Raw genomic sequence first — 57,671 nt, 5'->3', positions numbered from 1 at the left:
GCAGCTGGAAGCCGCCACAGCGACGACTTCCGGACCTGACCATGCTGACGCAGAAATGCAGCAAGCCGCCGAAGCAGAAAAGTAGGTTAATTATTCTTTGTAAAATACACGCTTGACGCGGTCTCCGATTCCCGTCAGGATTTCATAGGGGATGGTGTTGATGGTTTTCGCGAGTTCCGTAATGGGAACTTCCTTGCCGAAAACGATCACTTCATCCCCTTCTTCTACCTGCGCATGGGTGACGTCGATCATGGTCATATCCATACATACATTGCCAATAGTAGGGCATAAGGTACCATTCACCCACATTTTTCCGACACCATTGCCCAGTCCGCGGTCATAACCATCGGCATACCCAATAGCCAAGGTGGCAATGGCTGAGTCGTGGTTCACCTGGCCTTTCCGGCTATATCCGACAGTTTCACCTGATGTCAGATATTTGACTTGTGAAACAATGGTTTTCAAAGTGCCTACCGACTGTAATGCCCGCTGATCCTGGCCGGTTGCTTCGACGCCATACAGCCCGATACCCAGCCGAACCATGTCGAGGCGGTATTCGGGGAAGCGTACAATGCCGGCAGAGTTGAGAATGTGTTTAATGGTCTGGTAGCCCAACGCGCCTTCGATCAGCCCGGCGCCTTCCATGAACTGGGCGTACTGCTTTCTCGAAAACTCGTTATGCACGCCTTCGTCAGCACCTACCAGGTGGGTGAATATGCTGGCTACGCTGATAGCCGGGTTGAGACGAAGCTCTTCCAGGAGCCATTCGTAGTCGTCCTTTACGAAACCCAGCCGATGCATACCCGTATCGAGCTTTAAATGCACGGAAGGGGCCTGCGTGGGCTCGCCCTTTTTTCCGACGTATTCGATCCAGTCGCTGAGGATCCGGCGGCTGTAAATTTCCGGTTCCAGCTTGTACTGCCAGATCAGATCAAACGTCGGTAAGGTAGCATTCATTACCATAATAGGAAGTGTAATGCCGTTTTGCCGCAACATGACACCTTCATCGGTGTAGGCCACGCCCAGGTAGTCGGCACGATGGTACTGTAGCAATGCAGCTACCTCAGAGCTGCCGCTGCCATAAGCAAATGCTTTCACCATAGCCATGATCCTGGTGCCCTGGCCAGCCCGTGCCCGGTAATAGTTCAGGTTATGCACCAATGCATCGAGGTTGATCTCAAGGACAGTGCCGTGTACCTTTTGCTGTATCCTGTGGACAATCTTTTCAAATGAGAAAGGACGGGCGCCTTTCACGAGTACGAGTGTGTCTGCGAGTGAGTGAAAGGCAAATGTTTTGAGAAAACTATCTGTATTGTCGTAAAACTCCTGTTCGGGGATGTTGAACAGGGCTGCCTGGCTGCTGATTTGCTTCCCGATGCCGATCAGCCGGTGGATGCTTTTTTCACTCAGCAGCCGTGCGACGAGTTTATATAGTTCTGCCGGCGTTTGTCCGGTTTGGAGCACGTCCGACAGGATCACCGTTTTTTTGTGACGTTGTTCCTGCTGTGCGAGAAAATTCAGCGCCATCGACAGCCCCTGCAAGTCGTTGTTGTAAGCGTCGTCGATAATATAGGAGTGGTTGATACCCTCTTTCAGCTCCAACCGCATGGAAACCGGTTTCAAAAGCAGAATACGCTCCTGTATTGTCGCAGCTTCAATGCCAAAGTCAAGCAAAAACACAATGCAGTGGGTCAGGTTTTCCAATGAAGCATCGTCACGGAAGCCTGTTTCAAAAGTGTGGTCGCCGAGTTTTCCTTTCAGCGAAATAATGGTTTTGTCTTTTTGAGGCGCAAAGGTTACCTGTACATGCGCGCCGGAATAGTTACTTCCCCAGCTCAATGTTTCGAGGAATGCATTCACCGGTTTGAGGATGAGACTGATTTCCTCATCGATCTCATGGTAATCCTTGCGGTATATCAGCTTTTTGACCTTGGTAAACAAACGCAGTTTTTCTGTAATCTTCTGTTTCCGGCTTCGGAAGCCATCATCATGAGCAGGCCCGATATTGGTGAAAATACCCACGGTAGGCTGCATTACGGGTTGCAGGTATTCCATTTCGTGTGCTTTCGAAATCCCTGCCTCGAAAATGCCGACCGTGTGCTCCTTGCCCAGGTTCCATACCGATAGCGGTACCCCGATCTGCGAATTGTAGCTTTTCGGACTTGCAATAATGCTTCTACCAGGCGAGAGCAGTTGGACGAGCCATTCTTTGACGATCGTCTTGCCGTTGCTGCCCGCAATGCCCACTACCGGAATGTCGAATTGTTTTCTCTTGTCGGCGACAAGCTGTTGCAATGCACGGATACTTGACGCTACGATCCAGATTTTGGCGTCGGCCCAGGTAGAAACCAGCTCACGGAGCTCGCCGGTAAAGGAGGGTTCTTCCACGACAAACTCCCTGACACCCGCATCATACAAGTCTGGAATGAACCGGTGACCGTCGTGACGTTCGCCATTGATCGCAAAAAAAATACTTTGACCGGGAAAGGAGACCTGACGGCTGTCGGTTAGTATATATTGGGCCTGTGTAGTTACAAAAGGGGATGTGTTGACGGTAAGACTCATTCCAATGCGCGTTAATCAGAGCACAAAGGTATCAATCCTACATCCATTTTTTAGATTTGAAATAAAATATCATCCCCACTGTGACCGCGATCATCAACCCCCAGACATAGTAGTAGCCGTATTGCATTTTAAGCTCGGGCATGAAGTCGAAATTCATACCGTAAACCCCCACAATAAATGTCAGCGGCATAAATACCGCTGAGAAGATCGTCAGGGTTTTCATGACGGAGTTCATGCGGTTGCTGATGGTAGACAAATGGACGTCCACGAGGCTGGCCAGCAGTTCCCGGTAAGAGTCAATTGTGTCCAGCACCTGCATGATGTGGTCGTAGAGATCCCGGTAGTAGGGGATTGCCTCCCTGCTAATCTGACCGTTGTCTTCCCGGATGAGTTGATTGACCATGTCGCGCAACGGCCATATTTGCCGTCTGGCCAGCGTGAGCTCGCGTTTCAGCGCATACAAATCTTTGAGGGAAAGATCCTCCTCCCCCCGGATAACCTGATCCTCGGTGGCATCCAGCGCGTCACCGAGCTTTTCAAGGACGATGAAGTAGTTATCGACCACTACATCTATTAATGCGAACAACAGGTAGTCCGGCCCATTGCGTCGGGTTTTGCCCACGGATGCTTCCAGCCGGTTCTCTACGGTTGTGAATATATCGCTGGTGAGTTCTTCCTGGAATGATAAAACGTAGTTTTTGCCCAGCACAAAGCTGACATGCTCCGAAGAAATGCTGATCGGAGATTCGGAATCGACATGGAGCATTTTGAGGGTAAGAAACAAATGCCCCGTGTCGTACAATTCCAGTTTGGGTTTGTGTTCGGTATTGACAACATCTTCCAAAAGCAAGGGATGGAGCGCGTAGAAAGTGCCCAGCTTCTCGATCAGCGGGGTTTCATGGATACCGTCTACATTTAGCCAGGTAATATAAGACTCGCTGCTCCCGGCAGCTCTGCAGTCGTCCAGCGATTTCACGGTCTCGTCCTTGTACATGCTTTCGCTGTACCGGATGCGGCGGATCTTTGTTTTTAAGCCAATTTCTGGCCCTATGTATGTCAGGGTGCCCGGCGACGTAAGCAGGCCACGTTTTTTGTACCGTTTGGATTTTCTGACGCCGCCGTTCCGGGGCCGGCTACTTTCTGTCTTATTCAAAACAGTCCCTATTTAAGGTGAAACACAAGCAAAGGTACGTGTGTATCGATGATCAGCTTACGGGTTACGCTCGGATTGATCAGGAATTCTTCGATAAACGACCGCTGCCTCGACGACACGATGAGGAGGTCGGCCTTTACCTCATCGCAATAGGCTTCGATACCATCGAGCACATGCCTGTCTTCGCGGATCACGATCTGGCCCTCCCGGATATCGAACTGGGATCTGATCTCTGCAATATATTGGTTGTCGGGCTGAATATCAGGCTGCGAATCGGATTTGATTTTCAACAGCGTCAGGTTCGCGCCGAGCTGGTTCATCAGTACAAAAACTTCCCTTAGAATATCTTTCTCCTCGTATTCGAACTGAGTTGCGTACACTACTTTCGTGAACTTGCCCAATTCGGCCTGCGGAGGGATCACAATCACCGGGCAAGGTGCATGCAACGCGATTTGCGTGGCAGAGCTGCCGATGAGCTTATCGAGGAACCCACCGGTTCCCGTGCGTCCAATTACGATGAGGTCGGGCATATGTTCTTCAATGGCCTCGTCGATGGCGGATTGGATACTGCCAAGCGCCCACACGGCCCGCGCCTTGTAGCCTTCTGCTACTACGCTTTCAGCATATTCGTCGAGGCGGTTGCGGAATTCTTGTTCCAGGTCTGAGGTAAGAGTCAGAAAGTCAGCTCCTCCTATACCTGGCATCACATTACCGGGTGTGACATTCACATCCGCTATATAGGGTTGATAAGCGTGCAGGATCAGTAGCTCCGTTACATCTTTTTCGGCAATCATTTTAGCGGCGGATAATGCGCGTTCTGCATTTTCCGAAAAGTCGATGGCAATCAGTATGCTTCTCATGCTCTTAAAGGTTGATATGGGGGTATGGATTGTCCGAACATATCGATTTTAGCGGCGCCAACCAAGAACTTTGGTCATCTTTTGATCTACGGATCGTATTTCAAGGAGATTTAATATTCCCGTAATCTTGCAGGTTTCAAATTTTGTGCCAAATTGAACCATGGTTGCGACTTTCCGGTGAATCTGCTTGGGCTGGCTGTTTGTATTTTGCATTTGTCCAATACATTTGAGAGCCTGAGGTAAACAGTTGTTTATTTTAAAAATCTTCTTTCATTTAGTACAATCTTTCATTTTTATTGTTCAAAACCTATTATAAATTTTGTGTTTTGTTCAAAATGCATTGCCTTGGGTAGCTGGGCTTAATTTGATTTTTTATAAGTTTACCGTTACAAACTATTTCCCATTCCAAATCTCCTGTATGAAGAGCAAGATTACCCTTGTCAATATCGTCCTGGTTACTATTGCCGCGATAGCTTCTGTTTTAAGTGCCTATGACATCCTGCCGTTGCCTGATAATGTGCTGATTGGTCTTCGCTGGCTGGCATTGGCAGGGTTGATCGTTTACGCGGTCCTTAAAAAGAACCTGACGACTTCAATTCTCATCTCCATGCTGGTCGGGACGGAAATCGGTTATGATTTTCCGAAGATGGGAACCGAGCTGCATTTCCTGCGGCAGATCTTCCTGCAAATGATCAAGACGGTGATCGCTCCCTTGCTTTTCGCTACACTGGTGACAGGGATCGCGGGGCATTCCGACCTGAAACAGGTAGGCCGTATGGGTTGGAAATCGCTGTTGTATTTTGAAGTCGTTACCACATTTGCATTGATCATCGGGTTGGTTTTTGCCAACTGGTTCAAACCCGGTGTAGGGATTATCCCACCTGAAAGCCTGAATGCGACCCTGCCGAAAGTAAATCAGCAGACCTGGCAGGAAATCGTCCTGCATTCTTTCCCTGAAAACGTTGCCAAATCCATCTACCACGGAGAGGTATTGCAGATCGTTGTTTTCAGTGTTTTGTTTGGAATAAGCCTGGCATTGCTGCCATCGGTGAAGAAAGAGAAATTTGTACATGGTGTCGAGCTGCTGGCGGAGGTTATGTTCAAGCTCACCAAGATCATCATGTATTTCGCGCCGATTGGCGTCGGTGCGGCCATTGCCGAAACGGTGGGGCATATGGGGATCGATGTTCTGAAAAACCTGGCCTTGTTGCTGGCTACACTATACTGTGCATTGATTGTATTCATTCTGCTGGTGTTTGTGCCGATCGCGATGATCGCGAGAATCCCGGTCATCAAATTTGCCAAAGCTATTTTCGAACCGGTTTCGATTGCATTCGCTACTACGAGTTCCGAATCGGCCTTGCCGAAGGCGATGGAAAAGATGGAGAAGTTTGGCGTGCCACGGCAGATCGTATCTTTCGTCATGCCCACGGGTTATAGCTTCAACCTGGACGGATCTACATTGTATCTCGCATTGGCGACGGTGTTTGTGGCACAGGCTACCGGAACCGAAATGTCGGTGGGGCAACAGTTTACAATGGTGCTGCTCCTGATGCTCACGAGCAAAGGCGTGGCCGGTATTCCCCGCGCCACTTTGGTGATATTATTGGGCGCGATCGCTAACTTTGGCATGCCCGAATGGCCTGTATTGCTGATCATGGGGATCGACGAACTCATGGATATGGCCCGCACTTCTGTAAATGTGACCGGTAACTGCCTCGCTACGGCGGTCATTGCACGTTGGGAAGGTGAGCTGGATGATCAGAAAATGCACGATTCGGACAAGGTTGTGGAAGAAGCCGTCACCACTCAGGTATAGTTTAAGTCATTTTCAGAGTAAATTTTATGTTGACCGTTTACGGAATCCCTAATTGCGATACCATTAAAAAAGCAAGGACCTGGTTGGATAAGCATCATTTGGCTTATCAGTTCCACGATTACAGAAAAGACGGCATCACTGCCGAGAAGATATCAGGCTGGTTCAGCGAATTTCCCTGGGACAAGGTCCTGAACAAGGCTTCGACTACCTGGAAGGAGCTGGGGGAAGAGGAAAAGGCGAAGGTTACCGACGAGAAATCGGCGGCGGCATTGCTGGTTTCCTACACTTCGGCCATTAAAAGACCTTTAATCGAGGACGCCAGCGGTAAAGCGGTGACCCTGGGCTATTCTGAAAAGGTCTACGAAGAGAAATTTCTTTAGTCGGGTTTGATACAAACGATCACGACTCTGGAGTGATCGGCGAGGGTGGTGGCGAACAGGTAATGGTCGCCACCATCTTTTAGTTTCCACTTCTTTCTCAATTCCTCGGGCTTAGCCGGGAAGTTTCGCGTAGTGATGTGGGCTTTGCCTGCCGGGATATATTTGGAAATTTCCCTGATGTCGGGTTTACAAACGGCCATGACCTTGAAGATACGCCCCGGGAAATCCGTCACGTACTGCTCCGATGTGTACAGCTGGCTGTGTACCGCGAGTTTATCAACCCGGTAAGCCGTGCAGAGGGTTTTGAATGCGCCTGCTTTGAGTATGGCTGCGTGCGGTTCATACAGATAATGGAGCGGCGGCGCATAGCTCGGGACGGCAGCACGCTCGCCTTCACGGTCGAAATCGAGAAGGTAAACAGGCTTGCCGTCCGCATCTACAACACGCACCTTGATGATAAAGTCCAGCCCTTCCAGGTCGCGGTCGAGTACGAAGAGCAGCTCTTTGCATTCCTGCTCATAACCGACCACATGGACTTCTTTGAGTTTTTGCAGCTCTCTCGCGGCGAGATCGATATCAAGCAGGGGCGAGGTTTTGATCATAATATGTCGGGCAGCTTGCAGGAATGTCGGCAGGCTGGTCACGACATCCGGGGTGCAATCCGCGAGTTTTACCACTTTTTCCTTGTTGGCATCCCGGCGTGCGGGATCGGCGTAAAGCCAGTCGGTGGTAATCCCTCCGCTCACCATGGCTTCGAGGGAGTCGCCCGTGTGTACGTGAATGTGTGACGCGCCCAGATGAGCGAAGTTAAATGTAGCGGTAGCTGCGACCTGAGGTTGATGCTCGTAGTAATGCGTTTGCATGAAGTTCCGGCTCATGTAGTAGCAGTCGATACCCATCCCGCCCGTTATATCGACCAGTTTGTTACCGGAAGCAAGGCTTCCCTTGTAATGCGCGGTAGCCTCCGAAGAGCATTGTTCCACCGATAATGCCGGGGGAAAGATCAACTTTTCATGGGCCGACCACTCCGGTAGTTTTTTAAGTGCCTTTTGCCGCGACTGGATCTGCATGGCGAGCTTTTTTACGTCGAGCCCTTTGTACTTGCCTGCTTTCAGGATCAGCTCGCCCGGGTTGTCATGCAGATGCGCCTGTATGAAAGCGATCTCTTCTTCTGAAAAACCTTCTTCTGCCCGGTGTGCAGGGGCCTTATCGGGATGGATATTCATTTGTTCAACTGGTTCGAAGCGCGAAAGTACATCTTTTTGGCCTGCCCCGGGAGTGGGGAGCAATGAAATGGATTTTTGAAATATTATTAGAATGATAACAATTGTTGGGCTTTCGCTATGAATTGATTATCAGTAAAATGGCCTCCAAGTGTCTGTCAGACAGTTTCCGGCTAAGTAGGACTAACCAAATGAAAATTATAACTTGGCAGCCAAATCCTAAATTTCCCTAAGTTAAACCTTTATTGATCATGAAAATTAAGACCTTTGAAGAGTATCAGGTTGCCTACAAACAAAGTGTGGACGATCCCGAAGGCTTCTGGGCAGAAGTAGCTCAACAATTTCAATGGCGTAAACCGTGGAAGAAAGTGCTTAGCTGGGACTTTCATGAAGCGCGTACGAAATGGTTTGAAGGTGGTGTGATGAACATCACAGAGAATGCGCTGGACCGTCACATTGCTGAACGCGGCGATCAGCCCGCGATCATCTGGGAGCCTAACAATCCCGAGGATCAGGCGGTAACATTAACCTATCATGTATTGTTTGACCAGGTTTGCCGTTTTGCCAACGTGCTGAAAAAGCATGGTGTTCAAAAAGGCGATCGGGTTTGTATATATCTGCCGATGGTTCCGGAACTCACCGTGGCAGTTCTGGCTTGTGCGCGTATCGGAGCGGTACACTCGGTCGTATTTGGTGGTTTTTCTGCAAAGTCCATTGCAGACCGCATCAATGATGCCGCCTGTACGATGGTGATCACTTCGGACGGCGCATTCCGTGGTTCGAAGGTGATCCCGATGAAGGACACCGTGGACGAGGCGCTTGTTCAATGCTCGACGGTGAAGAATGTGATTGTTATGACCCGGACCCGCACCCCGGTTCACATGCTGAAAGGCCGTGACCTGTGGTGGGAGGAGGAAGTCAAGCAAGTGAATTCGGTATGTCCTGCCGAGCCGATGGATGCGGAAGACATGCTCTTCATTCTATACACATCCGGCTCTACCGGAAAGCCTAAGGGGGTAGTGCATACCTGCGGCGGATATATGATATATGCTACCTATACATTTGCGAATGTGTTCCAATACGAGCAGGGCGAGGTGCATTTCTGCACTGCGGATATCGGCTGGATTACCGGGCACAGCTACATTGTGTATGGCCCGCTTTGTTACGGCGCCACTTCGCTGGTGTTTGAAGGCGTGCCTACTTACCCCGATGCCGGCCGTTTCTGGCAGATCGTGGAAAAGCACAAAGTCAACATTCTCTACACCGCTCCAACGGCGATCCGCTCATTGATGAGCTTCGGCCTGGATTATGTGAAAGGACATGACCTTTCTTCACTGCGTAAACTGGGCTCTGTGGGCGAACCGATCAACGAGGAAGCATGGCATTGGTATAAAACCAATATCGGTGGCGATCATTGTCCGTTGGTAGACACGTGGTGGCAGACTGAAAACGGAGGTATTATGATCTCGCCGCTGGCAGGAATCACACCCGAGAAACCTACGTATGCGACATTGCCGTTACCAGGTATTCAGCCGGTGCTGGTGGATGAAAGCGGACAGGAAATCGAAGGCAACGGTGTGAGTGGTAACCTCTGTATTAAATTCCCCTGGCCCGGCATCATCCGTACTACCTATGGCGATCACGAACGCTGCCGCCAGACGTATTTCTCAACATATCCGGGTATGTATTTCACTGGCGATGGTTGTTTGCGTGACGAGGACGGGTATTACCGCATTACCGGTCGGGTTGATGACGTTCTGAACGTTTCAGGTCACCGGATCGGCACTGCGGAGGTGGAGAATGCGATCAATATGCACCTGGGTGTCGTGGAGTCTGCTGTGGTAGGTTATCCGCATGACATCAAAGGACAGGGAATTTATGCCTACGTCATTACCGAGCACACGCCCGACGACCCTGAGATGTTCAGAAAGGACATTTCGGCAACGGTATCCCGTATCATCGGACCAATCGCAAAGCCGGACAAAGTCCAGTTCGTATCGGGTCTGCCGAAAACACGTTCCGGTAAAATCATGCGGCGTATTTTACGGAAGATCTCGGAAGGCGACGTCAGCAATCTGGGTGATACTTCGACTTTGCTGGATCCCGCAGTAGTGGATGAAATCAAAGGTGGCGCATTGTAATTTGAAGATTTAATAGGAGAGACTGGAGGCCCCACCGGGGCCTTTTGTTGTTTATACTGGGCAGTTTATATAAAGAGGAGATCTTTCGGGTATCGGCCGAAAGACACGAATGGAATGTCGGCGGAACGGTAGATCGCACCGCTGGCATTCCATTCGTGTCTAGCAATTAAGTCAGGGACGCATAAAAAAGGCCCCGACGGGGCCTCCTGCATTTTGAAATGTAACTTTGTGCATTTCAAAACAAACACTATTTGATTTTAACCGAAGTCACTTTATCAGCAGCACAGCCGCACCCTTTGGCACAGCCACCGCTGTTTCGCCGGTCGAATGCTTTCCAGATACGCCAGCCCATATAGCCGGCGGCACTCAGAAAAAGGATCCAGATAATAACTTGCTGCGTGTCCATGAACTAAGAACAGGAAGTTACAGCCAATTGTTCCGCTGCGCCAACCGGTAGGCATGCTGGTAATGGTGTTCGCTATGCCAGGCATAATTTGCGATCACCTCGTCCATGCGAACCGTCTTTTGCGAGCCGGGATGAAAGTATGTTCTTGCGAGATCCTTTTCATCCATTGAGTTGAGGAGCAGCACCCAACGCAAATGAACATAGCGCAGCAGCTGTATCGATAATTCAACCTGGGCAGTTTTTGCATCCGGCAATTCAGCCCAGAGCTGTTCCTCGTAGGGTTTGATCGTAGGATTATCTTCTGTCAATGCCAGCCTGCATCGGGTGTAAGCATTGATGTGACTATCTGCGACGTGGTGAATCAGCTGACGGACCGTCCAACCGCCCGGGCGATAAGGAGTGTCCAGTTTGGCGTCATCCCAATTGCCAAGCAGGTTGATAAACTTGGAAGGCAATGCGCTGATCGTCTGAATGTTCGATTTTATCTCAGCATGCGAGTAGCTGCCCTGCGATTGGAAGTCACCGATCGGGTAGCGGAGTTGGTTAATGTCCATGGCCTTAATAAAGATTAGATGACTGAATGATCCGCTTTGGAACGGGGAATGATTTAGAGAATGACGCATTGTTCAAAAAACTCCTGACTCAATGCCACATTGGCCTAAGAACCGTTCAGAAGTTTTCGCTGATGACTTCGACTAATTCGCGATGCGCCCCCGCGGAAGCTATGATATCGCCGCCGAACAGATAGTTGTCGCCGCCGTTGAAATCCGTTACAATACCTCCGGCTTCCTTGATAAGCAACACGCCCGCAGCCATATCCCAGGAATTGAGATTGTATTCATAAAAACCGTCGAACCGGCCTGCTGCGACGTATGCCAGATCCACGGCTGCGGCGCCCATGCGGCGTATACCGTGGGTTTTTTGCATCAGCAGTTCCAGAATGTACATATATCGCTTCTGCTTTTCGAACTTGTAATACGGGAAGCCGGTCGCGATCAGCGCGTCCTGCAGGCGGGGAACGGTCGATACCCTGAGTTTTTTTTCATTGCACCATGCGCCACCGCCATGCCAGCCGTAGAACATCTCATTGAGGCTGGGTTCGTGAATGACACCCAGTAGCAGCTCTTTTCCGCGGGCTAGGCCCACGCTCACGCAATACACCGGGATACCGTGAATAAAGTTTGTCGTGCCATCAAGAGGATCAATAATCCAGTTCAATGCCTCAGGGTCAGGTTCCAGCCCGGTTGTCCCCTCTTCGGTGATGAAGCTGGCTTCTGGTAACAGCGCCTGCAACCCGGCGACAAGCAGCTTTTCGGCCTCCTTATCGACGTAGGAAACGAGGTTGTTCAGGTCCTTATACTCAATCTTGTCACGGGAAAAAAGCGCTGCCTCCTGCTGTATAAATGAAGAAGCCTTTCTTACTATTTCAATTGTTTTTTGTGTCAGAAACTCCAGATCCATACGCTAACTCCTTTGAGGGGATTTTAGAAAGTGAATTGTTAATGTAATACACCCTGATGATAAGGGTGGCCAGAATCGGAATCGCTACAAAGTTGTGTTTCGCGAGATTTCCTGTTGCGCAAAGTAAGAGAAATGCGTAAAAAATCAACAGAAATTGAAACCAGCCGGGTTTCTTCTTTTCGGAAAAAAAGAAAATCAATGGCATCCAGAGCGGGAAGGCCCACAGGATATCGTAATTCCATTCCGTTACGCCATGATTAGTCCCAAACCAGAGCAGCAGCAGTATCCACCCGGCGGTACCGGCAATGCCGAAAAGGATTTTGTCAAAAACAAAATTCACCCGGTTGGCCCGGATCTGCCAGTATGTAAAGGCGAGCGTCACAATGGCCAGTGTCCAAAAAAAGACAGTAGGGGTAAACGGGCTGGGTGGTGGTCCCGGTGAAGCAGCAAAAAGCGATTGCGTGGAGGAAACGAGCGGTACCATTCCGTTTGCCGTTTTGACTTTCGCATCCGCAAACGCCGCAGCCAGGTTGTCGGGAAGAAAAGTCGCCTGTTCAGGCGTAGCGATTTCGTCCGAAGGAGCGCCAATAGCCAGGTCCATCCCGAAATCAGCCCAGGGATTCTGTTTGTATGCATACCGGTCGATCCATTGACGGAAACTCAGTTTTTCCTTTGTGTAGCCGTTGTAAATGAGGCTATCGCCGCAGGCCTCTTTGAGCCCGACAGTGAGGCGGGTGGCACAGTTGTCAAAAAAGAATTTGTATTGATATTCCCTGTTTTCCGGAAGGAGATTGGTTTCCAAAAAATTATAAAAACGCTGTTTTTGTGCAAGAGAAAGATTTAAGACCTGCTCTGAAATAGAACGGTTCTCCATTTGCCAATAAGCGGCCTGCGGCGCCAGCGGTGCCACGGAAACGTAATAAGGCAGCGTGCTGCGTAAAAACTCAATGTAAAAAGTCGGTGAGGCAAAGTCGCCTCTGAAGCTCCCGTAATTGTAAGCCCTGTCCAGCCCATTAAGCGGATCGTAAATCCAGATCACGCTATGGCCAAATCCCGAATAAAGCTCCTGTCCGGGGCCAATGGTCACCAGGCTGATTTTTGACTGCGGGCTCAATGTGCCAAACTGCGCATGTGCAAGGGTTTGGGTGATGGTGAGCAGCAACAGGAAAATCCACGTTCGCAGGGGGTTGTTATTCAATTTCATATTCAACATCCATTCAGGGCAGGGCAAATGCATTGGTTTTTTATAGGTTAGTCCTCGTCTGAGTCTGATTTCTTCTTGTCATCCTGCTTACCGGCCAGGACGATGACGATTTCGCCTTTTACCGTTTTTTCACCAAAATAAGCAATGACTTCGGTAATGGTCCCACGGACATTTTCCTCATAAATCTTGGTCAGCTCCCTGGAAACGCATACCTGGCGATCGGCACCAAAGAACTCGGCGAATTGTTGCAATGCCTTTACCAGGCGGTGGGGCGACTCATAAAACACCATCGTGCGCTCCTCGGAAGCCAGATTCTGAAGCCGGGTTTGTCTTCCTTTTTTATGGGGTAAAAAACCTTCGAACACAAAACGGTCGTTAGGCAGGCCGGAATTGACCAACGCGGGAACAAACGCGGTGGGGCCTGGAAGGCATTCTACATCGATACCCTCGCGGATGCATGCCCGCACGAGCAGGAAGCCGGGATCCGATACTGCGGGTGTTCCGGCGTCGGACACGAGTGCCATCGTTTCGCCTTTGCGAATACGCTCCACCACCCGGGCCACAGTTTGGTGCTCATTGTGAATATGATAGCTATGCAAGGGCTTCGAAATGCCCAGGTGTTTGAGCAGATTCCCGGAAGTGCGGGTATCTTCTGCCAAAACCACATCAACGCTTTTCAGCACATTGATTGCCCTTAATGTAATGTCTTCGAGATTGCCTATCGGCGTGGGTACTATGTAAAGCTTCATGCGTTATAAATCCTGTCGATCGCAGCAGCCAGGTTACGGTCTTTGTCTGTTACGATATCTCCGGCATCGTGGGTATTCAATTCAAAACTGACTTTGTTGTACATATTCGTCCAGTATGGATGATGGTCCATTTCATTGACAACATCGGCCACTTTATTCATAAAAGTAAAAGCTTCCCGGAAATCCTTGAACGAAAAGCTCTTTTTTAGTTTATTATCTTCTTCTTTCCACATGGTTTCTGATGTTTAAATGCAGGAATCTAATTTACATGCCTGTTTCTTACAAAAGGTAGATCGCAGCAGACAAAATACGCGTGCCATCCAAAGCGGGCAGGTATTTTTGACAAACCTTTTGGGGAAACGAATATAAGGCTAATCCGGCTGAAATTCCTTGCCGGGATAGCCGATTCCGTACCGATCCAGTATATTTGAACTTTGGTCAGCTCCAAAGGCTTTAGATAATGTGCGGGCGAAAGGGATAGAGGCTAAGGCAGTGCAGCACGTATACCAAAACAAACATTGCATGTAATTAACGGTCCTTTTGATCAGGACAACTCATTATGAAAGTAGAACTAGTCCGCGTAAATGACGCCTTCCATTTCGAAGGCACCGGTTCCTCCGAAGTGAAAGTACATACCGACGGCTCCCCTGAAATAGGTGGTACTAATCTGGGTGTCAGGCCGATGGAGTTATTATTGATGGGCCTGGCCAGTTGCAGCGCTATCGATGTGGTATTGATCCTTAAAAAGCAACGTCAGGAGATCACTGATTTTCGTATTGTAGCAGATGGTGACCGCGAGCAGGAGCCAGATACCCAGCGTAAGCCGTTCCGCAAAATACATTTGACATTTAAATTTGCAGGAAATAATCTCGATGAGAGTAAGATCAACCGGGCGATAGGCCTGTCGATGGAGAAATACTGCTCGGCAACCGCCCAATTGGAAGCACTCGCAACCATTACCTACGACGTTGAAATCGCTTCGGCGTAAACAAAAAATATTCATGCAACAATACCACGATCTACTGCGCCATATTCTGAAAGAAGGAGTTCGAAAAACGGACCGTACCGGTACGGGCACGATCAGCGTATTTGGATACCAAATGCGTTTTGACCTTAAAAAGGGATTCCCGCTGGTGACCACGAAGAAGGTTCATACCAAATCCATCATCCACGAACTGCTGTGGTTTTTACAGGGTGACACCAACATCGGTTATCTGAAAGAACACGGTGTGTCGATCTGGAATGAATGGGCCGATAAAAATGGCGACCTTGGACCTGTTTACGGCAAGCAATGGAGAAGCTGGGAGGGGGCAAATGGTAAGTCGGTGGATCAGTTGAAAGAGGTTTTGAACCAACTTAAAAGCACGCCTGACTCACGCAGAATCATCGTATCTGCCTGGAACCCGGCGGAGCTTTCGGACATGAAGCTGCATCCTTGCCATGCATTGTTTCAGTTTTATGTGGCGCCACCGGATACCGAAGCAGGCGAGACGCGGGGTAAGCTCTCCTGCCAGCTTTATCAGCGCAGTGCAGATGTGTTCCTGGGTGTACCTTTCAACATCGCAAGCTATGCATTGCTGACGATGATGATCGCGAGGGAGTGCGACCTGGATCTGGGGGATTTTGTCTGGACAGGTGGTGATACCCACATTTACCTGAATCACCTAGAACAGGTTGAATTGCAGTTGAGCCGCGAACCGAGGGCTTTGCCGCAAATGGTTTTGAATCCGGAGGTCCGTAATGTGCTGGATTTTCGTTTTGAGGATTTCGAACTTCAGAATTACAATCCGTGGCCGGGAATCAAGGCCCCGGTGGCCGTGTAATGATCATCACGGAATGAGCATTCAATATATTTTAGAGATTGTCGGGACATTTGCATTCGCTATTTCCGGCGCACTGGCTGTGAAGGACCAAAAGCATCAGGATTGGTTTGGTGCGAGCTTCACAGCCTTTATTTCCTCCATTGGCGGCGGTACGCTCAGAGATGTACTGCTGGGCAGTTATCCGTTGGTGTGGATCAGTGACATTACCATCATTCACGCCATTATCCTGGGCATCCTCATTACCTTTATTTTTTATCGATTCTTGCTTAAGCTCCGGAAAACGCTATTTCTGTTCGACACTTTCGGTATCGCCCTCTTTACTTTGGTTGGAACTGAAAAGGCATTGCATTTGGGGGTGAGGCCGGAAATTGCTGTAATTATGGGTGTTTTCACCGCCACCATGGGCGGGGTGATCCGGGATGTGATGACGAATGAAATCCCGATCATTTACCGGAAAGAGGTATATGCGACGGCTTGCTTTACCGGCGCCTGTTTCTACCTGATTCTTGACAGCCTGGGTGTCGAGCGTAATGTGACATTCATTGCATCTGCCCTCGTCATCATCGTACTCCGCATTCTGGCGGTGCGTTACCAGTGGAGCGTTCCCCGGTTTTTCAGATAAAAAGAAACCGCCGGGACTCTTCCGGCGGTACCCATTATTATTTCTTCTTCTTTTTGGCTGCCGGGATAACCTCTTTGGCGGGAGCGGCTTTGGCCTGCATGTCGGCAATGGCTTTTTCTACCTGGGGTTTGTAGAAGTTGTAAGCACCGTCGGGTGCCGCAGCGCCCACTGTTAGTGCTTTTTGTGCGACTGGTATTGCTTCCGCGGTTTTCCCGAGTTTATTGAGGATCTGTGCCTTGGTCCACAACGCGCCGAATGACTCTTTCAAACCGATTGCCTTGTCGGCGAGTGAAAGCGCTACTTGCAAATCTTTGCCTTTCGAAAGCAGGTAACCGGCAGTGCTTTGCAATGTCGCTACGTCTTCCGGTTTTTCAGCAACCGCTTTGTTCAATGCAGTCAAAGTGAGCGACTCGGTGCTCACCGCAATGGGTACAGGTACATTTACTGACGACCACGAGAGATTCAAAAGAGCCGTACTATCGGTTACCGGCTCGATTTCGATTTTAAATGCCTCATTGAATTCGCTGGAAGTAGGTACTACCATTGCGCGGGCCACATCTTCCGACTCTTTATAGTTGTCACTGCCGCCCTGGTTGTAGTTTTTGTTCAAAATAACCGTCCAGGCAGCACCGGAAGGGATGGAGAACAGTGCATACTTCCCCGCAGGTACTTTTTTACCTCCGAATGTAAACTCGGTGCTGGCTTCGAACGTGGTCGCCATGTTGGCACCGGTGCGCCAGATCTGGTCGTAGGGAGCCAATGCTGAGCCTTCGGCGAAAACTTTACGGCCTTTGATAAAGGGGCGGGAATATTTGACAGTGAAGTCGGTTACGCCGATGGTTTGCATCACGCCGGCAGCCGGGCTTGGCTGGGGAACACGCTGGGCAAGAGCGCTTGTAGCCATTATGGCTGCCATGGACATGGATAATAGATACTTTTTCATTGCTTGAATAAGGTGGTTTATTGCTCAGTTGTTTAAACTTGTGCCGAAATTAGAAGGAAATTATCACATAGTCTAAATGAAAAGGGACAGTTTACTTTCGCTATTGGCCGCTTACGAGCCAGAGGCCGGCGCGGAGGCAGAAATGCACCGCGATACCGTTGATTTTGTAAAGGAACATCCGGATTGTTTTGAGCGAAACCTGCTGAAAGGACATGTTACCGCTTCGGGATGGGTGTTATCACCTGGGAAAGACGCGGTCCTCATGATGCATCATCGCAAGCTGGATCGCTGGTTCCAGCCGGGCGGGCACTGTGACGGTGATCCCGATGTGCGGGAAGTTGCCGTAAAAGAGGTGCTTGAAGAAACCGGCATTACGGACCTCAGGACCCTTAACGACGGTATTTTTGATGTGGATGTACACCTGATCCCTGCCAGCAAGGACATTCCGGCGCACTATCATTATGATATCCGTTTTGCATTCAAAATAGACGACCGGCAGGAAGTAGTCCTGAATAGCGAATCAAAGGACGTGCAATGGGTACCAGTTTCCAAAGTCCAGGATTTCGAGGGTTCGGAATCTATTCTACGGATGGTCCGGAAAACTACTGCTTTATAAATTTCAATGTCCTTTCCTGTACGCCTACCTGCACACGGATTACGTAAAGGCCCGATGGGAGGTCGCCAACGCGTAGTGTTTCTTTTTCGCGCAGGCGTGTGCGTGTGGTGCGTAGCGCAGTTCCGGTGAGCGAGTGAATTTTAATGAACGCTTCTTTTCCGGCAAAGGCGGCCGGTACGTCGATGGCGATTTCTTCCCGGGCAGGGTTAGGGGATAATGTCAGACTGCTGAACAGATCTTCCCCGGCACCGAGCGGTTTGAATTCATTCGTTGCGATTTCCTGTGCTTTGATCGCGTTGGGCACGCCGCAACCCAGCAGATTATCCGGTGCGGATGCCTGGTGTCCCGATTTTTTCAACACATATATAATCTGCTGGGCTGTCAGGCTAGGGAAGGCTTGCCACAGGATGGCGGCCAAGCCTGCGATTTGAGGAGAGGAATAGGAGGTGCCGTATCCACTGGAAGCGCTTCCAGCCAGGTTACCAATGATGGTTCCGGCTCCTACGGCAGCGAGATCAGGCTTTTGGATACCCGCTGAGTTCGGGCCTACAGAACTGAGTGATGCATAGCTCCTGTCGTAGGCAGTAGCTCCTACCGTCAGGACCGAGTCGACGTCAGCCGGAGCGGATATGTAGCGCCAGCTGTTGTTGCCATCATTACCAGCCGAATTGACCACCAGTATGCCCTTGCGTGTCGCATAGCGCGCAGCGCGGCTGATAATGGTGGTTTTGCCGTCCATATCCTTGTAATTATGGTTATAGGCAGGAGAGTTAAACTCGTCGTCGAATGTGCTGTACCCCAGCGATGAGTTGATCACATCTGCTCCCAGGCTGTCGGCGCGCTCGGCGGCTATAAGCCATGTAATTTCTTCGTACGGAGATTCGCCAAAATCGTTTTCGGTGCGATACAGGGCAAACGATGCCTTGAATGCAGCTCCCACCATCGTGCCGGGGATATAGGCCGCAATGGTAGACATCACACTGAGCCCATGCGACCCGTCATTGTATACGTCTCCGTCTCGCGCCACAAAATCATGGGTATCGATAATGCGTTTCTCATCGCGGACCTGTTTGAAATAAGCTACTTCATTTCCTTTGGTAAACCCATTATCGAGAATGGCGATCAGCATATTCTCGCCCTGATAACCTTTTTTGTGCAGATCAGCTACTTCCATTAATGCCAGCTGAGCATTCATACTGCCATAATCGACATCTTCTGTAGTTCCGAACTTCGTTTGTGATGCATTCGAACGGGCGATACCAGGCGATTTGGAATTGGCAACGGGCAGGTCGAGTTCGATGCCTTTATAAAAGGGAAGTTTTTTGATATCTGCCAATTGCGCAGCAGACGCTTCGATCAATGCGCCATTGAACCAGCGCGTGGGGTAAATGACCTTGGCGCCTGTTTGCCGGATGGCGAACAGGTAACCTTCATTCACGGGCAAATCCTGTACCGTGACCGGAATATTCTGCTTTTTGCGACGGTCGATAGCTCTTTGGGATAAAAATTCGGCGGGTTTGTCGACAGAAAAAGTGCCCGTACCTTTTTCTTTGAACAATACAAGATACCTGGGATTGTCCTGTGCATTCGCCGTCTGCAGGAAGAAAAAGGAAAGTGCTGTGATCAGTATAGTTTTTCTCATGGATCCGGGTTTGGAAATCGGTTCGGCCGGAATGATCGGTTTCCGGGGTTAACACAGTATTATGCCCAATTTAATATGGATTATCGTTTTAGAAGCAACGTTTTGTGCCGCTGTACATATATACTTATTCAGAGGCAAAAGTGTGGAGGATTTTCACTTTATACGACCTTCGGGCCCGGAACCGCGCGACCACCCAAATGGGGGCAATCCAGGAGCGATTCGAGACCTGGGTAAGGTACAATGGTTTTGAGATACCCATAGTTATCGGCGAGCGTAATCGTCCGGTTATTGTCGCCCATGGAGATATCGATATCGGCCATGCCAAACTGACAGGGATGCTCATAACCCGAGGCATGGGTGATTTCAATGACCTCTTTGGCCAGAGTGGTCATATAGTTGCTGAAACGTTCACTTTTCAACGAAGGATCGATACCGGATTCGAGCCATTTGTTGTTGGTTGCAATCCCTGTCGGGCAACGATTCGTGTGGCAGGATTGTGCCTGAATGCATCCGATCGACAGCATGGCTTCCCGTGCGACGTTGATTACATCCGCTCCCATTGCAAATGCCATTACTGCCTGGGCGGGCAATCCCAGCTTTCCCGAAGCAATGAAAGTAATCTTATCGTTGAGGTTTCGCTTTTGAAATATCTTATAAACAGTGCTGAATGCAAATACCCAGGGAAGCGATACGTGATCGGCAAATGACGGCGGCGCAGCACCGGTTCCACCTTCGCCTCCATCGATGGTGATAAAATCAGGGCCTTTGCCGGTTTCCACCATCAGATCGGCCAATTCTTCCCACATATCCGTTTTGCCGACCGCCGACTTGATGCCTACCGGCAGCCCGGTTGCCTCAGCCATTTGTTCGATAAAGTCGACCATGCCGCGGACATCGGAGAATGCACTGTGATAAGGTGGAGAAACGACGTCGACACCGATAGGCACCCCGCGGATTTCGGCTATCTCGGCTGTTATTTTGCTGGCTGGCAGTACGCCGCCTTTTCCTGGCTTGGCTCCCTGTGACAATTTGAGTTCGATCATCCGGACTGTCGGATTATTCTCCATCAATTTGACCAGCTTTTCCATCACGAAGTCACCCGCCTCGTTACGGACACCGAAATACGAGGTGCCCATATTGAAAACCACATCTGCACCATACTTGTGATAGGGCGACAGACCGCCTTCACCGGTATTGTGGTAGTTTCCAAACTTGTAAGAACCTTTGTTGAGCGATTCGATGGCGCGGGAGGACAGTGACCCGAAGCTCATCGCACTGACATTCACCACGGAGCGCGGGCGATAAGGGCGTTTTCGATGATGGTATTCGCCAATGATCTTGGCGCAAGGAATCGTATAATGGTTGGGATCTTTGCCGTTGCCGACATGATGGCTATGGGTTGAGGCAAGTTTGAAGGGCAGCATCGATGGCTTGATCAGCACATAACCCGCTTCCTGCATGTTCTGATCGGTACCGAAACCCTGGTAGTTGTTTTCCTTCTTGGAAGAAGCGTAGATCCAGGAGCGCTGACGGCGGTTGAATGGAAGTTCCTCCCGGTTGTTGGCGACTATGTACTGGCGAAGCTCGGGCCCGATCGTCTCGATCATGTACCGGAAATGGCCCACCAACGGGAAGTTATGCTGAATGGTATGTTTGCGTTGAAGGATGTCCCTTACCGCTATGAACACCGGCACCAGTAACAGGTAGCACCAGACTGGCACCGATGCCAGGATAGACCAGACAGTTTCCATAAATCAATCGGTTGATAATGATATTCTAAACTTCCTCCCAGGTAGTAACCTTCGCCAGGTCCTTCCAGTAGCCGGGATAGGATTTGACAACCACACCAGGCTCCTCGATCACTATGGGGCTAACCATCCCCACCGGCGCGAACGCCATCGCCATACGGTGATCGTCGTAGGTGTGAATGGACGGAACCGGCTCGGTTGGAATGTCGGTGAGGGCCGTTACCTCATATAAATGATCCTTTTCCACTTCTTTCAGCTCCGCTCCGAGCTTTCGAAGCTCTTCCTGTAACGCAAAAATGCGGTCTGTTTCTTTGATCTTAAGGCTTTCAACCCCCGTTAGCGACAGTCGTATTTTTTTTACTGCACAGCACACAGCCACTGTTTGGGCGAGGTCGGGGCAGTTGGTAAAGTCCCAGCCAAGTGATGCGGCTGCGGGTATCTTGGTCAACAGCACGCCGCGATCGGTGAACATACTTTCTACTCCCAGGTGCCGCATGATGTCAACAATGGCACTATCGCCCTGAAGTGAATTTTTTTTCAACCCCAGCAATTCCACTTCTGCGTCGTCGGCCAATGCGACAATGCTGTACCAGTAGCTTGCTCCCGACCAGTCGGATTCTATGGCGTAAGGCTTGGGTTGGTATTTCAATGCGGGAATGTATAACGTATTAGCCTGCCAGTCAGCCTGGTAATCGATGCCGAAATGGGCCATTTGATTGAGTGTCATCTCAATATAAGGCCGTGAACCGACTTCACCTTCCAGCTTGATTTTCAAACCGCCGGGTAACTGTGGCGCAATCATCAACAATGCCGAAATGTACTGGCTGCTTACGTCTCCGCGCATGGTGAGCTCGTTGTTTCCCGAGTAAGTGAACCCATTCAGTTTCAATGGGGGATAGCCATCCTGCTTTTCATAGGTGATATCAGCTCCCAGTTTCCGTAACGCATCTACCAGAATGCCGATAGGACGCTCACACATACGGGGCGTACCGGTCATCGTTTTTTGCTGGTTGGTCACCGCAAAGTAGGCGGTCAGAAAGCGCATGGTCGTACCCGCATCGATTACGTCAGCTACCGGATCGGTTGAATTAAGCAGGCGGAGCATTGTTTGCGAGTCGCGGGCCTCCGAAATATTGGTAAGCTCGGATTGGAAGCCGGTGAGCGCATTGATAATCAGGGCACGGTTGCATTCGCTTTTGGATGCGGCAAGCTGAATTTCTGCACGTATGGGTTGTTGGGGGGGATTGACGAGAATGGATTTCACTTTTTAAGATTCTGATTTAACAAATAGACATTCCGGTTCGGAATGATATTCGGGATTAATAGGTTTCGAGCACTTTTAACTTATTCCTGGAATTGATTTTCAGGGATGCAAACGTGAACTTATAGCAAATAAAACCCGCAGCCATCAGCGATCCGCCGATAATCAGCGTAGAAGGGTCGGTGGTATAGCGTTTGTTATCGACACCTTTGTTGAAAAAATCGGCTCCGATAAAGATAAGGCCTGCCAGTGGGAGCAGTGGTGCGGCCTGCGAGATAAACGGGATTCTCTTGGACACCTTCATCAACCTGACATCTTCAAGAAGGATCCTCTGGTAATCCATGCGGCCAACAGCCTCATTAATAACACCTATGGTGAAAGAAGAGTCGTCAACCGAGGCGATCGTTTCGTTGAAGCGGATCGTTTCGTTTTTCATCCGGAACTTAATGTTGTCACCCGGGAAAAAACGGTACCGGTGAAAACCTCCGATAACGGGTGACGCATCGAGCACGAGGTATTTTTGGCCCGGAGTAGCGATTACCCGGTTTGCGCTGCCTTGCTTTAAAAAGAGTTCTTCGCTGGAAAGTGCTTTTTTAGGGTCATAATGGTCTTGCGACCATGCGTTGATATTCCCCAGGAGAAGCAACAGGACAAAGGAAAGTAGTTGTCTCATAGTACTAAAAGAATGGTTCAAATATAGGGAATCATTCTCTTAAACGGGCACAACTGTTGCATTGTTGCCCATTAAAAACCCGTTAAACTAATCTTCCTCAGTAGTTTCCTCTTTCGAAACCTTAACCGATACACCGCCTGAAACAAGCATCTTCATGACATCGGTGGACTTCGCATCAAGCAAAGTCACGTTCTCTGTCGGCACGATAAACAATTCACCGGAAAGTGCATACGAGAGTGGCATGTAAACAGCTACATGATCTGCTATCTTGAGGTGGCTCAGGTCTGTTTGCGTGATGAAGCCGATCTTTTTGATATTCGTTTCTTTATACATCGTGACCAGTACCGGCTGGTTGAATTTCTTTTTGTCGCCTACGAAAGCCAGGATCAGGTCTTTGATCGAATAGTAGATCAGGCTTACCAGCGGGATCCGCCGCATAATGCTCTCCGTAAACTTGAAAAATGACTGGGGAACAATCGTCGAAAAAAGAAATCCCAGCAAAATGATCCCTGAAATGATGATCAGTACACCAAGGCCGGGCAGATATACCGACTGCTCATTGGAAATGCGGATATCGATGGGCAGGATGTTGTCAAGATACTCCACGCCGGTCCATATGATGATGACGGTCGCATACAGGGGAGCCACCAGCACCAGCCCTCTTATAAAGTAGCTGATGATGCGTTTAAGGAAAGAGTTTTTGATTTCCATGATGTAGCTCCAGGTCATGGAGCTGATTAACAGATAGATAATGTTTCCAGGCTACGAGATGGCCTGTACGGAAACAATTGAACGATGAGCGGCAAAATCAGATCGTGAAAATGAAATATTGGACGATGCCGATTGAATTAGGATATTTGCAAGTCCGGTACCCTGTTTTGCTTCTGTGCCGGTAAAATTAAAAAGAAGTTCACTCATTTGACGTATATGTATCAGGCCAGTTATTTAAAACATTTTACGGAGGAAGTTTTTCTGGCGATAGGATGTACGCAGGAAGAGGCCCGGCTGGCATCCGAGGTGTTGGTCAGCGCAGATTTAAGGGGTGTCGATTCGCACGGGATCGCGCGCCTGGCAGGCTATGTGCGGCTTTACGATCATGGCAGGCTTAATCCCAAACCGAATGTTCAGGTGGTCTATGAAACGCCCAGTACCGCGGTTGTTGACGGAGACCGTGGCTTGGGCCTGGTAGTCGCTCCGAAGGCAATGGAGATTGCGATGGAGAAGGCCGAAAAAGTCGGCTCCGGCTGGGTTTCGGTACGTAATTCCAACCATTTTGGTATTGCTGGCTATCACGCGATGCTGGCTTTGCAAAAGGATATGATTGGCTGGACAATGACCAATGCAGCACCGCTTGTTACGCCTACATTCTCATTGGATAAGCTGCTGGGTACGAATCCGATTGCCGTCGCTGTGCCTGCGTTAAATGAGCCTGCTTTCGTAGCTGATTTCGCCTCGACAGCGGTCGCCTACGGCAAATTCGAGATCCTGCAACGCAAAGGCCTGCCCGCACCATTGGGCTGGGCTCAGGACGCAGACGGTAATCCTACAACGGATTCCAATGCGGTAAAGAGTGGCGGAGGCCTGCTTCCGCTGGGTTCGGATCGTGAGCATGGCAGCCACAAGGGATATGGTCTCGGGGCAATCGTCGATATTTTTTCGGGGGTTCTTTCCGGCGCAAATTTCGGGCCATGGGTTCCTCCGTTTGCGACTGCCGGCTTTATGGGCGTGCAGCAAAGTGTAGGGCTGGGCACCGGACATTTCCTGGGTGCGATGCGGGTAGACGGTTTTCGACCGGCACAGGAATTTAAGCAGGATATGGACAAATGGATCGGTGCCTTCCGGAATGCGCGCGCAGTGGATGGGCAGCAAGTTTTGATCCCGGGTGATCCGGAACGGGAAACGGAAGCGGAACGTGGCGTCAAGGGTATTCAATTGCTCGAACCGGTAGTTTTGTCACTAGACGAGCTTGCTAAAAGATTCGGCATACCATTTGAAATCAATTTGTAAATAATCAGAAACAACAGAGCTGACTGCCAAAAGCCGGAAGCTGATAGCTAGCAAAAGATGTCCCGTAACTTTAAAGTAGGATTGTTTGTAACGATCGCGATCCTCGTCACCACATTTTCATTTTACTTCTGGCAGATCTTCAGGACGCCTAATTTACAGGTCGATAAGAAATCGAGCTTCGTATTACTTGTTCCGGAGGGAGCGACCTACAAGACGGTGCTGGATTCGTTGAATCGATACGAAGTTATCAATGACCACATATCTTTTCAGTTTCTCGCAAAATTCTTGAAATACACTGAAAGCGTGAAACCTGGTCGCTATGTGATCAAGCCGGAAACGAATAACTACACGGCTATCAAGAAACTGATGTCTGGTAATCAGGACGCGGTAAAACTGACATTCAACAATATCCGGCTCAAAGAAGATCTGATCAAGCGGATCGGAAGTCGCTTTGCTTTCGGCGAGGACAATTTCAGGAAGGCATTGAATGACCCTGCCGTTTGTCAAAAGTATGGTTTGGATACATTGACGATCGTATCGATGTTTTTGCCCAATACCTACGATATTTACTGGACAACCGGTACCGAGAAATTCCTCGACCGTATGCACAGCGAGTATAAGAAGTTCTGGACCGATGCAAAGATCGCAAAAGCCAAAGAAATTGGTCTGACGCCCGTACAGGTCTCGATCCTTGCTTCCATTGTAGAGGAAGAGCAGGCGAAAAAAGTAGATGAACGCCCGCGCGTGGCAGGTCTCTACATTAATCGCCTTCATGCCAATATGCCATTGCAAGCCGACCCGACGATCAAGTTTGCATTACAGGATTTCGCCATTAAGCGCATTCTGAACCAGCAACTGCTGATTAAATCGCCCTATAATACCTACATTAATACGGGCCTGCCTCCTGGCCCGATCCGCGTGGCGGATTTCAACTCGCTGAATGCGGTGCTTGACTACGAAAAGCACGATTATATTTATATGTGTGCCAAAGCGGACCTTTCGAATTACCACGCTTTTGCCACCAACTACGCCGATCACCTCAATAATGCCCGTATGTACCAGGCTGAGTTGAACAGGTTGAAAATTATGAAATAGGGATGTTTGTTTACGAAGTGAAGGGGATCAGGGTGCGCTATGCGGATACCGACCAGATGGGTTATGTGTACTACGGAAATTATGCACGCTACTATGAGATCGGTAGGGTAGAGGCGCTGCGAAGCCTTGACTTTCATTATAAGGCGATGGAAGATGAAGGGGTGATGATGCCCGTCTATGAAAGCCATTTCAAATACCTAAAACCGGCGCGTTATGACGATGAGCTCAATATTCTCGTGAAAATCGAAGAGATGCCGGGAGTGCGTGTTCATTTCCGGTATGAGATCAGAAACCAGGACCGCGTGCTGCTCAATACGGGAGATACGACATTGGTATTCCAGAGAAGGGATAACGGCAAACTTTGTATGGCACCTGAAAAGCTCTTGGGAAAACTGAAACCCTATTTCGAAACAAAGGGATAATACGAAGCCGGATATGCTTGAAAAACTGTTGAAAAACCGCCATATCAAGCGCATTATTCTCTGGTTACAGCAAACAATGTTGTTCCGGGGGACGGTTTCCTTGTACGACGTAATCCTGAACCTGGTCAACAGCAACAGGAAGCACGAAATCGATCAGCGTGCGTCTGCTGTGGCTTATAGCCTCACACTGGCCGCCTTCCCGGGGATCATCTTTCTTTTTACCCTCATTCCGTATATTCCTATCGAAAACCTCGATCAGCAAATTTTGGAATTACTACGGGAAAACATGCCACAGGGTACCTTCGAAGCCGCGGATCAGACTATTCTGGATATAGTAAGTCGTCCTCGCTCAGGCGTACTTTCACTTGGTTTCATTTTTGCGATGATTGCTTCCACAAATGGTATGATGTCGCTGATGCGCTCGTTTGACATGGTGTATGAAGATCATGAGACGAGGGGTTTTTTGGCCGTCCGCGGCATCGCGATGTTGCTTACCCTTTTGTTGATGGCTGTGCTGTTTCTGTCCGTGGTTTTGCTCATCGTAGGCGATGCCGTGATGAATATTGTCGGAGAATGGCATATTATCCGCGACAACTGGCTCATTGCCTTGCTGAATGTCACCAGGTATGCAATCAGTTTTGGGTCGCTCATGTTGACGATTTCTATCATTTACCGGTTTGCACCCTCGCATGGGAGACAATTTACCTTTGTAAATGCCGGTTCGATCATTGCGTCGGTACTCATCATGGCGGCAACCTATGGTTTTTCTTTTTACCTGTCGCGTTTCAGTTCGTATAACAAGCTTTACGGGTCTATTGGTACGATGATCGCGCTGATGATCTGGATTTATCTGCTGGCATTTGTCATGATTCTTGGTTTCGAGATCAATGCCAGTATCCATCGCGCCCGCGCCAGGCGTAAGGTAACGCGGTGATTTGCCGGATAATAACATTACCTGTTTCTTGATCATATTGTTGGTAATTTTGTGACTGCGGTGTCAGTAAACCTCCTGCCAAACATCGTACTTCAGCGGGGAGAGCACCAGCGCGCACGACATGACAAACTTAGAAAAACCACTCGTTACAGTAATCCTGACGACATTCAATCAGGAAAAGTACATTGAAGAGACGCTTACTTCTGTCTTTTATCAAACTTACCCCTACGTTCAACTGATTGTCGTAGACAATGCGAGCACAGATAATACCCTGAGCATTATTGAGGATTTTAAGGCAAAGGCGCCGGCGTTTCAAATGATCCGAAACAGGCGTAACCAGGGCCTGTGCAAGGCATTCAATCAGGGCCTTGCGATTGCTCAGGGGAAGTATGTTATTGACTTGTCTGGCGATGACATTATGATTGCTGACCGTATCGAGAAACAGGTGGCGGCGTTCGAACAGCTTTCGGAAGAATATGCTGTGGTTTTTACCAACGCACATTACATTGGTCGAAGCGGGCAGCGACTACATAATCACTATCCCGTGGATGGAAAGGGCAAGGCTACCTGTTACATTCCGTCGGGCGATGTCTATAAAAATATACTCGAACGCTATTTTATCTGCACACCGACGATGATGATGCGCGCTTCCACCCTGAATCAGCTGGGCGGATATGATGAGAGCCTGGCATTTGAAGATTTTGATTTCTGGGTGCGCTCTTCGGTGCAGTATAAATACGCTTATCTGGATGAGATCCTGACCAAAAAGCGGGTCCTCAGAACCTCATTATCAACAGGGGTTTATAAAAAGGGAAGCGGGATGCTCGATTCATATTATACGGTATGTAACAAAGCATACGATCTTAATCGTGATCAAAAAGAATTTGATCTTTTGGCGACGCGGATACGTACATTTATCCGAAAGTGCCTGTACGCTCAGGAGTTCGAACTGGCTGTGCGGTTTCGCCGGTTATTGAACTATATCGAGAATCCGGGATGGCAGACAGAGCTGGTCGTTCTGATGTGCAGGCTGCATTTGCCGGTAAATTTTGCATATCGGTTTTATATCGAGAATTTAAAAAAAGTGATGCCGCAGGAAGGATTTGCATTTTGATTTTGTTAATTCGGAAAGCAAAATCTTTCCTATGCCTGCCGAGTTTGTAAAAATTTATCCTCAAAACCCTGACGAACGAAGAATCCGTCAGGTTGTAGATTGCCTTCGTAATGGTGGTCTGGTGATCTACCCGACGGACACTGTTTATGGTCTCGGGTGTGATATCTACAATACCCGCGCAGTGGAGAAAATAGCGCGTATCAAGGGTATCAAGCCTCAAAAAAACGACTTCTCGTTTATCTGTTACGACCTAAGCCATATTTCTGATTTTGCGAGGGTCGGCAATACGGCATTCAAAACTATGAAAAGAGTGCTTCCAGGGCCGTATACATTCATTCTGGAAGCAACGAGCAGCGTGCCTAAGCTATTGAATACCAATAAAAAGACGGTAGGAATACGGGTGCCAGACAACCTTATTCCGCGTTTGATCGTAAAGGAGTTAGGGAACCCGATCGTTACTACTTCCATCCGTGACGACGACGAGATCATCGAGTATTCAACGGACCCGGAGCTCATCTTCGAGAAATTTCAACACCAGGTCGACATGGTCGTTGATGGCGGTTACGGTGGTAATGTAGCATCGACCATTGTGAAAGCCGATGGAGACGATTTTGAGATTATCCGTGAGGGATTAGGCGACGTCAGCATCTTCCTTTGAAGCTAAAATTGTAATGATTTAAGTTGGTATTGAACATTGTTGACCATACAAAATAATTATTATAAATTTTTTGATAATATCATAAGCCTTTACCATATTTGATAGTGTCAGAATTTTTGAGTAAAGAAGATCAGTCCACGGAAGTACGGATTGAATTGCAGTATCTGCCTTGTTTAGAGTATTTTACTTGTATATTACAGTACGACCGGGTCTACATTGATATTGAGGAGAGGTATGTGAAGCAAACTTACAGAAACCGGTGCAGTGTGCTTACTACCAATAAAATAGATATGCTGACAGTGCCGGTAAAAGGGTACGGGCCAGCCAGCTCCACAAAAGATATTTTGATCGACTATCACCAGGATTGGACCCGACGCCATCTGGGTTGTTTTCAAGCGGCTTACGGGAAATCTCCTTTTTATGAATTTTACGCACACGAGTTTATCCACGTCTATGAAAGGAAGCTGTCCCGTCTGGTCGATCTTAACGCCGAGTTGTTGACAATTTGTCTTAGATTATTAGGAGTCAGGAAGGAAGTTACGTACAATTTGTCAGGTGGGGTTTTTGATGAAAATAGCGTGGTGAATGATATTTCGCTAATAAACAACAAGAAACAACCGAATTCCTGGAAATATTATCAGCCAATACCTTATTATCAGACGTTCGGGAATGATTTTGTGGGGAATCTGAGTATTGTTGATTTACTATTTAATATGGGGCCGGAAGCAAAAAGTGTTTTGTTAAGATCCTGTAAGTCTCAATAAAAGCTATTTTGAACAAACAGGGATCAAGTAGCGTTTAGAATAATAAACACTTTTTATTGCTACACAATGGAAGCAAAATTTTCGAATAGAGTGAAAGAGGTAATCTCAATGAGCCGGGAAGAAGCCCTCCGTCTTGGCCATGATTACATTGGTGCAGAACACTTGTTATTAGGAATGATCCGTGAGGGTGATGGTGTAGCCATAGGCTTGCTGAAAAAACTCGGGGTTTCTCTGGACGATGTCCGACAGACCATCGAGCAGGCAACCAAAGGTGCAGCCACGAATAACGTTAAGAATTTGCAAAATATACCTCTGACCAGGCAGTCGGAGAAAGTTTTGAAGATCACATATCTGGAAGCCAAAATATTTAAAAGCACATTGATTGGCACGGAACACTTGCTTCTCTCCATTTTGCGGGATGAAGATAATGTTGGAACCCAGATATTGCATAAGTTCAATGTTAACTACGAAGTCATCAAAGAGATGTTAGAATATCAATCATCCGGATCCAGACCTCATATGGGGCCGGAGACCGAAGACGGGGATGATGAAGCCAGAGGTGGAATGTTTGGAGGTGGTGGAGGCTCTTCTTCCGGTAAAGAATCTAAAGGTGCTGAAAAATCCCGTACACCTGTGTTGGATAACTTTGGAAGGGATTTGACCAAAATGGCGGAAGTAGGTAAGCTAGACCCGATCGTCGGACGCGAGAAAGAGATCGAACGTGTGGCGCAGATCCTTAGCCGTCGTAAAAAGAATAACCCGATCCTGATCGGTGAGCCGGGCGTTGGTAAAACAGCCATCGCAGAAGGGCTTGCGTTGCGGATCGTTCAGAAGAAAGTGTCCCGTGTACTTTTCGGCAAGCGCGTCGTAACGCTGGATCTGGCTTCACTGGTGGCAGGTACCAAATACCGCGGCCAGTTTGAGGAAAGAATGAAGGCGGTGATGAACGAGCTGGAAAAATCACCGGATGTGATCCTGTTTATCGACGAGCTACACACAATCGTGGGCGCGGGTGGTGCATCAGGCTCGCTGGATGCTTCGAACATGTTCAAACCTGCATTGTCACGCGGGGAAATCCAGTGTATCGGAGCTACCACGCTGGACGAATACCGCCAGTACATCGAGAAAGACGGCGCATTGGCCCGTCGTTTCCAGATGGTGATGGTGGATGCGACTTCGATCGAAGAAACGATTCAGATCCTGACCAACATCAAGGACAAATACGAAGATCACCACCACGTGAATTACACGCCTGAGGCGATCAGCACGGCTGTGAAACTGTCCGAAAGATATATCACCGACCGCTTCCTGCCGGATAAGGCTATCGACGTACTCGATGAAGTAGGTGCAAGGGTGCATATCAGCAACATTACGGTACCCGAAGATATCCTGGTACTCGAAGAACAAATCGAGAACATCAAGCAGGAGAAAAATCGGGTGGTAAAAAGCCAGAAATACGAAGAAGCAGCCCAATTGAGAGATCGGGAGAAAAAACTGATCGATCAGCTGGAAAGAGCTAAACTGGCCTGGGAAGAAGAAACGAAGCAGAAACGCTACACCGTTACCGAGCACAATGTGGCGGAGGTAGTAGCGATGATGACGGGCATTCCGGTAACCAACGTATCGATGGACGAAGGCAAGAAATTGCTGAATATGGCCGATGAGCTGAAAGCCAAGGTAATCGGTCAGGATCCACCAATCGAAAAATTGGTAAAGGCAATCCAGAGAACCCGTGTGGGCTTGAAAGATCCTAAGAAGCCAATTGGTTCATTTATTTTCCTGGGGCCAACCGGTGTAGGTAAAACAGAGCTGGCGAAGGTGTTATCGACTTACCTGTTTGACAAAGATGACTCGCTGGTGCGTATCGATATGAGCGAATACATGGAGAAATTCAGCGTGTCGCGTCTGGTAGGAGCTCCTCCGGGATATGTAGGCTACGAAGAAGGTGGCCAGCTGACCGAGAAAATCCGCCGTAAGCCTTACAGCGTCGTATTGTTGGATGAGATCGAAAAAGCGCACCCGGATGTGTTCAACATCCTGTTGCAAGTACTCGACGACGGTATTTTGACGGACGGTCTGGGAAGAAGAGTCGATTTCAGAAATACGATAATCATCATGACTTCGAACATCGGAGCGCGTGATTTGAAAGATTTCGGAACAGGAATCGGTTTTTCTACGAAGGCAAGATCCGACAATCAGGACGATATTATGAAAGGTACGATCCAGAGTGCATTGCGCAAGGCATTCTCTCCGGAGTTCCTGAACCGTCTCGACGATGTGATCGTGTTCAACTCGCTGCAACGCGAAGATTTGCACCGCATTATCGACATTTCACTAGGCAAGCTATTCAACCGTGTGAAAGGTCTGGGTTACGAAATCGAATTGACAGTTGCTGCGAAGGATTTCTTGTCGGAAAAAGGATATGACCCGCAATACGGAGCCCGTCCTTTGAACCGTGCGATCCAGAAATACCTGGAAGATCCCGTTGCAGAGGAAATATTGAAAGGTGATCTGCGCGAAGGCGATGTGCTGGTGGCAGATCATGAAGAAAAGAGTGAACAACTCGTTATCAGTGTTCGCAAAAAAGAAGAGGAGCTCGCAAACTAGATTTGTATCGCTCTGAAAGCACTAAGTAGCTTGGAAGGCAGGTCGGAAGACCTGCCTTTTTTTATTTATATTTAGCCCACGAAAACTCGTATAACTAATGGGACCTAACTGGAAAAGCGCCTTGCTGGGTATAACACTCAGTTTTGCAGCTACTAATGCTACCGTGTTTGCACAAAAATTGCCCTCAGGCCCTCAGGTCCTCACATTTTTCTCCGATGCCGACGATACCGAGCAGCCTTACGGCCTATATCTGCCGGAGAATTTCGACGAAAATAAAAAGTACCCGCTCGTAATCATGCTCCACGGCGCAGGTTCCAATCACCGCCTTGCATTGCGCAGGGTATTCGGTAAGAGCAATGCAGAGGGCGAAACCGATGTGGAGGCAACCCGCTATTTCCCGAAATGGGATAATGTGGAGTACATCGTGGCATCGCCATATGCGCGAGGAACGGCCGGTTACCAGGGCATTCCCGAGCAGGATGTTTATGATGTGCTGACAGATGTGAAAAAGCGCTTTAAAATCGATGAAGACCGGACTTTCCTGACCGGACTATCAATGGGTGGGGGAGGAACGCTTTGGATCGGTCTGACGCGGCCGGATATATGGGCTGCCATTGCGCCCGTATGCCCCGCTCCACCCGCAGGTACATTCGATCTTGCAGCCAATGCGACCAATTTCCCAGTGCATTTCTTCCATGGCGACGCCGATCCCGTCGTGCCGGTGGCCGGTACGCAGAAATGGGTGAGCCATTTGCAGGACCTAGGTGCGGAAGTGAGTTATAAGGAATTTGTCGACGTGAAGCACGACAGCTGGGTGAATGCCTATGACAGTGAATATATCTTCCAATGGTTTGATGATTTCAAAAGGAATCCGCATCCCGATCACGTGCGGTTTGTAAGCAAGCAGTACAAATATGACAAGGCATTCTGGGTGCAGTTCAATAAGTTCCTTTACGGTAAGCTTGCTGAAATCGATGCTAAATTTACGAAAGAGAATGCATTGGAGATTACGACCAAAAACCTGGAAAAATTTACATTGAATTTAAATGGCCATCCCAAATTCAAGCCGGGCGTTGCTTTGACACTTAAAATTGACGGTGCTACGGTGACTGCAAAAACCGACAGTGTGTTGACTCTGTTTAGGGAATCGGCCGGGAAATGGAATATGGAGGCAGCCAGCATTATGTCGATTTACACTGGCAAGAAAAAAGGCGCTGAAGGCCCGATTTATGCCGCGTTCGCGTCGCGTCACGTGTATGTGTACGGGACGGCCGACATCCCATCGCCGGAAGAACTTAAAAAGCGCGTCGACATTGCTACGCAGGCGGCAAGCTGGTCGCAGTACAGAGGCGAATTTTTGGGCAGGGTCATGTTTTTTCCGCGCGTGCTTGCCGATAAGGAAGTGCGCCCCAGTGATCTCGAAAGCTCCAATCTGATATTGTTTGGAACAAAAGAAACGAATGCATTGATCGCAAAACACGCCGCTCAGCTTCCCGTGCATTTGAAGAAAGGCGATTCCACATACGGACTGTTCTATGTGGTGCCTGTTGAAGGGCACTATGTTGCCGTCAGCTCGGGCTTGCCGTGGTGGGCCGGAATGAAAGATGAGGGCTTCCCGTTTGTACCGGTCATGCACCGGAAACTTTCCGAATTCAAAGACATTATTTTGTTCAAAGACTCATCTGCCAATCTGTTGATCGACAATTATTTCACTGAAAACTGGAAGCTGGATGAAGATACCAAACGCAAGCTTTCTGCGTCCGGCGCCGTTGATATTACCCCGTAGTTTATTTTTTAATTTTTCGAATACTGACCCATGGATTACAACGAAAAGATTTCGCGGAAATCGTTCCTCAAAGCCAGTGCATTTGCGTTGGCTGTGCCCATGTTCTCTAAGCTGAACCTGGATGTAAAAGCTCCCTCAAAAATCGGTTTGCAGCTCTACACACTTCGCAATGAGATCTCCAAAGACCTGCTGGGCACGCTGAAAAAAGTGGCAGCGATCGGATATAAGGAAGTTGAATTGTATGGATATTCCGATGGTAAATTCTTTGGTAAAACGCCTAAGGAGTTCAAGAAGATCCTGGGCGACCTGGGCCTGAACCCGGTAAGCGGCCATTACGGAGCAGGTGTGGAAAATAAAACGGCCAAAGGTACATTGAGCAATGGTTGGCAAAAAGCCGTGGACGATGCAGCGGAAATCGGACAGAAGTATGTGAACTGCGCGTACCTGACAGAAACGGAGCGCAAGACGATCGACCAGTATAAAAAGTATGTCGATCTGTTCAACAAGTCTGGTGAAGTGGCAAAAAAGGCCGGATTGCAGTTTGGCTACCACAACCATGATTTCGAATTCAAAAAGATCGACGGCCAACTTCCTTACGACTTCATTGCCGGTAAGACTGATCGGAAGCTCGTAAAGCTCGAACTGGATCTCTATTGGGTAGTGAAAGCCGGTATCGATCCCATCGCATTGTTCAAGAAATATCCGGGCCGGTTTCCGCTCTGGCACGTGAAGGACATGGATAAGAAAGATGGATCATTTGCCGAAGTAGGTACAGGATCTATCGATTTCAAAAAGATATTCGATAACCGAAAGCTTGCGGGTATGACCCATTTCTTTGTTGAGCAGGACGTAGCAAAAGTGCCGCCTATACAGGCCATCGAAACGAGCTACAAGAATGTCGTAAAGATGAAAGTATAATGCAAAAAAAGACCCGGCCGCATTGCAGCCGGGTCTTCCAAATTATGCAGATAAAAATATCAGTTTACTAACTGTAATTTAAGCTCGTTCAACCGGCTCCGAAGCGAAGCGTCGATTTGGCGATCATCGATCGTCAGTACATACCCACCTACGAGAGAACTGTCTATCTTCTCGGCAAGTTGCACCTTTTTCCCGGTTGCAGAAGCAACAATATCATTAAATTGTTTACGAAGCTCATCGGTAAGCGGGGTAGTGGTTACTACGGTCGCCTTCTGGATACCCTGGAAAAGGTTATAAGCCTTAATGAATTCAGCTGCAATTTCGTCCAGAATTGCTTCCCTGTTTTTCTTCGTTATAATGGTAAAGATGGCATAAGAAACGGCATTTACACGCGTTTCGAACAATGCCTTCAAAATTCCTAATTTCTTTTCGTGACGTACCACAGGGCTTTTCAATGCAAGCATCAATGCTCTGTTTTTATCAGCGGTATCTTTGAACAAAAGCATATCCTGATAAACCGCTTCCAGAACATTCTGTTCTTTGGCTAGCTCGATCAATGATTTTGCATATCTGGAAGCTACTATACTTACTGACATCGGAAATTAAATTTTTTATATTTTTAATTAAGACGCGCAGATGAAGCAAGATCAGCGATCAATTGCTCCTGAGCTTCCTTGTCTTTCAATTCACGGTGCAATACTTTCTCAGCGATTTCGAGTGAAAGTGTAGCGACTTCCTTTTTGATCTTGCTAACGGCCAGCGCTTGTTCGTTGCGGATGGTTTCACGGGCGCTTTCGATTACTTTCTGAGCTTCAATCGCTGCTTTGTCTTTGGACTCGGCGATGGTTTTGTCAGCGGCATCCTTAGCGTCGCGCAGGATCTGGTCGCGGACGGCGTTTGCTTCTGCAATCAGCTTTTCGTTATCCGATTTGAGCTGAACCATTTCAGCGCGGGTTCTCTCAGCAAGGTCCAGGGCACCCTGAATTTCGTTTTCACGGTCTTTCAGCCCTTTGAGGATGGGTTTCCAGGCGAACTTGGCCAGAATGAAAACTACCAGCAAAAATACTACCAGCATCCAGAAGATAAGGCCTGGGTTTGGAGTAAGCAATGACATAGTTAAATGAGTTTTTGAGTGTAAGAATGAATGAGGAATGTCCTCGCAATCGGCTCTCTTCTTATTAAAATTTCGTGGAAGCCTAATGCTTCCACGAGAATGTTTTTAACTGCATCCGGGCCTAGCGCACCGGGGCAGCCGTTCCCTTTCGGAAGCTATTAAAGCTTGAAAGAGATAAGCAGACAGATAACCGCTGCGAAAAGCGCTACCGCTTCAATAAGCGCTGCGATGATCAGCATGGCAGTTTGGATAGCACCAGCAGCTTCTGGTTGACGGGCGATACCTTCAACAGCGCTACCACCGATTTTACCAATACCAAGACCTGCACCGATAGCAGCAAGACCTGCGCCGATAGCAGCACCGAAAACTGCAAGACCTGCACCACCTTGTTCAGCAGCTTGAAGCAAAATTTGAAGCAACATAATTGTGTTTGTTTTAAATATAATTAATAAAAAAGAGATTCAGATCAATGTCCGTGGTCGGCGTGGCTGTGCTCTTCAATGGCACTTCCGATGTACATGGACGACAATAGTGTGAAGATGAAAGCCTGAATGAATGCAACCATGATCTCAATAAAGTTCAGGAACAATGCGAACAGAGAGATAACGGGAGCTATTACAAAACTCTGGAAAATGAATATAAGACCGAAAAGGCTCAGTAAAATAATGTGACCGGCTGTGATATTGGCAAACAACCGGACCATCAGGGAAAACGGTTTCATGAATACCCCCACGATCTCAACAGGAATCATGATCAGCAAAAGCGGGGCAGGAACACCGGTAGGCTTCAGAAGGTGTTTGTAGTAATTGCCGTTTGCATTCAGGTGAACGATGATGAAAGTCAAAACCGCCAGTGTCATGGTTACCGCGATGTTACCGGTAAGGTTGGCCGATCCTGGCAACAAGCCGAGGATGTTGTTGATCAGGATGAAGAAGAAGAGCGTTAGCAAATAGGGAAGATACTTCTCATATTTGGGCCCTACGTTAGGCTTCACAACATCATCGCGGATGAAGAGGATAATGACCTCCATCGCAGAATTGAAACCTTTCGGAGCTTTTCCTTTGCTGTTTTTGTACCATCCCGCAATGCTGGTGAAGACGAGGATCAGGATCAGCGCGCTCAGCAGCATGGAAGCTACGTTCTTAGTGATCGAGAAGTCGTATACCTTACGAGATTCGTCAACCGGAACAACCTGCTCGGAATCACCATGAACGAGGTGATAGCCATTGTATTCGTGGTGGTCGTTGTGGAAATTGGAAGAGGAGAAAACCTCGATGCCGCGGTCCTCCGAATAAAGAATCACCGGAAGCGGAAGCACTACACCGTGCGTAAACTCCCATTCGTGGGAATCGGCGATGTGATGCATGATCATCTCACCGATCTTGAATTCCTCTTCGGATTCTTCAAGCTTATGTTCAATTTTATGCTCTTCATCGTTCACAGCTTCAGCGACCGTTCCTGCCTCGTGCTGGGTAGGTTCGTCGGCGCGGGCCGGAAGGTTAAAAACGCATGTTGCCGCTACAAGGGCGATAGTAAAAAACCGTCTCAGATGGGTATACATAAATGCTTGAAATACTATGCTTTGTCAATCGCGGCGCAAGTTACGATACAAACCATATATTTCAAAACATGTATGAAATAAATAGAGTGCAAAAAAGTCTGTAACGAATAGGAATGAATCAGTTAGCCCTTTATATAAAAACAGGGCAATAAAAATGAGGCTGAGAATGAATCTTGCAACAATGGTAGAAATGTAAAATGTGACAAATTTCTCGCGCTTGTTTCTTAATCCGAGTTCCATCAGGCGGTGAGCCAGAAATGATACGCCGAAGAAGAAAACAAGAATGTACCATATATAAGGATGGAGAAAGGAGTCGAAGTGAAATCGTTGAGCAAGGAAAAATACAATTCCCAGCAAAATGGTAGCGATCAGGGTACGTAGCATACGGGGTGCCTTCGGAAAGGAGTTATTGTTTGGTAAAACTTCTGATCAGGAGGTAAAGCGACGCCGCGATGGATAGGAGCGAGAGCACGAGCGTCCAGACAGGTACCTTATGCTGCTGCCGTTCGTCGAGCTTGTAGCCTGCATAAGTAAAGACCAGTATCGTTCCGAGCATTTGGGTTGCCATACCGGAATATTTCAGGAACCTGGACGGCTGGTTTCTGTCCGGATTATTTTTTTTGTCCTCCATAGCTCAGTTTCCCCTGGTTCGGATTGAAAAGTGATGGTAGAATATCGGGGTAAAATTGCTTCAAATTTTGTAAATGGCATTATCTTCGATACGTATTTATTCGGAATACCGTTTTAGATTTGCTTATCTAACCTGATACAGGACACCCCATAAAGCCAACTTTGTGATCGAACGCATTGCTTCCCATATCCGCCGACTAGCATTATTACTTGCCACGGTCAGTTTTCTGGCCGCCTGCTCTCAATACAGTTCAAGGCCGGGAGCGATCACTTTCCATAATGTGGCCGCACGGTACAATGCCTATTTTATGGCCGAACAGGATATGCTCGAAGCAGAATTCGAGATGAAAAAGGCCTATAAGGAAAATTATAACCAGCTCCTGCCCATTCTGCTCCCCATGGACTCTGTGCTGGCTATGGCCGTGAAGCCCAAGTTGCAGGACGCCATTAAGAAAGCATCGATCGTCGCGGAGAAACACCAGAACAGTAAATGGATTGATAATAGTTACATTTTATTGGGAAAGTCGCGGCTTTACCTCGGCGAATGGGCTGACGGCTTGGAAGCATTGCGGTATGTATATGCAAATGGACGTGACGAGAGCGACAAAAATGATGCGCTGATTCTCTTAATGCGCGCCTATATCGAAAGGAAGGACTATTCCAATGCACTGGGTGTGGCAGAGTATCTGAGCCAGAACCCGCTGGATAAATCGTCTGTTCGTGACTTTTACCTGACCAAAGCATATTTGCATCAGCAAAATGGAGAATACCTCACGTCCGTAGCCATTCTGGAAGAGGCGTTTCCACTTCTGAAAAAATCGACGGAGACTGCTCGTATCCATTTTGCGGCGGCCCAGATGTATGATCGCCTGGGACAGTATGCCCTGGCGAACAAGCATTACAAGAGCGTAGGCAGAAACAAACCTAATTATGACCTGGGCTTCTATTCTGCCATGAACTCACTGCAAAACGAAGTAGTGCTTAATCCCAAGCGGGATCTGGGAGATGTAGGTTTTGATAAGATGCTCCGCGACCGGAAGAATGATGATCTGCAAGACCGGGTATATTTTACGATGGGTCTTTTGGCAGAGCACAAAAATGATATGCCTCAGGCGGTAAGCTATTTACAAAAAGCTGCCGCCGCGTCGAAGGGTAATTTGCAGCAAAAAGCATATACCTATCTGCAACTGGCGCGGATTAAGTATGAATCTCTGGAAGATTTTGAAGCGTCAAAGGCCTATTACGACAGTGCGCTGGCAATCCTCCCGCAGGAAGCACCGGAATATCGGCTGGTGGCCGATCGCAAGCGCGCACTCGACAATTTCGTGACCCAGTACACCATCGTTACAACCGAGGACAGCTTACAGAAACTGGCAAAGTTGAACCCGGCAGCGCTGGACAATAAGATCGATGCCATTATAGAGGCTAAGGAGAAGAAGCGCCTGGAAGATGAGGAAAAGGCCAGAAAGGCACAGCTTGCCGCGCAGAATGCGAATATGCAGCAGGGAGGAGGCGGTAACCCATTGGTTACAGCAGGTGAAAGGAGATGGGAACTGTATGATCCGGCACTGGTTAATAAGGGTAAGATAGATTTTAAACGGGCCTGGGGAAACCGTCCATTGGAAGATGACTGGCGACGTAGCAGCAGACCGCTTCGTTCATTGGCAGGCAACAATGCCGGAGGGACTACCGATAGTACCACGACCGCCCAGGCCGGGCAGACAGACGCCGGAATGAAAAAGGGGACACCTGAGTGGCAGCAGGTACACGACCTTTTTAAAAAGAATGTCCCTTTGACCGATACGCTGTTCGCTGCCTCTCAAAAGAAAAAGGAGGATGCTTTGTATAACTTGGGAAAGATTTACCGCTTCGATCTGAAAGAATCCAACCGGGCGATCAGTACTTTCGAAAGGGTGCTGGCAGATTTTCCACGGACGCAATATAAGGATGAGATTTACTACCTGCTTTTCCTCAGTAATGAAGAGAATGCAGCTCAAAAAGAAACCTGGAAGAGCAAATTGTTAACCGAGTACCCTACATCCACATATGCAAGGCTGGTGAATAAGTCGACAGACGCCGGGGGCAGTTCGGGCAATGCGGTAAAGGAATACGAGGCGGCATACAAGCTGTATGCGGACGGAAATTACACCCGGGCATTGGAAGAAATTGAGAAAAACCTGCCGGCTTATAAGGGGAGTTCAATGGAAGATAAATTCGCTTTGCTTCGTGTGTTTCTCATAGGCAAAGTTCGCGGAAAAGAGGCCTATGCCCAGGCTATTACCGAATTTATGAGGCTTTATCCAGCCAGTATTTACCTGCCACGCCTGAAGGAAATGCAGGAATTCAATTCCCTCTCAATGGGAAAGAGATAATATACTGAAATTGTATATTTGCCTGTCCAGTAACTTATCACCCCACCAATATGATTGAATTACAACCCGGAAAGTATCGGCGCGCCATTGTCCGTCTGTGGCGGTATGTGGCCCTGGGACTGGGTCTGATAATATTCTACATCGTTGCCGTCAGCTTTAACTTTTTGTGGCTGTTTGGTGGCATGCCCGATTTGAAAACCCTCGAAAATCCCAAGAGCGAACTCGCCTCCGAACTGATCAGCGAAGACGGAAAATCTCTGGGGAAATACTTCTTCGAAAACCGCACGCCCATTAATATCGCCCAGATTTCCCCCAATCTCATCGACGCATTGGTGGCTACGGAGGATGCGCGTTTTGTAAACCATTCGGGTATCGATCCCAGGAGTTTGCTTCGCGTTTTCAAGGGAGTGGTCTCGGGAAGTTCAAGTTCGGGGGGCGGCAGTACATTAACCCAACAGGTTGCCAAAAACCTTTTCAATACACGGTCGGAGGAGTATGAAGGCCTTTTGGGAAAGCTTCCGATCGTGCGGATCGTGATTGCTAAAACCAAGGAATGGATACTTGCAGTAGTGCTGGAAAGAAAGTACACCAAGCAGGAAATCATGCAGATGTACCTGAACACAGTGTCTTTCGGAAATAACACCTATGGTATCAAAGTAGCGTCAAAGACCTATTTCGACAAAGAACCGTGGGATTTGAATGTGACCGAGGCCGCGTTGCTGGTCGGAATGCTGCAAAACCCGACATTGTTCAACCCTCTCCGCTTTCCCAATAATGCATTAAACCGCAGAAACACGGTTCTGGCGCAAATGTGGAAATACGAATACATCCCGGAGGAGGATTTTATGCGGTATAAAGAAAAGCCGCTGGGCCTCGACTTTACCATCGACAGCCATAATACCGGTTTAGCGCCTTATTTTCGGGAATCGATGCGGGGATATCTCAAAAGTTGGGTAAAGCTGTATAATGAAGAGCATGACACCGATTTGGACCTCTATACGAGCGGGCTTCGGATTTACACGACGATCGACTCCCGTATTCAACGTTACCAGGAAGAAGCCCTTACCGAGCATATGAAACAACAGCAAAAGTTGTTTGATGAACACTGGAAAGGTCGTAACCCCTGGACTTACGATAACGGAAAGGAAATCCCCGGCTTTATCAGGACAGCTGCTAAAAGATCTCCGCATTTTATTTCTTTGAAACGGGATCTGGGTGAAGACGAAGCCTGGAAGATCATGAGGAGGCCTTACAAAATGAAGGTTTTTACCTGGAACGGAGAGAAGGAGGTTACCATGAGCCCTTTGGATTCCATCGCTTACTACAAGCGCTTCCTACGTGCAGGTATGATGTCTATGGACCCGCGCAACGGGCACGTGAAGGCGTGGGTAGGAGGGGTTAATTTCAAATATTTCAAGTATGACCACGTCAAGCAGGGGTCACGTCAGCCTGGTTCTACATTCAAACCATTTGTCTATGTCTCGGCGCTGGACAAGAGTTTCCTCACTCCGTGCGATCATGTAACGGATGCACCGGTGTATTTCGGGCCGTCGGATGGCGTTCCGGGAGGATGGTCGCCTCATAACTCCAACAACAAATACTCTTACCAGTCCTTATCGCTACGCCAGGCATTGGGGAAATCGGTGAATACGGTGAGTGCGTATCTGATGAAAATGGTCAGGCCAAAGGCTGTTGTGGAGTACGCCCACAAGCTAGGTATTACAAGTAACCTTCAGGCGGTTCCTTCCCTTTGTCTGGGAATCAGTGATGTATCGGTTTATGAGATGGTAGGTGCCTACTGTGCCTTTGCTAATGGCGGTCATCGCACGGAGCCTATGACGATTTTGAGAATTGAGGACCGTTACGGAAACGTGTTGCAGGAGTTTTTCCAGAAGCAAAACCAGGAGATCAGCGGGAATATGGCTTATAATATGCTGTATCTCATGCGCGGTGCCGTAGAAGACCCGGGTGGAACCGCCGGGCGGTTGAGACAATATGGGGTGACAGAAGGTAACGAAATCGCCGCAAAGACCGGGACTACCTCCAACTATTCGGACGGCTGGTTCATGGGAATGACCCAAAATCTGGTTTCGGGGATCTGGGTGGGCGGTGAAGACCGAAGCATTCACTTCCGGACGATTGCCTTGGGGCAGGGAGGTCGTGTTGCGATGCCGGCCTGGGGGATGTTCATGCAGAAAGTATATGCAGACCCCACACTCGTCCAATATCGGAAAGGGCCGTTCAATAAACCCGAAAACTACGTGCGCGAATGTGGGGGTGTAACGACGGACAGTACAGACACCTATATTCCGCCATCCAGATCCGACGACGAAGGCGTACTTTTCTGACCAACCTATCAAACTGACCCGTGAAAATTCTCGTAGCACCTGATAAGTTTCGCGGCTCGCTGGAAGCCGGGGAGGTATGTGAAGCCATTGAAAAAGGTATTTTGCAGGCTTATCCCGAAGCACAGGTAACGGCCATCCCTTTGGCGGACGGCGGAGAAGGAACTTCACAGATCTTGACACGTCAGGCCGGGGGAAGGGAAGTGATGGCCCGCGTGACCGATCCTCTCGGCAGGCCGGTCGATGCTTCCTTTGGGCTTTCATCAGATGGGAACGTCGCTTTTATAGAAATGGCCGCCGCTTCGGGCCTGGCGCTTTTGTCGATGCATGAAAGGAATCCATTACTGACGAGTACTTATGGTACAGGAGAACTTATACGGCAGGCACTGGATATGGGGGTCAGCAAGATCATCTTGGGGATTGGAGGCAGTGCGACTACGGATGGTGGTATCGGAATGGCCGGGGCGCTGGGTTATGTTTTCTACGCTGCCGATGGAGAGAGATTGGTTCCAGTTGGTCAGTCGTTGGCGCGCATCCATTCGATCGATATTTCGAAGCGGGATGAACGGTTGGACCGGACATCGATCGTCGTAGCATGCGACGTAACCAACCCCTTGTATGGAGCCAATGGCGCAGCCTATATTTATGGCCCTCAGAAGGGCGCTGATATTGAAATGGTACGTGTGCTCGATGATGGGTTAATAAACCTGACCCGTGTAGCTTCTCGCACGTTCGGACAGGATGTCAGTTCGTATCCGGGTGCGGGTGCGGCAGGTGGACTGGGTGCCGGATGCATGTGGTTCCTGAATGCTTCGTTGAAAGATGGTATCAGTATTGTGATGGAGCAATGTAACATCGAGTCGCTGGTGAAAGAGGCGGATCTGGTCATTACCGGGGAAGGTAAAGTCGATGAGCAGACTTTGAACGGAAAAGTGGTAAAAGGCCTGGCAGGTCTTTGCGGTGAATACCAGGTGCCGCTCGCGGTAGTATGTGGCGCCTTGCGGATCACGTCCGAGCAGGCGCGGGCAGCGGGGATGACCTATGCTATTTCTGTACTAAACAGGCCGATGGACTTGGCTACGGCACAGAGCGAAGCGTCCGGCCTGGTCAGCGACGCAACTTTTCAGTTGGTGCGCTTGTTTTTTTTCAACAGAGGAGCTTATCGTTCCTAGATTACAATCCATGTCAGAATTCAACTATAAGGAAGAACTCACCAAAATTCCTCTCGACCCCGGCGTTTACCGGTACTTCGATGAAACCGGAGAGGTTATATATGTAGGGAAAGCAAAAAGTTTGAGAAACCGGGTTTCAAGTTATTTCCTGAAATCCAATCAGCATGATCGCAAAACCAGACGGCTCGTTAGTCAGATCCGCCGGATCGAGTATACCATTGTGTTGAGTGAATGGGATGCATTGCTACTGGAAAACCAGTTGATCAAGCAATTGCAGCCTAAGTTCAATATCCTGCTTAAAGACGACAAGACCTATCCGTTCATTTGCATTACGCATGAACCATTTCCGCGTGTATTCCCTACCCGGAATATGGATCGGACCAAAGGTACATTTTATGGGCCATTCGCGAATTTACGGTCCATGCACACTTTGCTGGACATGTTCAAGGCATTATATCAGATCCGCTCGTGCCAGTTACCATTGACTCAGTCGAATATAGAGGCCGGGAAATTCAAAGTTTGCCTGGAATACCATATCGGAAACTGCAAAGGACCCTGCGAGGGCTTGCAGCGTGAAGATGAATACAATGCGGAGATCGAGCAGGTTCATAACATCCTGAAAGGAAATTTGTCGTCTCCCCAACAGTACTTTAAAGAAAAAATGCTCGAAGCGGCCGAGCAAATGGCGTTTGAGAAGGCGCATGCCTGGAAGACCAAAATCGAGCATCTTTCCAATTTCCAAAGCAAGGCTACCGTCATTAACCCCCGCATTGGAAATATCGATGTACTTACGATCGTTTCCGACGAGGAAGCCGCTTACCTGAATTTTATGAAAATCAAGCAGGGGTACATGGTGGCTACTCAGACGCTGGAGGTGAAGAAAAAGCTGGATGAAAGCGATCTTGAGATCCTGGCGATGATGATCGTTGAAATGCGTTCGACGTACGGCTCGGAGGCAAAGGAGGTTATCTCAAACCTTAAACCGGACCTTGAAATGCGTCTGGAAGTAACTGTTCCACAGATCGGGGATAAGAAGAAGTTGCTGGATATGTCGATGAAGAATGTGATGTATTTCCGTAGGGAAAAAGCAGAGCGCAGGGAAGTGGAGGCATCGGCTACGTCGTCCAAAAAAGACCGCGTATTGATTCGCCTTAAATCCGATTTGCAGATCAAAACCCTTCCCAGACATATTGAATGCTTTGATAACTCCAACATACAAGGTACCAACCCTGTGGCTTCGATGGTTTGTTTTAAGGATGGAAAAGCGTCCAAAAAGGACTACCGGCATTTCAATATCAAAACCGTTGTCGGCCCCAACGACTTTGCTTCCATGAACGAAATTGTAGGCCGCCGATACCTGCGCCTGATCGCCGAAGAACAGCCGCTGCCCGACCTGATTGTGATCGATGGAGGCAAGGGGCAGCTGGGCGCCGCCTGTGACGCATTGAAAAGCCTCGGCATTTACGGGCAGGTGCCTATTATTGGTATTGCCAAGAGACTGGAAGAAATATACTTTCCAGAAGACCCGTTGCCGCTATACATCGATAAGAAATCGGAATCGCTCAAACTCATCCAGCAAATCAGGGATGAGGCGCACCGTTTCGCCATTACATTCCACCGCGACAAACGAAGCAAAAGTAGCCTGGTGAGCGAATTGGAAGGAGTGGTAGGTGTTGGTAAAGTAACAGCAACCAAACTGCTGAAACATTTTGGTTCTGTACGCGCCATTCGCGAAAGCTCTCTTGAAACACTAAGCGACCTGATTGGAATAGACCGTGCCAAGAAGGTCAGGGCGTATTTCGATGCTATGGCTGAATGATGTAGGTTAGAGGCCGATATGTTTCCCGGCAATATAACCGGTTGTCCAGGCATTCTGGAAATTGAAGCCACCCGTAATGCCATCCACATCGATTACTTCTCCCGCGAAAAAAAGGCCGGGTACTGAACGACTTTCCAGGGTTTCAGGACTAAGATCCGGCAATGCAACACCTCCACAGGTTACAAATTCTTCCTTGAAAGTCGTTTTGCCCTTCACATCAAACTGACTGTTAGTCAGCATTTCCGTAAGTCGGTTGAGCACTTTATTGCTCGCATCACCCCACCTGAGCGCTTCTCCGATTTCGGCTTTTTCAACAAAAGCTTTCCAAAGTCGCGCTGGCAACCCGAACCGGGCATGTGATCCGATTTGCTGTTTGGGTGTTTTCGTTTTCTCTCCCATTAAGAAATCCCGGACCTGTTGCTCGTTCATCTCCGGTACCCAGTTGATCCTACACATAAACTGGTAGTCTTTTTCCGCCAGGTCACGTGCACCCCAGGCCGAAAGTTTGAGCACAGCAGGTCCGCTGAAACCCCAATGTGTGATCAGTAGCGGTCCTCGCCATTCATGTTTAGTTCCCATAATTTTCACTTCAGTGTCCTGAACCGAGACGCCGGCAAGAGGAAGCAGATAGCTTTCAGGTGTGTTGAATGTAAAAAGTGAAGGAAGCGGAGAAATAATATTATGCTGGTGCGTTTGAAGCCACTCGAAGCCTTCCATTTTGGGGTATCCGCCAGTGGCGATCAATATCCGGTCTGCAATTAATTCCTCGTCTGCGGAGGTGCGCAATGTAAACACTCCACCTTCCCGTGAAAAGGACGTAATGTTAACTCCGGTGCGAACCTCGATCCCCAGGTTACGTGCGGAGCGGATCAGACATTCAATAATAGTATGCGAAGAATCGGTTACAGGAAACATGCGCCCATCGGCCTCTGTTTTTAGTTTAACTCCCCTTTTTTCAAACCATTCAATGGTAGCCTGGGCATCGAAATGGTGTAACAGCTTGCGCAGGAGCTTTTCGCCTCTTGGATAGTTTTTGATAAAGAAACGTAAATCGTGCGGCCGATGTGTCACGTTACACCTGCCACCTCCCGACACACGGACTTTATTGAGTACTGTCCTGCTTTTTTCCAGGATGGTGATCTGTGCCCCGGGAAAAGTCTCGGCTGCCGTGATTGCGGCCATAAATCCGGCTGCTCCACCACCGATCGTTACAATTTGCATAGCTGTCTTTTTGTCCCACAAAAATGACATGTTAGTTTTAAAAACTGCAATTTCTTTTCCTATCTTTCAAAACAGCTTCAAAAATTCTAACTAAAACCATCTAAAACTATACATGCAGAAAATTCTCGTTATCGGACTGGGGAAAGTAGGTTCCCTGGTTGGTACATTACTTAACAAGCGCTTTCAGGTGACGGGTATCGATCAGGCGGAGCCAGCTGTTCGACTTTCATTTCCCGTAATAACAGGAAATGTGGGCGACGCGTCTTTTCTGGACGACGTTATGACTGGTTTCGACGGCGTGGTTTCTTGTATGCCTTATAACCTGAATCTGCCGATCGCGCGCAGGGCATTCCAGTTGGGGATTCATTATTTTGATCTAACTGAGGATGTACCCACCACTTCGGCCATCAGAGAAATGGCGGCCAATAGCCGGAGCGTAATGGCTCCTCAATGTGGCCTTGCTCCGGGTTTCATCGGCATAGTAGGAATGGATCTTGCCAAAAGATTCACCAAAATCAGGGATATCGAACTCAGGGTGGGTGCTTTGCCGCGCTACCCGAACGGTTTGATGGGATACTCCTTCACCTGGTCGCCGGCTGGTGTAGTGAACGAATACCTTAATGATGCCGAAGTGATTCATAATGGTGTCCGGAAAATGGTCCCTTCCCTGGAAGGTATTGAAATGATCAATATTGAAGGCCAGGAGTTTGAGGCATTCAGCACGTCGGGAGGTTTGGGTACCATGTGTGAGACGCTGGAAGGCAAATTGGATACACTAAACTACAAGACGATCCGATATCCGGGACATTGCAGTCTGATGCGCTTTCTCTTGTATGAACTTTGCCTGAAAGACAAACGCCAGCTTGTTGAGCAAATACTTACCGAAGCTAAACCTCCTGTACAGCAGGATGTTGTATATGTTTACGCTGTGGTAGAAGGATGGAAAGATAACCGGCTGGAAAGGGAAGAGTTTTACCGCGCCTATCACCCGATTCAGATCGACGGGCAGCATTGGCGCGCCATTTCCTGGACGACCGCTGCTTCAATCGCTTCCGTCGTGGAAATGGTAGCAGACGGTGTCTTGCCGGCTGAAGGGTTCATCAGGCAGGAAGATATTTTACTGGAAGATTTTCTTCGGACCCAAAATGGTGGATATTTCGCTTAATCCCTAATTTTCAAAGATGATAGAAGTCCAAGAAATATTATTGCGGCTGGGTATTGGTGCTATCAACAAGGGCATCAGTACCGGGCTAGAAAGCTGGGAAGGAAAAGGAGCCCTGTTGGAGTCTTTTTCTCCAGTGGATGGCAAAAAGATTGCCGGGGTGGCCACAGCTGGCTATGCAGATTATGACAAGGCAGTCTTGTATTCGGTCCGTGCATTCAGGGAGTGGAGAAAAGTGCCAGCACCAAAGCGCGGCGACATCGTGCGTCAGATGGGCGAGAGATTGCGTGAATATAAAGCCGATCTGGGTGCGCTTGTGAGTTATGAAATGGGGAAAAGCTTGCAGGAAGGGCTCGGGGAGGTTCAGGAGATGATCGATATCTGCGATTTCGCGACAGGTCTGTCCAGGCAATTGTACGGATTGAGCATGCATAGCGAACGGCCGCACCACCGGATGTATGAGCAATGGCATCCCATGGGAGTAGTGGGCATTATCACTGCATTTAACTTTCCCGTAGCCGTGTGGTCATGGAATGCGATGATCGCCTGGGTATGCGGGAATGCATGTGTATGGAAACCCTCTGAAAAAACGCCTTTGACCGCTCTGGCATGCCAGTTCATTATACAGCAGGTCTTAAAAGAGAACCAGGTTCCGGAAGGAGTGTCATGCATCGTGACAGGCGGACGTGAAGTGGGTGAATGGATAGCCAGTGACGTGCGTGTGAACCTTGTATCCGCGACCGGGAGCATTCCGATGGGCCGGTCGGTAGGTGAAGCCGTGGCACGCCGGTTGGGAAGAAGCTTGCTCGAACTGGGAGGGAACAATGCGATTATTGTTACGCCTTCGGCTGATCTCAACGTTGCAATTCCCGGCATTGTATTCGGGGCTGTTGGCACGGCAGGCCAGCGATGTACCTCCACACGCCGGATCATCGTACACGATTCCATCTACGATGAGGTAAAAAGGCGGCTGGTACGGGCTTACGGACAACTCAAAATAGGCAACCCGCTCGATCCGTCCAATCATGTCGGTCCGCTGATCGATAAAGCAGCAGTGGCACATTACGAATCTGCGATACGCAAAATCAGGGATGCGGGAGGTTCATTTATTGTGGAGCCTGGTTTCCCGAAAGCTGATGTATATTCGTCGGGATGTTACGTACTGCCTTGTATAGCAGCAGTGGAAAACCATTATGCTATTGTGCAGCACGAGACCTTCGCACCTATTCTTTATCTGATCAGGTATTCCGATCTGGATGAGGCGATTGCGTTGCAAAATGATGTCCCGCAAGGACTTTCATCGGCCATATTTACAATGAATCTAAGGGATTCGGAACAGTTTCTTTCTCAGAATGGATCAGATTGCGGTATTGCTAACGTTAACATCGGAACATCGGGGGCTGAAATAGGCGGAGCGTTCGGGGGAGAAAAGGAAACGGGTGGCGGGCGTGAATCAGGCTCCGATGCGTGGAAGGCCTACATGAGGAGGCAAACCAATACAATCAATTATGGAAACACATTGCCGTTAGCCCAGGGAATAAAGTTTGAGGTCGAGTAATTAAAATTTCTAACTTTGTACATATCAAAGACACATTATATTTTGCCCGCAAATCGAATTAATATGAAATATCAGCTTACATCAGATCAGATCTCCTCGAAGGTAGCCGGTGAAACGGTAATTCTAAACCACACGAAAGGTGCCTACTATGGTCTGGACGAGGTAGGAGCCTTGATTTGGGACGCTCTGGAAAAGGGGCCTCAGACAATTGAATCACTGTATGAAGCCGTGTCGAATGAGTACGAGGTTGATCAGGCGACTTGCAGGAATGATATAGACGGTTTGCTGAAAGACCTCATTTCCGAAAAGCTGGTAGAAGAAATCCAATAGACATTGAGACGGATCGGCAGATTCATAAGCAGATGGCGGACGTTGTCCGTTTCAGAGAAAATCAGCTTTCTGAAAGCAGCCATGTGTCTTTCGTTCATTAAAACAGGGTTGGCTGTTTTGCCCTTTTCGACATTCAGAAAGGTATTTCATTGGTTTACGACAACCCGCGAGGTCACAGAAGTTCCCCAGGCCCGGATCAATCAGGTGGTTTGGGCGGTTGATACCGCGGCCAACTTACTGCCATTTGAAGTTCTTTGTCTGCCCAGGGCTTTGGCTGCGAAATATTTGTTACGGAAAGCCCCCGCAATGACTTTGGAAATAGGGATTGAAATCAACCCTGCAAAACACTTTGAAGCACATGCCTGGATCGAGCAAAATGGAAATATCGTTATCGGGCAATGGCCTGACACCGTGTCTTACCAGCGGCTATGGGTTTGGGAATAGGTTAATATATCTCGCGCATGCATTATTACACGGCCTTCGGGTTAAACATCCATTCCGAAATAGCACTGACAGAACTTTGTGAGCGGAGCGGAAAAGATTCACAGGACTTAAAGATCACCACCAATAGTTTTGTTATACCACGTTTAACGAAGACGCATATCTATCGTCGGGGAGTGCGTGCCGAATTCGGAATTGATGATGGAGGAGGTTTATGTCTGTGCTGGAAAGGAATAGCGAACTTCAGGGCTACAAATGGATCATTGTTGGAAGTTGAGTCGCTGACCGACGATCCGAAGCTATTGAGTTTATTTACAGTAAGCGAAGCCCTCGGGCTGATATTGTTTCAAAAAGGCTGTTTTCTACTTCACGCAAGTTCGGTGAAGGTAGGAGACCAGGCCTGGTGCTTCATGGGTAAGCCGGGTGCCGGGAAGTCGACCACGGCTGCTGCTTTCATTAAGTCCGGAGGCACTTTACTCAGCGATGATCTGACAGCAATTACTTTCGACGAGCAGGGAAGGGCGTATATTATTCCTGCCTATCCACAGCTGAAAATGTGGGGTAACACCGTTGACGGGCTGAATTACAGGGCTTCGGAACTCACTCCGGTTACCGAGGGGGTGAATAAATATGCTTATAATCCAAAATCTGATTTTCAACATGAACAGGTAAGGTTAAGACAGGTGTTGTTTTTGCATAATGCCAGGTCAAAAAAAGCCTATTCTCTCCTGCCGACCTCGTCGATTCCCACCGAATGCCTCAGGAATTTTCCGCTGCCGCTCGACTTATTGAAAGGGCAAGCGTTAAAGAGACATTTTGAGGATAGTATTAAATGCGCGCTGTCAGCGGAGATATGGAGCAAAAGGCGACCGGACGGCTTTTCCAAACTGGAAGAATGGGTAAAGGACACGATTGAGAAAACCAATAACCAGGGCAATGACAACGGGACCTTCTAAGGAGCTTTCTTTGGCCTTGTGCTCTTGCCTGGATCTGGACTGGCAAGGTGACCTCGACTCCATTAATCCCGACGAACTTTATACATTGCTGAGCCACCATCAGGTTCGTCCGCAGTTTCTTTCTTACATCAAAGATCGGAATCTACTCCTGGACTTTCAGGCCAGGCTGAGAAGAGATTGCCAGGAAATAGCTTTCGTCAACATGATCTCAGCTAAAGAGTTAGTGGAGGTCACAAAGCTCTTTGCGAGGCATCAGATCGAATCTTACGCATACAAGGGTAGTATGTGGGCCGATTGGCTGTACGGCGATATAAGTCAGCGCGAATTCGGGGATATTGATGTACTTATTCCTGAATCGGCTTTCCCGGAAGCTTATAGGCTTCTAATGGCGGAAGCAGGATATGTGGCAGACGACTATCGGCTTTATTTACTCAGAAATCCAAAAACAAGGAGGAGTTTTTTTAAAACAGACTACCACATCCCGATGATGAACAGGCCGGATAAAATCATGCGAAGCGTATTGGAAGCGCATTGGCGGATTGCTTATCCACGGCTCATGTTCGAATTCCCGTCTACTGAGTGGAGCCGGTACCGTGTGCGTTACGATCTTCTCGGGACTGAACTAAGTTCATTCCGGAACGAATACCAATTCCTGGTATTGCTCGTACATCACGGTGGTAAAGAGGAGTGGCGGAAATTGAAATATCTGGCTGACCTGGCGGCTTATATGCGCAAGTTTGGTGATTCGACTGACTGGTCGAGCGTGGTGCAAATGGCAAAGACCAAGGGTATTTTTGCCCTTTTGGAACAAAGCCTTGGTCTGCTGCGCAGTCTTGGGATTGAATGGAATGAAAGGTGGCCGCAATTTACGACCACCATCGATACGAATATCTATATGAAACAATGGGAGACCATGGAGAAGGAGCGAACAAACTCCACATGGCCCTATTTCAAACATGGACTATCAGTCCACGATGGAATCAAACACCGTATCCGGCTGGTTATCGGGCATTTTAAGTACTTCACCGAGTTTCAGCTCATTTGGAACAAGTTCCGATATAAGCAAAGTCAGATCAGACCAAAGACAAAACAATAGTTCCGTCTATGCTGTGCCCCGATGCCAGTATATTCAGCCCTTCTCCGGTATTAAACGCATCCACATTGGCTGTTAACGGTTCAATGGCCACACAATCTCTTGCCGGGGGAGTATAAACGACCAGGTAATTGAATTTTCCCTCTCCGGTTTCCTGATCGATGCGTAGCGTCACATCCTGGTTTTCAGAAATCAGTTCCGTCAGGACATGCTGACCGGAGGAATTCACAATAAAACAGTTATCGAAGGTTTTACGATAAAGCAGTGCCGGCTTTTCGATATGGAATGGTTCAGTTCCGATCGGGATGAGATTTCCGTTAAATGTGACCAGTTTTTCGGATGGTATGCTGATCTTCCATGCATCGGCTTTTTCGTTACCCAACTGGAAATAGGGATGCCAGCCGAACATTACCGGGCACGGAGCGCTGCCATTGTTTTTTGCGTCGTACCTTACTTCAAAACGGCCGTCCGCATAAAGGGTATACCGGACCGAAAAATGTACCTCAAATGGATAACCTTCCGGCTGGTCGATTGTCTGGGATAATTCAATAGCGGCGTAATCGGAGTGAATTACCTGTTCTTCCAAATGAAAATGCTTTTTTCTGACCAGTCCGTGTATTGCATTTTGTCCGCCGTTTTCATTTTTGACCAGCTGATAATGCTTTCCGAGGAATTTGTACTTTCCTTCGGGAATACGACTTGCAAAGGGGAATAATAATTCGCTCGCGCTCTGCGTGTCATCAATCAGAGCTTGCGGTGTAGGAGGGGTTTTTAGGACGGAAAACAGGGTGACACCTTTGCGCAGGGAGAGTTGTCGCACGATACCACCCAACTCGGGTACCACAACGAACCGGTTTCCCGTAGCGGTTTCCTGAACAACGTATTCGGTCAGATCACCATATTGCTGCTTGAATATTTCAAAGGCCATGAACTCTGAAGGTTTAGGGGAAAAATGTTGAAACAGGATGCAAAAATAATAGCCGGACAGTCTGAATTGTCCGGCTATTCTATATTTATTCTTGACCGAAGATTTAGTCGTTAGAAGTGTCCTTCTCCGCTTCGGCCATTTCTTCCTCAATCTGGTCTTTGCTCTTCCGCTCTTGTTCCAACGTCTGCTTCACCACTTCCTCATGGATTGCTGCTTCCTCGTTAGAGCGACGGTTGATATAAGCCTGATAGCTCGTTTCCTTTTCGTAAGGACGTTTTCCGATCAGTTTTTCAAGGTCGGCCTGGAACAGGATCTCTTTTTCAAGAAGTTCTTTCGCCAACACTTCCAGCGCATCCCGTTTTTCAAACAAAAGTTTCTTCACGAATTGGTAAGCCTGATCAACCAACTTTCTCACTTCTTCGTCGATCGCCTGGGAAGTTGATTCTGAATAAGGCTTGGTGAACGCGTAATCGGATTGTTTGGAATCGTAGAACGAAATGTTTCCGATTCGTTCGTTCATACCGTACATGGTAACCATGCTATACGCCACTTTGGTAACTCTTTCCAGATCACTCAAAGCACCTGTCGAGATCTTGCCAAAAACCACATCCTCTGCGGCGCGGCCGCCGAGCGTCATGCACATCTCATCGAATAGCTGCTCGGTACGATACAGATACTGCTCGCGCGGAAGGTACTGGGCGTAACCTAATGCCGCCACCCCACGAGGTACAATGGATACCTTCACCAACGGATCGGCATGCTCCAGGAACCAGCCTGCTACTGCGTGACCAGCTTCGTGGTAAGCAACGATCTGCTTTTCTTCTGGTGAAATCAGTTTGTTTTTCTTTTCCAAACCACCGATCACACGGTCCATTGCATCCTGAAAGTCTTGCATCGTCACTTCTTCCCGATTACGGCGTGCGGCGATCAATGCAGCTTCGTTACACACGTTGGCGATCTCTGCACCTGCAAAGCCGGGAGTTTGCGAAGACAGCTTCTGGATATTCACATCCGTAGCCAACTTCAGTGGTTTCAAGTGTACTTTAAAGATTGCTTCGCGACCGATCACATCCGGTTTGTCAACAGAAATCTGACGATCAAAACGTCCTGGGCGCAATAGTGCGGGGTCAAGGACATCCGGGCGGTTGGTTGCTGCTACGATAATGATACCGGAATCTGTTGCGAAGCCATCCATCTCAACCAGCAGCGAGTTCAGCGTGTTTTCACGCTCGTCGTTGGAGCCTGGCATCGCACCACGGCCACGTGAGCGTCCCACAGCGTCGATCTCATCAATAAATATGATACAAGGCGCTTTTTCCTTTGCTTGTTTGAAAAGGTCACGGACACGCGCTGCGCCCACCCCTACGAACATTTCTACAAAGTCGGAACCCGACAATGAGAAGAAAGGTACGCCAGCTTCGCCGGCCACGGCTTTCGCGAGGAGTGTTTTACCAGTTCCCGGAGGGCCTACGAGCAACGCCCCCTTCGGGATTTTAGCTCCCAGCTTTTTGAACTTGTCGGGACTTTGCAGGTATTCTACGATTTCCTTGATTTCTTCTTTGGCCTCATCCAGTCCGGCTACATCGTTGAAGGTAATCTTCACTTTGTTTTCCGCATCAAAAAGTGTCGCACGTGAGCGGCCGATATTGAAAATCTGTCCGCCGGGACCCACGCCTCCTGACATTCTCCCAAGAATGAAATACATCACGAGGATCATTACGATAAAAAAGCCCCAGGTTCCGAGGAAACTGGTCCAGTCATTGCGGGTGTCCACCACAAAAGGTACCTTATCGTCATCAGGAATACCTTCCTGCATCTTATCGAAGTCCTTTTTGAATGTTTCAGCGGAGGTTACCTGGAATTGGTAGTGGGATGCACTCTCACCGCCGAAATAGTTGTTTTCCTTGGCAACGACCCTGTATTTATCGAGTTTAAGCGCCTCTGGTTTGAGCGTGACTTCCACCGATTTGTCATTGACAATGGTTACTCGCTCCACTTCCTTGTCAGCCATCATTTTCTCGAAACGTTTCTGAGTGGTTTCGCGGATTGTCGATGTTCTGTTCAGGTACGTGATTCCCAGTATAGTGGCGATCAGGGCGGCTATAATCCAACCTTGGTATCCTTTCTGAGGACTTTTAGGATTAAGGGGCCCCCTTTTGTTATCGTTTTCAGACATTCGTTAGTTTTTAATTTAGAGGAAATATATTAAACAACAATCCCGGCAGGGTTAATGTTCGTCCTGCCGGCCTTTATACCATGGAGTCTTCCAGGTACGTCACCTCTGCATCTCCCCAAAGTTCTTCCAGATCGTAATGTTTGCGGCGTTCTTTGTTGAAAATATGTGCGACAACGTCCACATAGTCAATCAAAATCCATTCTCCATTCGCCTTTCCTTCTTTTTGCCAGGGCTCTGTTTTGGACATTTTATAAACTTCTTCTTCAACCGAGTTGGCCAAAGCATCTATTTGCGTATCGGAGTTACCCGAGCAGATCACGAAAAAATCGGTTATTGAATTTTTTACTTTTCTGAGGTCTAGTATGGCGATGTCCAAACCCTTCTTTTCTGTCATGCCCTTCACCACGAGTTCGGTGAGATCTTTTGAGGATAGTTCTTTATTTTTGCGTTGTTTCATGCGTAGTTGATTCCTTTTCTAAAACCCTAAAGTAAAACAAAAAAATTGTACAACTCCACACAGGATACCCTAATAATTGGTAAAAAAGTTATATATCTGCCAACTTGTCATTCCACAAACGACATAGCGGCTGAAATCGTACATGCGGGCCTGTTTGAGGAAGGGACGGTTGTCATTACCGACAATCAGGTGAAAGGAAGAGGGCAGAGGGGGACGACCTGGCGTGCTAATGCCGGTGAAAATCTGACCTTTTCGGTTGTTCTTACACCCGGATTTCTTCCCGTGGCTGATCAGTTTCTGATAAGTCAGATTACCGCACTTGCTATACGTTCCTACCTGAGGAGTTACGTTGCGGATGTGAAGGTAAAATGGCCTAACGATGTTTATATGGGGAATAAAAAGGCCTGCGGCGTGCTGATTGAAAATTCCATTCAGGGTACCCGGCTGATCAGCTCCATCGTGGGAATCGGTGTGAATGTCAATCAATCAGAATTCGACGGCCCTTACGCGACCTCGTTGTTGCGCGAGACGGGGCATCAGCATGTTCTGGCAGAAGAATTTCACAAACTGCTGAAATTCCTGGATGTGTTTTATGTGAAGCTCAGGTCCTTGAACCAAAACCAGGCGATTCGTGATGAATATCTGACAAACCTGTACGGGTATGGTGATGAAGTCGGTTTTTTATATCGCGGCGAGGTTGCAAAAGGAACGGTGACCAATGTGACGGAACAAGGCAAATTGC

Annotated in this window: 54 protein-coding genes (2 of these 54 running past the window's edge); 29 read left to right on the top strand and 25 right to left on the bottom strand. The window is 48.5% G+C overall.

What is annotated here, in order from left to right:
* Window positions 1–85 carry the 3' portion of a polyphosphate kinase 1 gene (gene ppk1, locus BP71_RS34690; RefSeq protein WP_496386269.1) on the top strand. The gene continues 2,237 nt to the left of window position 1, outside the view, so 85 of the gene's 2,322 nt are visible here — the last part of the coding sequence; the start codon falls outside the window, past its left edge; it ends in the stop codon at window positions 83–85.
* Between the two features lie 5 nt (window positions 86–90).
* Here ppk1 and BP71_RS34685 read toward each other — a convergent pair whose 3' ends face one another.
* The 3 genes from BP71_RS34685 to BP71_RS34675 are packed head-to-tail and all read right to left on the bottom strand — an operon-like array spanning window position 91 to window position 4,578.
* Entirely contained in the window at window positions 91–2,565 is a 2,475-nt protein-coding gene (locus BP71_RS34685) for a bifunctional UDP-N-acetylmuramoyl-tripeptide:D-alanyl-D-alanine ligase/alanine racemase (protein ID WP_496386268.1), read from the bottom strand.
* Between the two features lie 37 nt (window positions 2,566–2,602).
* Window positions 2,603–3,718 carry a magnesium/cobalt transporter CorA gene (corA, locus tag BP71_RS34680; RefSeq protein WP_496386267.1) on the bottom strand — a complete coding sequence of 372 codons (1,116 nt, stop codon included), beginning with the start codon at window positions 3,716–3,718 and terminating at the stop codon, window positions 2,603–2,605.
* A gap of 8 nt (window positions 3,719–3,726) precedes the next feature.
* Window positions 3,727–4,578 carry a universal stress protein gene (locus BP71_RS34675; RefSeq protein ID WP_496386266.1) on the bottom strand — a complete coding sequence of 284 codons (852 nt, stop codon included), beginning with the start codon at window positions 4,576–4,578 and terminating at the stop codon, window positions 3,727–3,729.
* Window positions 4,579–4,996: 418 nt separating this feature from the next.
* On the opposite strand from BP71_RS34675, the gene BP71_RS34670 reads away from it, so the two are divergent.
* Both BP71_RS34670 and BP71_RS34665 read left to right on the top strand, forming a co-directional pair.
* Window positions 4,997–6,397: a dicarboxylate/amino acid:cation symporter gene (locus BP71_RS34670; protein ID WP_496386265.1), complete on the top strand. Its 1,401-nt coding sequence runs from the start codon at window positions 4,997–4,999 to the stop codon at window positions 6,395–6,397.
* A 26-nt stretch (window positions 6,398–6,423) separates the two neighbouring features.
* On the top strand, window positions 6,424–6,777 hold the full coding sequence (locus BP71_RS34665; RefSeq protein WP_496386264.1) for an ArsC family reductase: 354 nt from the start codon (window positions 6,424–6,426) through the stop codon (window positions 6,775–6,777).
* Here BP71_RS34665 and BP71_RS34660 read toward each other — a convergent pair.
* On the bottom strand, window positions 6,774–8,003 hold the full coding sequence (locus tag BP71_RS34660) for a THUMP-like domain-containing protein (protein WP_496386263.1): 1,230 nt from the start codon (window positions 8,001–8,003) through the stop codon (window positions 6,774–6,776). The genes BP71_RS34665 and BP71_RS34660 overlap by 4 nt on opposite strands.
* Window positions 8,004–8,251: 248 nt before the next feature.
* Here BP71_RS34660 and acs point away from each other — a divergent pair, with 248 nt between their 5' ends.
* Window positions 8,252–10,141 (top strand): acetate--CoA ligase, encoded by a 1,890-nt coding sequence (gene acs / locus BP71_RS34655; RefSeq protein WP_496386262.1) that lies wholly within the window; start codon window positions 8,252–8,254, stop codon window positions 10,139–10,141.
* A gap of 247 nt (window positions 10,142–10,388) precedes the next feature.
* On the opposite strand, the gene BP71_RS34650 is transcribed toward acs, so the two are convergent.
* The 6 genes from BP71_RS34650 to BP71_RS34625 form a co-directional block, all read right to left on the bottom strand.
* The gene (locus BP71_RS34650) at window positions 10,389–10,547 is read right to left on the bottom strand and encodes a FeoB-associated Cys-rich membrane protein (protein WP_496386261.1); all 159 of its coding nucleotides are present in this window, start codon (window positions 10,545–10,547) and stop codon (window positions 10,389–10,391) included.
* Between the two features lie 17 nt (window positions 10,548–10,564).
* Entirely contained in the window at window positions 10,565–11,101 is a 537-nt protein-coding gene (locus tag BP71_RS34645) for a YfiT family bacillithiol transferase (RefSeq protein ID WP_496386260.1), read from the bottom strand.
* A gap of 115 nt (window positions 11,102–11,216) precedes the next feature.
* Window positions 11,217–12,008, bottom strand: a complete 792-nt coding sequence (locus BP71_RS34640; RefSeq protein WP_496386259.1) for an inositol monophosphatase family protein — start codon at window positions 12,006–12,008, stop codon at window positions 11,217–11,219.
* The gene (locus BP71_RS34635) at window positions 11,974–13,212 is read right to left on the bottom strand and encodes a lipoprotein N-acyltransferase Lnb domain-containing protein (RefSeq protein ID WP_496386258.1); all 1,239 of its coding nucleotides are present in this window, start codon (window positions 13,210–13,212) and stop codon (window positions 11,974–11,976) included. Before BP71_RS34635 ends, BP71_RS34640 begins: the two co-directional genes overlap by 35 nt.
* A gap of 47 nt (window positions 13,213–13,259) precedes the next feature.
* On the bottom strand, window positions 13,260–13,961 hold the full coding sequence (rsmI, locus tag BP71_RS34630; protein WP_496386257.1) for a 16S rRNA (cytidine(1402)-2'-O)-methyltransferase: 702 nt from the start codon (window positions 13,959–13,961) through the stop codon (window positions 13,260–13,262).
* The gene (locus BP71_RS34625) at window positions 13,958–14,194 is read right to left on the bottom strand and encodes a 4a-hydroxytetrahydrobiopterin dehydratase (RefSeq protein ID WP_496386256.1); all 237 of its coding nucleotides are present in this window, start codon (window positions 14,192–14,194) and stop codon (window positions 13,958–13,960) included. Before BP71_RS34625 ends, rsmI begins: the two co-directional genes overlap by 4 nt.
* A gap of 326 nt (window positions 14,195–14,520) precedes the next feature.
* Between BP71_RS34625 and BP71_RS34620 the strand changes: the two genes are divergently transcribed.
* Genes BP71_RS34620 through BP71_RS34610 form a run of 3 tightly spaced genes read left to right on the top strand, consistent with a single transcriptional unit; the run spans window position 14,521 to window position 16,406 of the window.
* The gene (locus BP71_RS34620; protein ID WP_496386255.1) at window positions 14,521–14,949 is read left to right on the top strand and encodes an OsmC family protein; all 429 of its coding nucleotides are present in this window, start codon (window positions 14,521–14,523) and stop codon (window positions 14,947–14,949) included.
* 13 nt (window positions 14,950–14,962) lie between these two features.
* Window positions 14,963–15,784: a thymidylate synthase gene (locus tag BP71_RS34615; RefSeq protein WP_496386254.1), complete on the top strand. Its 822-nt coding sequence runs from the start codon at window positions 14,963–14,965 to the stop codon at window positions 15,782–15,784.
* Between the two features lie 13 nt (window positions 15,785–15,797).
* Window positions 15,798–16,406, top strand: coding sequence for a trimeric intracellular cation channel family protein (locus BP71_RS34610; RefSeq protein ID WP_496386253.1), 609 nt, complete (start codon window positions 15,798–15,800; stop codon window positions 16,404–16,406).
* Between the two features lie 37 nt (window positions 16,407–16,443).
* Here BP71_RS34610 and BP71_RS34605 read toward each other — a convergent pair whose 3' ends face one another.
* Window positions 16,444–17,349: a DUF2911 domain-containing protein gene (locus BP71_RS34605; protein ID WP_496386252.1), complete on the bottom strand. Its 906-nt coding sequence runs from the start codon at window positions 17,347–17,349 to the stop codon at window positions 16,444–16,446.
* A gap of 76 nt (window positions 17,350–17,425) precedes the next feature.
* Between BP71_RS34605 and BP71_RS34600 the strand changes: the two genes are divergently transcribed.
* A complete protein-coding gene (locus tag BP71_RS34600; RefSeq protein ID WP_496386251.1) occupies window positions 17,426–17,965 on the top strand; it encodes an NUDIX hydrolase in 540 nt (179 codons plus the stop codon).
* On the opposite strand, the gene BP71_RS34595 is transcribed toward BP71_RS34600, so the two are convergent.
* The 5 genes from BP71_RS34595 to BP71_RS34575 form a co-directional block, all read right to left on the bottom strand.
* Window positions 17,952–19,607, bottom strand: a complete 1,656-nt coding sequence (locus BP71_RS34595; RefSeq protein ID WP_496386250.1) for a S8 family peptidase — start codon at window positions 19,605–19,607, stop codon at window positions 17,952–17,954. The two genes, BP71_RS34600 and BP71_RS34595, sit on opposite strands and share 14 nt — an antisense overlap.
* A gap of 158 nt (window positions 19,608–19,765) precedes the next feature.
* The gene (locus BP71_RS34590) at window positions 19,766–21,358 is read right to left on the bottom strand and encodes an FMN-binding glutamate synthase family protein (RefSeq protein WP_496386249.1); all 1,593 of its coding nucleotides are present in this window, start codon (window positions 21,356–21,358) and stop codon (window positions 19,766–19,768) included.
* Between the two features lie 25 nt (window positions 21,359–21,383).
* The gene (locus BP71_RS34585; RefSeq protein WP_496386248.1) at window positions 21,384–22,619 is read right to left on the bottom strand and encodes a 3-phosphoshikimate 1-carboxyvinyltransferase; all 1,236 of its coding nucleotides are present in this window, start codon (window positions 22,617–22,619) and stop codon (window positions 21,384–21,386) included.
* A gap of 55 nt (window positions 22,620–22,674) precedes the next feature.
* Window positions 22,675–23,289, bottom strand: a complete 615-nt coding sequence (locus tag BP71_RS34580) for a hypothetical protein (RefSeq protein ID WP_496386247.1) — start codon at window positions 23,287–23,289, stop codon at window positions 22,675–22,677.
* Between the two features lie 87 nt (window positions 23,290–23,376).
* Window positions 23,377–24,018 (bottom strand): DUF502 domain-containing protein, encoded by a 642-nt coding sequence (locus BP71_RS34575; protein WP_496386246.1) that lies wholly within the window; start codon window positions 24,016–24,018, stop codon window positions 23,377–23,379.
* 198 nt (window positions 24,019–24,216) lie between these two features.
* Between BP71_RS34575 and BP71_RS34570 the strand changes: the two genes are divergently transcribed.
* The 10 genes from BP71_RS34570 (at window position 24,217) to BP71_RS34525 (ending at window position 35,594) form a co-directional block, all read left to right on the top strand.
* Window positions 24,217–25,296: an Ldh family oxidoreductase gene (locus tag BP71_RS34570; protein WP_496386245.1), complete on the top strand. Its 1,080-nt coding sequence runs from the start codon at window positions 24,217–24,219 to the stop codon at window positions 25,294–25,296.
* Between the two features lie 57 nt (window positions 25,297–25,353).
* Entirely contained in the window at window positions 25,354–26,391 is a 1,038-nt protein-coding gene (mltG, locus tag BP71_RS34565; RefSeq protein WP_496386244.1) for an endolytic transglycosylase MltG, read from the top strand.
* A 2-nt stretch (window positions 26,392–26,393) separates the two neighbouring features.
* Window positions 26,394–26,813 carry an acyl-CoA thioesterase gene (locus BP71_RS34560; RefSeq protein ID WP_496386243.1) on the top strand — a complete coding sequence of 140 codons (420 nt, stop codon included), beginning with the start codon at window positions 26,394–26,396 and terminating at the stop codon, window positions 26,811–26,813.
* Window positions 26,814–26,826: 13 nt separating this feature from the next.
* Entirely contained in the window at window positions 26,827–27,747 is a 921-nt protein-coding gene (locus BP71_RS34555; protein ID WP_496386242.1) for a YihY/virulence factor BrkB family protein, read from the top strand.
* A 121-nt stretch (window positions 27,748–27,868) separates the two neighbouring features.
* Window positions 27,869–28,861, top strand: coding sequence for a glycosyltransferase family 2 protein (locus tag BP71_RS34550; protein ID WP_496386241.1), 993 nt, complete (start codon window positions 27,869–27,871; stop codon window positions 28,859–28,861).
* Between the two features lie 31 nt (window positions 28,862–28,892).
* Entirely contained in the window at window positions 28,893–29,519 is a 627-nt protein-coding gene (locus BP71_RS34545) for an L-threonylcarbamoyladenylate synthase (protein WP_496386240.1), read from the top strand.
* Window positions 29,520–29,623: 104 nt separating this feature from the next.
* Complete coding sequence (locus tag BP71_RS34540) at window positions 29,624–30,283, top strand: WbqC family protein (RefSeq protein ID WP_496386239.1); 660 nt, start codon at window positions 29,624–29,626, stop codon at window positions 30,281–30,283.
* A 66-nt stretch (window positions 30,284–30,349) separates the two neighbouring features.
* Entirely contained in the window at window positions 30,350–32,890 is a 2,541-nt protein-coding gene (locus BP71_RS34535; protein WP_496386238.1) for an ATP-dependent Clp protease ATP-binding subunit, read from the top strand.
* Between the two features lie 97 nt (window positions 32,891–32,987).
* A complete protein-coding gene (locus BP71_RS34530) occupies window positions 32,988–34,676 on the top strand; it encodes a carboxylesterase family protein (RefSeq protein ID WP_496386237.1) in 1,689 nt (562 codons plus the stop codon).
* Between the two features lie 30 nt (window positions 34,677–34,706).
* Window positions 34,707–35,594 (top strand): sugar phosphate isomerase/epimerase family protein, encoded by an 888-nt coding sequence (locus BP71_RS34525; RefSeq protein ID WP_496386236.1) that lies wholly within the window; start codon window positions 34,707–34,709, stop codon window positions 35,592–35,594.
* A 59-nt stretch (window positions 35,595–35,653) separates the two neighbouring features.
* On the opposite strand, the gene atpH is transcribed toward BP71_RS34525, so the two are convergent.
* The 5 genes from atpH to BP71_RS34500 all read right to left on the bottom strand — a co-directional run bounded on the left by atpH (window position 35,654) and on the right by BP71_RS34500 (window position 38,900).
* A complete protein-coding gene (atpH, locus tag BP71_RS34520) occupies window positions 35,654–36,190 on the bottom strand; it encodes an ATP synthase F1 subunit delta (RefSeq protein ID WP_496386235.1) in 537 nt (178 codons plus the stop codon).
* Between the two features lie 23 nt (window positions 36,191–36,213).
* Window positions 36,214–36,708, bottom strand: a complete 495-nt coding sequence (gene atpF, locus BP71_RS34515) for a F0F1 ATP synthase subunit B (protein WP_496386234.1) — start codon at window positions 36,706–36,708, stop codon at window positions 36,214–36,216.
* A gap of 158 nt (window positions 36,709–36,866) precedes the next feature.
* A complete protein-coding gene (gene atpE / locus BP71_RS34510; protein WP_019942415.1) occupies window positions 36,867–37,130 on the bottom strand; it encodes an ATP synthase F0 subunit C in 264 nt (87 codons plus the stop codon).
* Window positions 37,131–37,174: 44 nt separating this feature from the next.
* The gene (atpB, locus tag BP71_RS34505) at window positions 37,175–38,269 is read right to left on the bottom strand and encodes a F0F1 ATP synthase subunit A (RefSeq protein WP_496386233.1); all 1,095 of its coding nucleotides are present in this window, start codon (window positions 38,267–38,269) and stop codon (window positions 37,175–37,177) included.
* Window positions 38,270–38,675: 406 nt separating this feature from the next.
* Window positions 38,676–38,900: an AtpZ/AtpI family protein gene (locus BP71_RS34500; RefSeq protein WP_496386232.1), complete on the bottom strand. Its 225-nt coding sequence runs from the start codon at window positions 38,898–38,900 to the stop codon at window positions 38,676–38,678.
* Between the two features lie 163 nt (window positions 38,901–39,063).
* On the opposite strand from BP71_RS34500, the gene porW reads away from it, so the two are divergent.
* Genes porW through uvrC form a run of 4 tightly spaced genes read left to right on the top strand, consistent with a single transcriptional unit; the run spans window position 39,064 to window position 46,607 of the window.
* Window positions 39,064–41,271: a type IX secretion system periplasmic lipoprotein PorW/SprE gene (gene porW, locus BP71_RS34495; RefSeq protein ID WP_496386231.1), complete on the top strand. Its 2,208-nt coding sequence runs from the start codon at window positions 39,064–39,066 to the stop codon at window positions 41,269–41,271.
* Between the two features lie 50 nt (window positions 41,272–41,321).
* Window positions 41,322–43,619, top strand: coding sequence for a transglycosylase domain-containing protein (locus BP71_RS34490; protein WP_496386230.1), 2,298 nt, complete (start codon window positions 41,322–41,324; stop codon window positions 43,617–43,619).
* A 20-nt stretch (window positions 43,620–43,639) separates the two neighbouring features.
* Window positions 43,640–44,788: a glycerate kinase gene (locus BP71_RS34485; RefSeq protein ID WP_496386229.1), complete on the top strand. Its 1,149-nt coding sequence runs from the start codon at window positions 43,640–43,642 to the stop codon at window positions 44,786–44,788.
* A 10-nt stretch (window positions 44,789–44,798) separates the two neighbouring features.
* Window positions 44,799–46,607, top strand: coding sequence for an excinuclease ABC subunit UvrC (gene uvrC / locus BP71_RS34480; protein ID WP_496386228.1), 1,809 nt, complete (start codon window positions 44,799–44,801; stop codon window positions 46,605–46,607).
* Between the two features lie 6 nt (window positions 46,608–46,613).
* Here uvrC and BP71_RS34475 read toward each other — a convergent pair whose 3' ends face one another.
* On the bottom strand, window positions 46,614–47,828 hold the full coding sequence (locus tag BP71_RS34475; RefSeq protein ID WP_496386227.1) for a BaiN/RdsA family NAD(P)/FAD-dependent oxidoreductase: 1,215 nt from the start codon (window positions 47,826–47,828) through the stop codon (window positions 46,614–46,616).
* Between the two features lie 112 nt (window positions 47,829–47,940).
* On the opposite strand from BP71_RS34475, the gene BP71_RS34470 reads away from it, so the two are divergent.
* The 6 genes from BP71_RS34470 to BP71_RS34445 all read left to right on the top strand — a co-directional run bounded on the left by BP71_RS34470 (window position 47,941) and on the right by BP71_RS34445 (window position 53,371).
* Window positions 47,941–48,993: a saccharopine dehydrogenase family protein gene (locus BP71_RS34470; protein WP_496386226.1), complete on the top strand. Its 1,053-nt coding sequence runs from the start codon at window positions 47,941–47,943 to the stop codon at window positions 48,991–48,993.
* Window positions 48,994–49,009: 16 nt separating this feature from the next.
* Window positions 49,010–50,548, top strand: coding sequence for an L-piperidine-6-carboxylate dehydrogenase (gene amaB / locus BP71_RS34465; RefSeq protein WP_496386225.1), 1,539 nt, complete (start codon window positions 49,010–49,012; stop codon window positions 50,546–50,548).
* 63 nt (window positions 50,549–50,611) lie between these two features.
* A complete protein-coding gene (locus BP71_RS34460; protein WP_496386224.1) occupies window positions 50,612–50,878 on the top strand; it encodes a PqqD family protein in 267 nt (88 codons plus the stop codon).
* Between the two features lie 3 nt (window positions 50,879–50,881).
* Window positions 50,882–51,322, top strand: coding sequence for a lasso peptide biosynthesis B2 protein (locus BP71_RS34455; protein ID WP_496386223.1), 441 nt, complete (start codon window positions 50,882–50,884; stop codon window positions 51,320–51,322).
* A gap of 17 nt (window positions 51,323–51,339) precedes the next feature.
* Window positions 51,340–52,275, top strand: a complete 936-nt coding sequence (locus BP71_RS34450) for a serine kinase (RefSeq protein WP_496386222.1) — start codon at window positions 51,340–51,342, stop codon at window positions 52,273–52,275.
* On the top strand, window positions 52,256–53,371 hold the full coding sequence (locus tag BP71_RS34445; protein ID WP_496386221.1) for a nucleotidyltransferase domain-containing protein: 1,116 nt from the start codon (window positions 52,256–52,258) through the stop codon (window positions 53,369–53,371). The genes BP71_RS34450 and BP71_RS34445 overlap by 20 nt, the downstream gene beginning before the upstream one ends.
* Here the strand turns inward: BP71_RS34445 and BP71_RS34440 are convergent.
* From BP71_RS34440 to rsfS, 3 genes are all read right to left on the bottom strand, one after another.
* A complete protein-coding gene (locus BP71_RS34440) occupies window positions 53,349–54,296 on the bottom strand; it encodes an aldose 1-epimerase (protein ID WP_496386220.1) in 948 nt (315 codons plus the stop codon). The two genes, BP71_RS34445 and BP71_RS34440, sit on opposite strands and share 23 nt — an antisense overlap.
* 103 nt (window positions 54,297–54,399) lie before the next feature.
* The gene (gene ftsH / locus BP71_RS34435; RefSeq protein WP_496386219.1) at window positions 54,400–56,472 is read right to left on the bottom strand and encodes an ATP-dependent zinc metalloprotease FtsH; all 2,073 of its coding nucleotides are present in this window, start codon (window positions 56,470–56,472) and stop codon (window positions 54,400–54,402) included.
* A 73-nt stretch (window positions 56,473–56,545) separates the two neighbouring features.
* Window positions 56,546–56,929, bottom strand: coding sequence for a ribosome silencing factor (gene rsfS, locus BP71_RS34430; protein ID WP_496386218.1), 384 nt, complete (start codon window positions 56,927–56,929; stop codon window positions 56,546–56,548).
* 45 nt (window positions 56,930–56,974) lie between these two features.
* Between rsfS and BP71_RS34425 the strand changes: the two genes are divergently transcribed.
* A protein-coding gene (locus BP71_RS34425) for a biotin--[acetyl-CoA-carboxylase] ligase (protein ID WP_496386217.1) crosses the window boundary here: on the top strand, window positions 56,975–57,671 show its 5' portion. The gene runs 71 nt beyond the window's last position; only the first 697 of its 768 coding nucleotides appear in the window; it begins with the start codon at window positions 56,975–56,977; its stop codon lies off the right edge, out of view.

The sequence above is a fragment of the Dyadobacter ginsengisoli DSM 21015 genome, assembly GCF_059568735.1.
The sequence above is the reverse complement of the archived record's forward strand: the minus strand, read 5'-3'. Positions and strand labels throughout refer to the sequence as shown.

Coding starts and splice junctions, on each gene's coding strand:
- BP71_RS34685 (WP_496386268.1), bottom strand. CDS start 2,565: ATGAGTCTTACCGTCAACACATCCCCTTTTGTAACTACACAGGCCCAA.
- BP71_RS34675 (WP_496386266.1), bottom strand. CDS start 4,578: ATGAGAAGCATACTGATTGCCATCGACTTTTCGGAAAATGCAGAACGC.
- BP71_RS34670 (WP_496386265.1), top strand. CDS start 4,997: ATGAAGAGCAAGATTACCCTTGTCAATATCGTCCTGGTTACTATTGCC.
- BP71_RS34665 (WP_496386264.1), top strand. CDS start 6,424: ATGTTGACCGTTTACGGAATCCCTAATTGCGATACCATTAAAAAAGCA.
- BP71_RS34660 (WP_496386263.1), bottom strand. CDS start 8,003: ATGAATATCCATCCCGATAAGGCCCCTGCACACCGGGCAGAAGAAGGT.
- acs (WP_496386262.1), top strand. CDS start 8,252: ATGAAAATTAAGACCTTTGAAGAGTATCAGGTTGCCTACAAACAAAGT.
- BP71_RS34650 (WP_496386261.1), bottom strand. CDS start 10,547: ATGGACACGCAGCAAGTTATTATCTGGATCCTTTTTCTGAGTGCCGCC.
- BP71_RS34645 (WP_496386260.1), bottom strand. CDS start 11,101: ATGGACATTAACCAACTCCGCTACCCGATCGGTGACTTCCAATCGCAG.
- BP71_RS34640 (WP_496386259.1), bottom strand. CDS start 12,008: ATGGATCTGGAGTTTCTGACACAAAAAACAATTGAAATAGTAAGAAAG.
- BP71_RS34635 (WP_496386258.1), bottom strand. CDS start 13,212: ATGAAATTGAATAACAACCCCCTGCGAACGTGGATTTTCCTGTTGCTG.
- rsmI (WP_496386257.1), bottom strand. CDS start 13,961: ATGAAGCTTTACATAGTACCCACGCCGATAGGCAATCTCGAAGACATT.
- BP71_RS34625 (WP_496386256.1), bottom strand. CDS start 14,194: ATGTGGAAAGAAGAAGATAATAAACTAAAAAAGAGCTTTTCGTTCAAG.
- BP71_RS34620 (WP_496386255.1), top strand. CDS start 14,521: ATGAAAGTAGAACTAGTCCGCGTAAATGACGCCTTCCATTTCGAAGGC.
- BP71_RS34615 (WP_496386254.1), top strand. CDS start 14,963: ATGCAACAATACCACGATCTACTGCGCCATATTCTGAAAGAAGGAGTT.
- BP71_RS34610 (WP_496386253.1), top strand. CDS start 15,798: ATGAGCATTCAATATATTTTAGAGATTGTCGGGACATTTGCATTCGCT.
- BP71_RS34605 (WP_496386252.1), bottom strand. CDS start 17,349: ATGAAAAAGTATCTATTATCCATGTCCATGGCAGCCATAATGGCTACA.
- BP71_RS34600 (WP_496386251.1), top strand. CDS start 17,426: ATGAAAAGGGACAGTTTACTTTCGCTATTGGCCGCTTACGAGCCAGAG.
- BP71_RS34595 (WP_496386250.1), bottom strand. CDS start 19,607: ATGAGAAAAACTATACTGATCACAGCACTTTCCTTTTTCTTCCTGCAG.
- BP71_RS34590 (WP_496386249.1), bottom strand. CDS start 21,358: ATGGAAACTGTCTGGTCTATCCTGGCATCGGTGCCAGTCTGGTGCTAC.
- BP71_RS34580 (WP_496386247.1), bottom strand. CDS start 23,289: ATGAGACAACTACTTTCCTTTGTCCTGTTGCTTCTCCTGGGGAATATC.
- BP71_RS34575 (WP_496386246.1), bottom strand. CDS start 24,018: ATGACCTGGAGCTACATCATGGAAATCAAAAACTCTTTCCTTAAACGC.
- BP71_RS34570 (WP_496386245.1), top strand. CDS start 24,217: ATGTATCAGGCCAGTTATTTAAAACATTTTACGGAGGAAGTTTTTCTG.
- mltG (WP_496386244.1), top strand. CDS start 25,354: ATGTCCCGTAACTTTAAAGTAGGATTGTTTGTAACGATCGCGATCCTC.
- BP71_RS34560 (WP_496386243.1), top strand. CDS start 26,394: ATGTTTGTTTACGAAGTGAAGGGGATCAGGGTGCGCTATGCGGATACC.
- BP71_RS34555 (WP_496386242.1), top strand. CDS start 26,827: ATGCTTGAAAAACTGTTGAAAAACCGCCATATCAAGCGCATTATTCTC.
- BP71_RS34550 (WP_496386241.1), top strand. CDS start 27,869: ATGACAAACTTAGAAAAACCACTCGTTACAGTAATCCTGACGACATTC.
- BP71_RS34545 (WP_496386240.1), top strand. CDS start 28,893: ATGCCTGCCGAGTTTGTAAAAATTTATCCTCAAAACCCTGACGAACGA.
- BP71_RS34535 (WP_496386238.1), top strand. CDS start 30,350: ATGGAAGCAAAATTTTCGAATAGAGTGAAAGAGGTAATCTCAATGAGC.
- BP71_RS34530 (WP_496386237.1), top strand. CDS start 32,988: ATGGGACCTAACTGGAAAAGCGCCTTGCTGGGTATAACACTCAGTTTT.
- BP71_RS34525 (WP_496386236.1), top strand. CDS start 34,707: ATGGATTACAACGAAAAGATTTCGCGGAAATCGTTCCTCAAAGCCAGT.
- atpH (WP_496386235.1), bottom strand. CDS start 36,190: ATGTCAGTAAGTATAGTAGCTTCCAGATATGCAAAATCATTGATCGAG.
- atpF (WP_496386234.1), bottom strand. CDS start 36,708: ATGTCATTGCTTACTCCAAACCCAGGCCTTATCTTCTGGATGCTGGTA.
- atpE (WP_019942415.1), bottom strand. CDS start 37,130: ATGTTGCTTCAAATTTTGCTTCAAGCTGCTGAACAAGGTGGTGCAGGT.
- atpB (WP_496386233.1), bottom strand. CDS start 38,269: ATGTATACCCATCTGAGACGGTTTTTTACTATCGCCCTTGTAGCGGCA.
- BP71_RS34500 (WP_496386232.1), bottom strand. CDS start 38,900: ATGGAGGACAAAAAAAATAATCCGGACAGAAACCAGCCGTCCAGGTTC.
- BP71_RS34490 (WP_496386230.1), top strand. CDS start 41,322: ATGATTGAATTACAACCCGGAAAGTATCGGCGCGCCATTGTCCGTCTG.
- uvrC (WP_496386228.1), top strand. CDS start 44,799: ATGTCAGAATTCAACTATAAGGAAGAACTCACCAAAATTCCTCTCGAC.
- BP71_RS34475 (WP_496386227.1), bottom strand. CDS start 47,828: ATGCAAATTGTAACGATCGGTGGTGGAGCAGCCGGATTTATGGCCGCA.
- BP71_RS34470 (WP_496386226.1), top strand. CDS start 47,941: ATGCAGAAAATTCTCGTTATCGGACTGGGGAAAGTAGGTTCCCTGGTT.
- amaB (WP_496386225.1), top strand. CDS start 49,010: ATGATAGAAGTCCAAGAAATATTATTGCGGCTGGGTATTGGTGCTATC.
- BP71_RS34460 (WP_496386224.1), top strand. CDS start 50,612: ATGAAATATCAGCTTACATCAGATCAGATCTCCTCGAAGGTAGCCGGT.
- BP71_RS34450 (WP_496386222.1), top strand. CDS start 51,340: ATGCATTATTACACGGCCTTCGGGTTAAACATCCATTCCGAAATAGCA.
- BP71_RS34445 (WP_496386221.1), top strand. CDS start 52,256: ATGACAACGGGACCTTCTAAGGAGCTTTCTTTGGCCTTGTGCTCTTGC.
- BP71_RS34440 (WP_496386220.1), bottom strand. CDS start 54,296: ATGGCCTTTGAAATATTCAAGCAGCAATATGGTGATCTGACCGAATAC.
- ftsH (WP_496386219.1), bottom strand. CDS start 56,472: ATGTCTGAAAACGATAACAAAAGGGGGCCCCTTAATCCTAAAAGTCCT.
- rsfS (WP_496386218.1), bottom strand. CDS start 56,929: ATGAAACAACGCAAAAATAAAGAACTATCCTCAAAAGATCTCACCGAA.